Source organism: Pseudomonas sp. CBS (assembly GCF_024734645.1).
Lineage (GTDB): Bacteria > Pseudomonadota > Gammaproteobacteria > Pseudomonadales > Pseudomonadaceae > Aquipseudomonas.
On the sequence record NZ_CP102929.1, the window covers coordinates 3,610,714 to 3,665,026 of the forward strand.

Below are 54,313 nucleotides of genomic sequence, written 5' to 3' on the forward strand. Positions count from 1 at the left end.
GCGGAACTCGTTGAGGTCCTGGAAGCGTCGATACACCGAGGCGAAACGGATATAGGCGACTTCGTCGAGCTTTTGCAGCTCGCCCATCACCAATTCTCCAACCACCAGGGATTTGACTTCGCGCTCGCCAGTGGCGCGCAGCTTGTGCTTGATATGCACCAGCGCCGCTTCCAGCCGCTCGACACTCACCGGGCGTTTTTCCAGGGCACGCTGCATTCCGGCGCGCAGTTTTTCTTCGTCGAAAGGCTGGCGGCTGCCGTCGGTCTTGATCAGACGTGGCAATACCAGTTCGGCGGTTTCGAAGGTGGTGAAACGTTCACCGCAGCCAGAGGCCAGGCATTCACGCCGGCGACGCACCTGCTCGCCCTCGGCGACCAGACGCGAGTCAATGACCTTGGTGTCGTTGGCACCGCAGAAGGGACAGTGCATGGTGGCAGGCAACAAAAAATGGGAGGGCCATGGTAGCGCATCCCTGTGGCAAGACAAGCCACAGCCTTTACGGTATATAGGCTGACTATTATGTTTCATATTTTTTAAGCCACGGATTTTGTCCTTTCTGGAGCCGTACATGCAGTTACGACCACTTGTTTTGCTCACGTTGCTCGGTTTTCTGGTCGCCTGCAGCAGCCATGCCCCAAAACCTGCCGCGCCGGTTGCCGCCCCTCAACAAGAGAAAAAAATCCCGGGTGTGGAAGAAGACCTCGGCCCGCTGCCCGCCTACCAGCGTGAAGTCAGCGGCCAATTGAACGGCGTACCCGCTGGCGCGGAAGTCGAACTGGCGCTGCTGGTGATCGACGACCGCTCGCGCCCGCAACAACTGCTGGCCAGCAGCGTGCTGATTGGCAACAACAAGCCGTTGGCCTTCCGCCTGCGTTTCAACCCCGAAGCCTTCCCGGCAGGCGGGCGCGTTGAACTGCGCGGCCGTGCCAGCCAGTCCGGCCAGTTGATCCTGCACCTGCCGCCCGTGCGTATCACCCAAGCGATCACCCAGACCACAGGGGCGCTGCAACTCGTTACCGCACCATGACGCCACCGCTGGACCTGCAACGCGCACTGAGCGAACTGATCGGCGACGCCCAACTGGTGCCCTGCCCGCTGCCGGGCACCGAGTTGTCGTTGTGGCTGCTGGACGCCGACAACATGCACCGCGCCTTCAGCCCCGAAGAAACCCGACGCATCCTGCATGAACCGCCGTACTGGAGTTTTTGCTGGGCCAGCGGCCTGGCGCTGGCCCGGTATCTGGCGGCCAACCCTGAGTGGGTAGCAGGCAAGCGAGTGCTGGATTTCGGTGCAGGTTCGGGCGTTGCCGGGATTGCCGCAGTAAAGGCCGGAGCGCTGGAAGTGGTGGCGTGCGACCTGGATCCGCTGGCCCTGGCTGCCTGCCGGGCGAATGCGGAACTCAATGGCGTGACCCTGGGTTACTCCGCAGACTTCTTTGCCGAAGAAGACCGGTTTGACCTGATCCTGGTCGCCGATGTGCTGTACGACCGGGCGAACCTGCCGCTGCTGGATGAATTCCTGACTCGTGGCCGCGAAGCGCTGGTGGCCGATTCCCGCGTACGGGACTTCCAGCACCCGGAGTATCAGCGCCTGGGCATCCTCGACGCCCTGACACTGCCCGACCTGGCCGAGCCCTGGGAGTTTCGCAAGGTGAGCCTGTACCATTCGCAGCGCGCTTGAGAGCATCGCGGGCAAGCCCGCTCCCACATTTGAAATGCATTCCCCTGTGGGAGCTGGCTTGCCTGCGATTGCGATCCTGAGACCGTCCCGCTTTCAGCCAACCCCACCAACCCTTATAGTTGCCCCATCCCCTGCTTTCTTCGAGATACCCCATGAGTGAGCCCACGCCGTACATCTTCGACGCCACCACCGCCACGTTCGACCAGGCCGTGATCCAGAATTCCTTCGAAAAACCCGTGCTGGTGGATTTCTGGGCCGAGTGGTGCGCGCCGTGCAAGGCGTTGATGCCGATGCTCGCGCAGATTGCCGAGAGTTATCAGGGTGAGTTGCTGCTGGCCAAGGTCGACTGCGACGCCGAGCCGGATGTGGTCTCGCGCTTTGGCATTCGCAGCCTGCCCACCGTGGTGCTGTTCAAGGATGGCCAGCCGGTGGATGGGTTTGCCGGTGCGCAGCCCGAGTCCGCCGTGCGCGCGATGCTCGAGCCCCATGTGCAGATGCCGCCGCCAGCCGCTGCCGACCCACTGGAGCAGGCCCAGGCGTTGTTTGCCGAAGGCCGTATCACCGACGCCGAGGCCGTGCTGGTGACCTTGCTCGGGGAAGACAACACCAACGCCGCTGCGCTGATCCTGTACGCGCGCTGCCTGGCCGAACGCGGTGAGTTGGGCGAAGCGCAAACCGTGCTCGACGCGGTCAAGAGCGATGATCACAAGGCCGCCCTGGCCGGCGCCAAGGCGCAGATTACTTTCCTGCGCCAGGCCGCCGACCTGCCGGACGCCGCGGATCTCAAGGCCCGCCTGGCGCAAAACCCGCAGGATGATGAGGCGGTGTACCAACTGGCCGTACAACAACTGGCACGCCAGCAATACGACGCCGCGCTGGATGGCTTGCTCAAGCTGTTCATCCGCAACCGCAGCTACAGCGAGGGCTTGCCCCACAAGACGCTGTTGCAGGTATTCGAACTGCTCGGCAACGACCACCCGCTTGTCACGGTGTACCGCCGCAAGCTGTTCGCCGCGCTGTATTAAGCCTTACTCGATCCAACTGTACAGCGGCGTATCCCCGCCGCTGGCCACCTTGACCTTGGCGCTGTGGCGCAGGCGCACCAGCAGGCGCTTGCCCGCCGAGGCGCTGCCGGCCAAGCCTTCCAGTTGATCAAGCAATTCCAGGCCGTTGAGTTGCCCGGCCTTGCGCAGCAAATCCTGGGCGGCCTGCCACAGGCTCTCGTCCAGGTTACCCGCAGCCGGCGCCACCACGGGCTCGGCACTCGGCGGTTTGCTGGCCTGCAACTGCGCGCCCAGCCGGGCCCAGTCGCCGTCGTCCAGCTCCAAGGTCAAGTCCACCGGCAGGTCGCCAACGGTTCCACGAATTCTCAACATCGCACTTACTCCCGCACTTTTCTGACGAGCATGCTCCCACGCGTCTTGCGCTACGCCAAGCAGGCGGTCAAACTCCTCGCAAAATTGTTATAAGATCACATAACAAAACTTTCATCTTTGTTCGGGAGTTCCACCATGCGCCGTTTGCTGCTCGCTTTGCCGTTCGCCCTGTTGCCACTGGCCATCGCCCAGGCAGCCGACGAGCACGACCATGATCACGAGCACGGCAGCCTGGGAGCCCACGAACACGGTGTCGGCCGCCTCAACGCCGTGCTCGACGGCCAGGCCCTGGAGCTGGAACTGGACAGCCCGGCGATGAACCTGGTGGGTTTTGAACACCTCGCCACCACCCCTGCCGACAAAGCCAAGGTCGCCGCCGCCCGCAAGCAACTGGAGCAACCCTTGGTGCTGTTCAGCCTGCCCAAGGCCGCCGGTTGCGTGATCAGCACTCAGGAACTGAACAGCCCGCTGTTCGGCGACAAACCTGAAGCCGACCACGATGAGGACGATGACGACCACGCCACCGATGGCAAAGGCGCCGCCGCCCACGAACATCACCACGACCACAGCGAAATCCACGCTCACTACCAGTTCACCTGCGCCACGCCGACCGCCCTGAGCAACCTCGACCTGACTCAGGTGTTCAAGACCTTCCCCGCCACCCAGAAAATTCAGGTACAACTCATTGGCCCGAGCGGCCAGCAGGGTGTGGAAGCGACGGCCACAGCAGCCACCCTCAAATTCTGAAACGAACCCCTGTAGGAGCGAGCTTGCTCGCGAAAAACTCGAGAGCGCCGCGTTCAACCTGATGCCCGCGTCATCGTTGACGTCCATCGCGAGCAAGCCCGCTCCCACAGAAGAGCCTGTCACTATGACCCAAGCACTTATCGAGCTGTCTGACCTGGGCTTCAACTGGCCGGGTCACCCACAGTTGCTGGACATCCCGACGTTTCGCCTGGAGCCGGGGGAAACCCTGTTCCTCAAGGGCCCCAGCGGCAGTGGCAAGACCACCCTGCTGGGCCTGCTGGGCGGTGTGCAAAAGCCCAGTCGCGGCAGTATTCGCCTGCTGGGCCAGGAGCTGACCGAGCTCTCGGCCGGCGCCCGCGACCGCTTCCGCGTCGACCACACCGGCTATATCTTCCAGCAGTTCAACCTGCTGCCGTTTCTTTCGGTGCGCGAGAACGTCGAACTGCCCTGCCACTTTTCCAAGCTGCGGGCGCAACGGGCAATCCAGCGTCACGGCAGCGTCGACCAGGCCGCCGCGACCTTGCTCGCCCACTTGGGCCTCAAGGACAAAAACCTGCTGGAACGCCGCGCCGACTCGCTCTCCATTGGCCAGCAACAGCGGGTGGCCGCCGCTCGCGCGTTGATCGGCCAGCCGGAACTGGTGATCGCCGACGAACCGACTTCAGCCCTGGACTACGACGCCCGGGAAGCCTTCATTCAGTTGTTGTTTGCCGAATGCCGCGAAGCAGGCGCCAGCCTGTTGTTCGTCAGCCATGACCAGAGCCTGGCGCCGCTGTTCGACCGCAACCTGTCGCTGGCCGAACTCAATCGCGCCGCCACGCCCGCAGAGGTTTGAGATGTATTTGTTTCGACTAGCCATGGCCAGCCTGGCTAACCGCCGCTTTACCGCGATCCTCACCGCCTTCGCCATCGCCCTCTCGGTGTGCCTGTTGCTGGCGGTGGAACGGGTACGCACCGAAGCCCGCGCCAGCTTCGCCAGCACCATCAGCGGCACCGACCTGATCGTCGGCGCGCGCTCCGGATCGGTGAATTTGCTGCTGTATTCGGTGTTCCGCATCGGCAACGCCACCAACAATATTCGCTGGGACAGCTACGAGCACTTCGCCGCCAACCCGCAGGTGAAATGGGCGATTCCGATTTCCCTCGGCGACTCCCACCGCGGCTACCGCGTGATGGGCACCAACGAATCCTATTTCGAACACTACCAATACGGCCGCCGGCAGAACCTTGAACTGGCCAGCGGTCGCGCCTTCGCCACCGATCCATTCGAAGTGGTGCTCGGCGCCGAAGTGGCCGATGCGCTGCATTACAAGCTGGGCGACAAGCTGGTGCTGGCCCACGGCGTGGCGGTGGTCAGCCTGGTCAAACACGATGACAAGCCGTTCACCGTGGTCGGCATCCTCAAGCGCACCGGTACCCCGGTGGACCGCACGCTGCACATCAGCCTCGGTGGCATGGAAGCGATTCACATCGACTGGCACAACGGCGTGCCCGCCCAGGGCAAAGGCCGGATCAGCGCCGACCAGGCCCGCAACATGGACCTGACGCCCCAAGCCATCACCGCGTTCATGCTCGGCTTGAACAACAAGATCTCCACCTTCGCCCTGCAACGGGAGATCAACGAATTCCGTGGCGAGCCAATGCTGGCGATCCTGCCGGGCGTGGCCTTGCAAGAGTTGTGGAGCATGATGGGCACCGCTGAAAAAGCGCTGTTCGTGATCTCGCTGTTCGTGGTGCTGACCGGCTTGATCGGCATGCTCACCGCGATCCTCACCAGCCTCAATGAGCGCCGCCGGGAAATGGCGATCCTGCGTTCGGTGGGCGCGCGGCCCTGGCATATCGCGACGTTGCTGATCTTCGAAGCCTTTGCCCTGGCGCTGTCCGGCGTGATCGCCGGCGTTGGGCTGCTGTATGTGTGCATCGCCGCGTCGCGCGGGTATTTGCAGGCCAATTACGGCCTGGACCTGCCGCTGTCGCTGCCGAGCGAATATGAATGGACCCTGCTCGGCGGTATTCTCGTCGCAGCCCTGCTGATGGGCAGCGTGCCGGCCTGGCGCGCCTACCGGCAATCGTTGGCCGACGGCCTGTCGGTACGTTTATGAGGAAGCTGTTGATGCGTCGCGTCGTGCTTGCGCTGTTACTGCTGGTGGCCCTGCCCGCCTGGGCTGAAGACCAGCCCAGGGACCTGTCCTGGCAGGAGATGATCCCACCGGATGCGCCGCCGGAAATCCCCAATATGAAACCGTTGCACGACTTGTCGGGCATGGCTGATGCGTTGTCGGTGGAGTCTGCGCCGGCCGCCAAGCAGGACCTGCCCAACGCGCCAGTCGTACAGAGCCTGGACGGTAAGCACATCCGCCTGCCGGGTTATATCGTGCCGCTGGAAGTCAGCGAAGAAGGTCGCACCACGGAGTTCCTGCTGGTGCCGTATTTCGGCGCGTGCATCCATGTACCGCCACCGCCGTCGAACCAGATCGTGCATGTGAAAAGCGAAGTCGGCGTGAAGCTCGACGAGTTGTATCAGCCGTACTGGATCGAAGGCCAGATGCAGGTCAAACCGTCCAGCAGCGAACTGGCCGATGCCGGCTACCAGATGGATGCCGACAAGATCTACGTGTACGAATTGCAGGAGTAGCGCGTTATCACCGTTTCATTGAGCTGAGTCAAAAGCCCAGCCGGAACGATCTCTACCATTGGATGTATCTCTTTTAATACATCCTCTGGAGCTCCCATGAACAAGTCCCTGCTCGGCGCGTCGCTTGTCGCGCTCGCCCTCATCGCCCCCGTTGCCCACGCTCACGAAGCCGGCGACATCCTGATTCGCGCCGGTGCCATCACCGTCAACCCGAAAGCGGACAGCAGCAGTGTCAAGGTTGACCAGGGCCCACTGGCCGGGACCAACCTGGGCGGCAAGGCGACCATGAGCAGCGACACTCAACTGGGCTTGAACTTCGCCTACATGTTCACCAGCCACTGGGGTATCGAACTGCTGGCGGCCACGCCGTTCGAACATGATGTAAAGATTAAGAACACCGCCCTGGGCGCTGCCAACGGCAAGCTCGGTACGCTGAAGCACCTGCCGCCGACCCTGAGCGTCGTGTACTACCCGCTGGACAGCAAGTCGGTATTCCAACCGTACATCGGCGCCGGTATCAACTACACCTGGATCTACGACGAGCACGTCGGCAGCCGCGCCGAGCAGGCCGGCTTCAGCAACTTCAAGGCGGAAAACTCCTGGGGTTGGGCCGCGCAGATCGGTGCGGACTACATGATCAACGACAAGTGGATGATCAACGCCCAGGCGCGCTACATCGACATCAGCACCAAGGCCACCGTGGATAACAACGCGCTGGGCCAGGGCACTCGGGCAAAGGTCAATGTGGATGTTGACCCGATGGTGTACATGGTCGGTATTGGCTACAAGTTCTAGGTTCTACCCAAGGCCCTGTTGTACAGGGCCTTTTTTGTGAGGCTTCCCCATGGAGGCAAGCGCCAATCAGAGGCCAGGCACACGCCCGTGTGCTGCGAGTCAGGCTTCAGCCAGGAGTTGGCGAACTTCAGCGATGACCAAGTCAATGTTGAACGGCTTTTTCAACACTGCATTGAACAAGTCCGACCGCTCCATACCAATATGAGCCTGGGCTCCGCTGATCAGAATGATGGGCAAGTGATTGACTGCCGGTAGCGCGCGGACAGCTTCGGCAAACTCTTGGCCGTCCATGACCGGCATCATGAAGTCGGTGATGATCAACGCTGGCCGCTCGCGCTCCAGGACCTCGAGTCCTTTCTGGCCATTGCTTGCTTTTACGACCATGTACCCCTCATCCTCCAGCGCATAGCCGAGAATGTCAGCGATCAAATACTCGTCGTCGACGACCAGGATGGTGGTCATGTCAGTTCAACCCGAATCAGAGACTTTGGACGCTGAGCCCGGCAGCGAAGAATCATTAGAGACAGCCAATGCATTTCTTGATGCCTTCTTCAGGTCAACGCCGTTTTCATGGATTACCACTTCAAGAAGCGAAGGATCGTAGAAGCTATCTCGTACCTTAAGAATCGAAAGCATTCTTCTTAGTTCAGATTGAATCTCGAAGAAACGCATCAGCAGCAGGTTATCGACAATACTGGACAGGTCCGGGGTCGGAGAACTGACCTCCGAACCAAAAACGTCACGCATCTCCCACGAGGCAAACACCGTTACGCCACGGGCACGAAGCTCGCTCATCAGCGCGCTGTAGAAATCAGTGATACGTGCCGGGTTTGTCGACACTCGGGTCATGCCGCTCAAGCTGTCGATGAACAGGCGCTTGATGCCCTTTTCCTCAACCATTTTCAGCAGCCGTGCGCCGAGACCGTCGATCAGGCCTTCTGTCGTGGGTTGCCAGGCAATACTCAGCGCACCACTTTCTTCCATACCCTTGATATCAATCCCCAGCGATTGGCCTTTGAGACGTAACCGCTGCGGGCTTTCATAAAAACCGAAATGCAGGCCCGGCGCTTCCACTGTCGACTCAGCGAGGAACCTGAGCCCCAACGTGGTCTTCCCGACGCCGGAAGGCCCCATGACGAGGGTAACGGAAGAACTGTGCAGGCCACCGCCGATGATGGCGTCCAGCGAACCGATGCCGCTGGTGATACGCGTCAGATCGGCACTGTCAGGTAACGACGGATGGCTGTAGAGGCTTTCCAGACGCGGATAAACCACCAGGCCATCGTCGGTAATTTCACACTCGTGCAATCCGGTCAGTGCACCACTGCCCCGAGTCTTGCGCAGTTGAATACGGCGCACCGAACGGCTGCCGTGAAGCTCCTCACCCATTTCAATCACACCATCAACCATGGTGTGCTCAGGACTGCCGTCGTCCAACCGGGAACTGGTGAGAAACAGCACCGTACAACCGGCGAACGCAGCGTGCCCTTGCAGCTCGGAAATGAATTTCTTGGTGTCGATGGGCGAGTCAGCCTTGGAGCGTGCATTAAGCAAGCCGTCGACCACTAACACGGTGGCCTTCTGACGACTGATCTCACGCCGAAGCAGCTTGACCACTTCATCGAGACCATCGTTCTCAAGGGTGTCAAACGCACTGACGAACTGAATTTCGGCTCCCACCCGGGAAACATCAAAGAAGTTCAGGGTCGAGAGGAATTGAAATAAACGGTCGTGGGACTCGGCCAGCAACGTGGCCACCAGTACACGGCCCCCGTTGCGCGCATGATTGAATCCCAGTTGATTGGCGAGGATGGTTTTACCCGATCCTGGGCGCCCCTGGATAATGTAGGAGGCACCTGCGACTAGCCCGCCCTTGAGCAGAGCATCCAGCCCTTCTATTCCGCTTTGAAGGCGATTTAGCTTTTCCACAATGCAACCCTGATGTGAACAACAGGCTCTTAAGCCGAAGGTTTACGATGCTAACTCCATTTGCGCAATCGGGCTATCCGCTCATCCAGTTCAAGAGCGCGGCAAATAAAGCGTGAACGTACTTCCCTGCCCCAGACGGCTCTCGACCCTGACCTCTCCCCCCCGACTGTTTGGCAAAACCCAATACCTGACTGAGCCCCAGCCCACTTCTCTGGCCTTTGCCTTGGGTGGAGAAAAACGGTTCAAAGATTCTATCGAGGCTGAACGGAGCGATACCCGAGCCATTGTCTGTGATGGACACGGCAACAAAACGCCCCTTGATAAGGGGATAGCCATCGGACGCAGGGATAAGGTCCATCGACTCAACACGGATGACCAGCTCCCCCTTATCCATCATGGCGTCCCGGGCGTTCATGACCATATTGAGAATGGCGGCTTCAAACTGTCCTGGGTCGACGTGAACAACGCAGGGTAATTCTGTGGACTCGATGCGTACGTGGATGCCTGTGCCAACCCGCACAGCAATCGTATCGGCCATGGCGAACGTGCTTGAATTGACGTCCAGCGGTGCGGGATGCAGGGCTTGCCTGCCAGCGAAGGACAGCAATTGGCTGGTGAAATGAGAACCACGCTCCACCGCCTGGGAAATGGCTTCCACCAGGCGCAGCCGCCGCTCTTCCGATACGGAAGGACGCTTCAAAAGATCCGCCGAAGAACGTATCACCGTCAGCAGATTATTAAAGTCATGAGCCACTCGGCCTGTTACCCGCCCCAGCGCGTCCATCTTCTGCGACTGAAGTGACTGCTCTTGGCTCACATCCTGAACGGATCCCGTCATCGTGACGGGTAGACCATCATCGGCATAACGGGGTCTCGCGCACACGTGCAGCCAGCGAGTTTCACCGACTGGCGTGATGACGCGGTAGCGAACGTCGTAGTCGCCACGTTGAGCGATCGAGCGATCCCACGCTTCGGCCACTCGGCGCTTGTCTTCGGCGTGCACCAAGCGCTGCATGTGTTCATAGCTGAACGGTACGTGAGGTTCGAGTCCGAAGTTGAGGCGACAAGTGGCCGAGGTCTTCAGCTCGCCCGTCGTCAAGTCCAGGTGCCATATACCAAGCCCGGCGTTACTCAAAGCGAACTGCAGGTCGTGCGCCTCCTCATACACATCATCGTGAGGCGGCGGCAAACCATTCACCGGAGAATGTGTTGCCATGATGGGTCGGGCTCCTCTTTTTAGGCTGCCCATGGCGAGATGGGCGAAGTCTTCTTCTGAATGCAGACTTTTGCTTTTGCTGAACGAGCCGTAAGCACAATCAATCCCTATTGGCATGGATGACCGCGCGCACCAAAGGTTTCAAATTTTTCGTATGCCGTGGCGCACTCGACTGGCCAACACGTATCAACTGAATCCGTCCAGACAACCGCCACAAAAAAGGCGCCTGTTGCAGGCGCCTTTTTTACGTTTGACCGTGTCGGTAGAACCGGTCGAGCAACGCCGGCAACCCGGCCCGCCATGCCCGTGGCTTGATGCCGAAGGTGTGGAGGATTTTCTTGCACGCCAGCACCGCGTGTTGCGGTTCATCGGCGGCATCCGGACGGGCGGCGTGGGCCTGGGCAGTCGGGGACTCCACGGCCAGCGGGTGGAAGTTACGCGCCTCGGTCAGGATCGCCTGCCCCAGCGCCAGCGGGGTGGTCGCTTCCTGGCCGGCATAGTGATAAGTGCCCCACAACGGCGCGGCACAGTCGAGTTGCTTGAGCACCGAAATGATCACCCGCGCCGCGTCGTCCACCGGCGTCGGGTTGCCCCGGCGGTCGTCGGCCATCAGCAGTTCGTCAGGTTTTTCGGCACGGGCCAGGAAGCGCCCGAGGGTGCCGTCGACGCTGTCATCCAGCAGCCAGCCAAAACGCAGCAGCACGTGCTGCGGGCAGGTGGCGCGTACGCTCTGCTCGATGCGCCACAACGCCTGGCCCCGCAGGCCCAAGGGCACGGGTTCGTCTTTTTCGCTGTAGGCGGTGGCGCGGGAGCCATCGAACACCCGGTAGCTGGACGGTTGCAGCAAAGTGATGCTGTGGTGCTGGCACAGTTCCGCCAGGCGCTCGATCGCGTACTCCTGCGCGGCCAGACGCGTCTCGCTGACCGTCTCCGCCTGAAACCAGTCGAAGTAATAGGCGAGATTGATCAAGGCATCGGGACGGGTGTCGTCGAGCAGTTGCGTGAGGCTCGCGGCATCCCAGCCGTCTTGGGGCGGACGCGGGGCGAGGAAACCGATGTCTTCCTCCGCACCGAGGCGAATCAGCGCCTGCCCGAGGGCATTCCCGCCGCCCAGTAACATAAGGCGCATTCGCATAGATTGAGCAGGCCCGGTCTGTTTGGAACGATGGTTATTATCGACAGGCTTGTGAGCCATGCCGTTGGCATTTGCCAGAATCGTTGCATTTTGCGGGTTTGTAGCGCAACCGTCACTTATAAAGTGCGCCGCCCATTGCCGCCTGGGTGGTTTAGAGAGAGAGCCTTTTGTGGGGAGGAAGCTTGCTGTGGCTAGGGGGCTTGTTGTGGCGAGGGAGCTTGCTCCCGCTGGAGTGCGCAGCGCTCCCGCTTTTTTGGGGCCGCTACGCAGCCCAGCGGGAGCAAGCTCCCTCGCCACAGCCGGGGTTGCAAGTTGCCGGGGCTGGCCGCATAAATTGGGTATGAACCTTCCTGAATCAACGGACACGGCCTTGAACGGTTTCCACCCCGCCGTCAGCGCCTGGTTCCGCAGTACATTCCCGTCGGTGACCACCGCCCAGGCCCAGGCGTGGCCGCTGATCCGCCAGCGCCGCTCGACGCTGATTGCGGCGCCCACCGGCTCCGGCAAGACCCTCACCGCGTTTCTCGCTGTGCTGGACGACCTTGTGCACCAAGGCCTGGCCAATGGCGGCCAACTGCCAGACCAGACGCTGGTGGTTTACGTCTCGCCGCTGAAGGCATTGTCCAACGATATCCAGATCAACCTGCAAAATCCTCTGGCCGGCATCACCGACCACTTGCAGCGCCTGGGCCTGCCGCCGCTGGCGATCCGCACCGCCGTGCGTACCGGCGACACGCCGCAGAAAGACCGCGCCCTGATGCGCAAGCACCCACCGCATATCCTGGTGACCACCCCGGAATCGCTCTACGTGCTGCTGGGCTCGGACTCGGGCCGGCAGATGCTCGCCAGCATCCGCACGGTGATCGTCGACGAAATCCACGCCATCGCCGCCAGCAAGCGTGGCAGTCACCTGGCTCTGACGCTGGAGCGCCTGCAGGGTTTATGCAGCGAACCGTTGACCCGCATCGGCCTGTCCGCCACGCAAAAGCCCATCGAAGCGGTGTCGCGTTTTCTAGCGGGCACCGGCCGGCCCTGCGAGATCGTCGACATCGGCCACGCGCGCCCACGGGACCTGGATATCGAAGTACCGCCGGTGCCGCTGTCGGCCGTCATGGCCAACGACGTGTGGGAGCTGGTCTACGACCGCCTCGCCGAACTGGCCAAACAACACCGCACCACGCTGATTTTCGTCAACACCCGGCGCCTGGCTGAACGCCTGGCCCGGCACTTGAGCGAGCGCCTGGGCAAAACCGCCGTCGCCGCTCACCACGGCAGCCTCGCCAAGGAACTGCGCCTGGACGCCGAACAACGGCTCAAGGCCGGCGAGCTGCAAGTGCTGATCGCCACCGCGTCGCTGGAGCTGGGGATTGATATTGGCGATGTTGATTTGGTGTGCCAGATCGGCTCGCCCGGCTCGATCAACGGTTTTCTGCAACGGGTCGGACGCTCCGGGCATCAGGTTGGCGGCACGCCCAAGGGCCGATTGTTCGCCACCACCCGTGACGACCTGATCGAATGCGCCGCCCTCCTCGACTGCGTGCGCCGGGGCGAGCTGGACACCTTGCTGATTCCGGTCGCGCCGCTGGATGTGCTGGCCCAGCAGATCATCGCCGAAGTCAGCTGCCAGGAATGGCAGGAACAGGCCCTGCTCACGCTGATCCGCCGCGCCTCGCCCTACGCCGAACTGGATGAACGTCACTATCAAGCACTGCTGCAGATGCTCACCGAGGGCTACAACGGCCGCCAGGGCATCCGCAGCGCCTACCTGCACCGCGACGCCATCACTCGCACCCTGCGCGGCCGGCGTGGCGCCAAGCTCACCGCGGTGACCAGCGGCGGCACCATCCCCGACAACGCCGACTACAGCGTGCTGCTGGAGCCGCAAAGCCTGAACATCGGCAGCGTCAACGAAGACTTCGCGGTGGAGAGCATCGCCGGGGATATCTTCCAGCTGGGCAATACGTCCTACCGCATCCTGCGGGTGGAAGCCGGCAAAGTGCGGGTCGAGGACGCCCACGGCCAGCCGCCGACCATTCCGTTCTGGCTCGGTGAAGCACCGGGGCGCAGTGCCGAGTTGTCGTTTGCCGTGGCGCGCTTGCATGGGCAACTGGACGAGCTGCTGGCCGCCACGCCCGGCAAGCTGCAAGCGGCGCTCGACTGGCTCACCGGCACCCTCGGTTTGAATCTGGCCAGCGCCGAACAGTTGGTGGATTACCTGGCACGGGCACGGCTGGCATTGAGTGCGCTGCCGTCCCAGGACACGTTGATCATGGAGCGGTTTTTCGACGAGTCCGGCGGCACCCAATTGATCATCCACACGCCGTTCGGCAGTCGCATCAACCGCGCTTGGGGCCTGGCGCTGCGCAAGCGGTTTTGCCGCACCTTCAACTTCGAACTGCAAGCCGCCGCCAGCGAGGACGCGATCGTGTTGTCGCTGTCCACCAGCCATAGCTTTGAGCTGGATGAGGTATGGCGCTACCTGAACAGCAACACCGCCGAGCACATCTTGATTCAGGCGGTGCTGGATGCGCCGCTGTTCGGCGTGCGCTGGCGCTGGAATGCTGGCGTGGCCCTTGCGCTGCCGCGTTATACCGGCGGGCGCAAAGTGGCGCCGCAGATCCAGCGCATGAAGAGTGAAGACCTGATCGCCAGTGTGTTCCCGGACCAGATCGCCTGCCTGGAAAACCTCGCCGGCGAGCGGGAAGTGCCGGCGCATCCGCTGGTGGAGCAAACCCTCGATGATTGCCTGCACGAAGCCATGGACAGCGAAGGCTGGCTGGCCCTGCTGCGGCGCATGGAGCGCGGAGAGATCCGTCTGATCAGCCGCGACCTGCCGGCGCCGTCCCCCTTGGCAGCGGAGATTCTCAGCGCCCGCCCCTACACCTTTCTCGATGATGCACCGCTGGAAGAGCGTCGTACCCAGGCCGTGCTCAACCGCCGCTGGAGCGACCCGCAGAGCACCGACGACCTCGGCGCACTGGATGCCGAAGCGATTGCCGGTGTGTGCGAGGAAGCCTGGCCTGCGCCTAATGGCCTGGATGAAATGCATGAAGCGTTGATGAGTTTGGCGTGCATCGCCGAATCCGAGGTCACGCCGCAGTGGGCCGAATGGCTGCAAGCCTTGGCCGAAGGTGGCCGCGCCCACCGGCTACAGATTCATGCCGGGCAAGCCGTGTGGGTAGCGGTGGAGCGCTTGAGTTGCTTAAAGGCGATCTATCCAAATGACCTGCCACTACTGCCCGGCTTCGATGAGCCCTGGACCTTCGACGAAGCGCTGGTGGAAGTACTGCGGGCGCGCCTGAGCGGTTTTGGCCCATTGACGCTGATCGAGATCGCCGCGCCCCTGGCCTTGCCGGTAGCCGACGTGTCACAGGCCCTCGCACGTCTGGAAAGCGACGGCTACGTACTGCGCGGCCGTTTCAGCCCCGGCGCCAGCGACGAACAATGGTGCGAACGCCACCTGCTGGCGCGGATTCACCGCTACACGGTCAAGCGTCTGCGCCGGGAAATCGAGCCGGTGGCGTTGCAGGATTTCATGCGGTTTCTGTTCGACTGGCAGCACCTGTCGGACGGCACCCGGGGCCAGGGCAGCGCCGTGTTGCCGCAGATCGTCGCGCAGTTCGAAGGGTACGCCGCAGCCACATCAGCCTGGGACAGCGATTTGCTCAGCGCCCGAATCAAGGATTACGCGCCCTACTGGCTGGACGATTTGTGCCGCAGCGGCAAGGTGGTGTGGACACGCCTGAGCAACAAGGCTGGCGCGACGGCCTTGCGTAGCACGCCGGTGGTGCTGTTGCCCCGCAGCCAGGTGCCGTTGTGGAGCGGATTGACCGACGCGCCCGACAGCGCCGAGCTGTCGCCCAAGGCACAGAAAGTCCACCAGGCACTGCGGGAAAACGGCGCGCTGTTTTTCGATGAATTGGTCCACGAAGCCCATCTGCTGCGCACCGAACTGGAAACCGCCTTGCAGGAATTGGTGGGCGCCGGGCTGGCGAACGCCGACAGCTTCGCTGGCCTACGCGCCCTGACCACGCCCGCGAGCAAACGCCAGGCCCGCAGCAGTCGGCGCGGGCGTGGCGCGTTTGTCGGCGGGATGGACGATGCAGGGCGTTGGGCCCTGGTGCGGCGAGCGCCGGTGGCGGATGGCACACGTCCGGGGGCTCACTCGGCCGAGACGCTGGAGCATGTGGCGATGACCTTGCTGCGGCGATACGGCGTGGTGTTCTGGCGCCTGCTGGAGCGCGAGGCGGACTGGCTGCCCAGTTGGCGCGAACTGCTGCGCACATTCCATCGGCTGGAAGCCCGAGGCGAGATTCGTGGTGGGCGGTTTGTGAGTGGTTTGGCGGGGGAACAGTTTGCGTTGCCGGAAGCGATTCCGCTGCTGCGGGAAGTTCGGCGGCGGCCCCACGATGGAAGCTTGATTGCCGTGTGTGGAGCGGATCCGCTGAACCTGGTGGGTACGCTGCTGCCGGGTAGCAAGGTGCCGGCGTTGAGCGGTAATCGGCTGGTGTACCGGGATGGATTGCCGGCGGCGGTGGAGATTGCGGGCAAGCAGCAGGTGTTGCTGGAGCTGGATGCGCAGGCAGCGGGGTTGGTGCGGGAGAAGCTGATCAGGCGCTGACTCGTAGCGCCCGTAATGACGCCTTCGCGAGCAAGCCCGCTCCCACATTCGACCGCATTCCAAGGGTGGAACCGGATCGAATGTGGGAGCGGGCTTGCTCGCGAAGAGGCCGGTAGCCCCACCCCAAAACTATTGGGTTCTCGGCTGCTCAGTGAGCACCACCGACGAAGGCACTTCTTCTCCCGGCTCATCCACCTGTTGCCCAATCCGCTGCGGCACCATCACCTGCTGTGGATAAGTTTGCGCGAAGTGAACAAAGGCACAGTTATCCACAAGCTTTTTCAACCGCTGGTTAAACGCGCGGCTCACCGCATATTGCCCACCCGACACCGTACGGAATTGCGCCGTCAGCACCACACCGTTGAGGTCCATCTTGTCGACGCCAAATATCTCCAGCGGCCCTTGCAGGTTGTACTTGAGGAACACGTCGTCGCGGATCGACTGCCCCGCCTCGCGGATCAACTCCACAGCCTTGTCGACGTCGGTGTCGTAGGTGAACTGCACCGAGAAGAACGCGTAGGCAAATTGCCGCGACTGGTTGGTAACCGCCTTGATCTGCCCGAACGGCACCGAATGCACAAACCCCTTGCCGTCCCGCAGGCGCAGGGTGCGGATGGTCAGCCCCTCGACGGTACCGGCGTGGCCGGAGTCGAGCACCACCCAGTCGCCGATCGACAGCGTGTCTTCGATGATGATGAACAGCCCGGTGATCACATCCTGCACCAGTTGCTGGGAGCCAAAACCAATGGCCAAACCCACCACCCCGGCACCCGCCAGCAGCGGTGCAACGTTGATCCCCAGGTTCGCCATGGTGGTGATCGCGCAGATCACCACCAGGATGATTTTCACCGCGTTGCGCAGCAGCGGCAGGATGGTTTTCACCCGCGTGCTGGGCTGGCGGCTGGAGCGTTTGTTGACCGGTGGTTTCAGCGCTTCCTGGATCGCGGTGTCGAGCACCACCCAGAACAGCCAGGTCACCAGCAGGATCAAACCGATACTGCTCAGGGAATCACTGATGGCACGGCCGACGGAATTGCGCTGGGCAAATTCAAATAGCGAAACGCCCCAGATACGCCCGAGGATTTCGATAAAGGCGATGGCCATGACGATGCGCAACAGCGCGTGCAGCAGGCTGAGGAAACGCTCCTTGTAGGCGCTGCTGCGCTGGACCGCCACCGTGCTGCGGGACTGGAACAGGTGCTGCAACACCGTGCTGAGGAACACCGTGCCGATCAGCAGGATCGTGGTGAACAGTGCGCAGCGCAGGGCTTTCTGGCTGTCGTCGCCGGCGCCGATCAGGTTGATCGCCGACACCAGCACCATCAATAGAATCGGCCAATACCACAGGCCGGAAAACACCCGCAGGGATTGCTGCACCGCCGGGTGTTTCAAGCGCTGGGCCAGGGGCCGGTTGCGGATCAAATGCGCCACCGGACGACGCAGGCGAATCACCAGCATGCCGAAAATCACCGAGGCAAACAGCCCGGTGAAAATCGCCACGCTGGCGGTGATATTGCCCCCCAATTGGCGGGCGATCTGCGGGCTGGTCAGCGCATCGCTGAGGGCCGCAAGGAAGCCGATCAGGAACAGCGGCTTGGGGCAGTAGTCACGAATAATCTGCACGGCCGGGCGCTTGTGGCCGACGTTGAACATGACGATCACGCACAGCAGCATCGAGGTGGAAAAAATACCGCTGCTGGTGGCGTAGGCAAAACACAGGGCCAGCGCACGGCCCACTGACGTGGGCAGGAAATGGCTGACGTAAAGCGTCAGTGGCAAACAGATCAAGGCCGGAATCGTGTAGGGAATCAGGTAGCCGAGCAACGCCTGGAGGCGCTGGCGCGGTGCGATATACCGCTGCAGGCTCAGGCGCTTGACGATAAGGCGCCCAAGCAGGGTCAGTGCGGCGAAAGCGCCGATCCACACCCCGGACAACAACAGGAAATCCCCGGCCACACTCCACGAGGAACGTTCGGACGGCTGGTTCACCAGCTTGTCCACTTCATCCGCCGCCCGATCGGCCCGCAGGCGCCAGGCGTCCACCAGGCTCTGGTTGAGGTCGAGTTTGTCCTGCACATGATCGATGCTGGAGCTGATGGCGCCGAGCAGGCCGCCTTCTACCAACAGTTCCGGCGTGGCCGGGGCGGCAGGCGCTGGAGCCGCAGGGGCGGTGGCCGCTTGCAGCGCGCCACTGCCGCAAAACAGCAGCGTGCCGAGCAGTAGCACAGTCTTTAAATTCAACAAAACACCGGGCTCCTTCAGAAGGGTCTGTAAGGAACTGACGGGTTTGAGGCCGGATCGTTCCCCCAGTACGTCGATCCGTGCGTTCCAGACAAATATCAAATGCCAATACCTGTCTTTTTCCGCACAAGCCAACACCCGAGACTGCGCTCCTGATTGAAACCCACCGGAGTTGCAGCCATGCCCATTGCCTTGCTCGCGCTGACCCTCAGCGCTTTTGCCATCGGGACGACCGAGTTCGTCATCGTTGGCCTGTTACCCACCATCGGCGCCGACCTTGGCGTCAGCCTGCCGTCTGCCGGCCTGCTGGTCAGCCTCTACGCCCTGGGCGTGGCCATCGGCGCGCCGGTGCTCACCGCCCTGACCGGCAAAGTGCCACGCAAACTGCTGCTGTTGTCGTTGATGGTGCTGTTCACCCTCGGCAACCTGCTGGCCTGGCAAGCGCCGAGCTATGAATCCCTGGTACTGGCGCGGATCGTCACCGGTCTGGCCCACGGGGTGTTCTTCTCGATTGGCTCGACCATCGCCACCAGCCTGGTGCCCAAGGAAAAAGCCGCCAGTGCGATTGCCATCATGTTTACCGGCCTGACCGTCGCGTTGGTGACCGGTGTGCCGCTGGGGACATTTATCGGCCAGCACTTCGGCTGGCGTGAAACCTTCCTCGCCGTCTCGGCCCTGGGTCTGATCGCGTTTATCGGCAGCCTGCTCTACGTGCCGAACAACATCGCTCACAACAAACCCGCGTCGCTGTTGCAGCAACTGCAAGTATTGAAACAACCACGGCTGCTGCTGGTGTACGCCATGACAGCGGTGGGTTACGGCGGCTCGTTCATCGCCTTCACCTACCTGGCGCCGATCCTTCAGGACATCTCCGGGTTCAGCGCCGGCACCGTGAGCCTGGTGCTGCTGGTGTACGGCATCTCGGTGGCCGTCGGTAACATCTGGGGCGGCAAACTGGCGGACAAACGCGGCCCGATCAGTGCCCTGAAAATCATCTTCGCCCTGCTCGCTGTTGTGTTGTTTGTATTGACCATGACCGCAAGCAACCCATGGCTGGCCTTGGCCACGGTGCTGGTGTGGGGCGCGGTCGCCTTCGGCAACGTGCCGGGCTTGCAGGTGTACGTGGTGCGCCAGGCAGAACATCACACGCCGAACGCGGTGGACGTGGCCTCGGGCCTGAACATTGCGGCGTTCAACCTGGGGATCGCCGGCGGTGCGTGGGCCGGTGGTTTGATCGTCGCTCACATGGGCTTGATCCACACGGCGTGGATTGGCGGTTCGGTGGTGCTGGTGGCCTTGGCGCTGACGGCCTGGAGCGGGCGTCTTGACCGGTTGGGGCCGGTGTATGCCGAGAGTTCGACCCGGGTGGTTGGCGGGCACTGATCCCGCAGCGATAAAGGAACCCCATGTGGGAGCGGGCTTGCTCGCGAAAGCGGTGTGTCAGTCAACAGAGATATCGACTGACCCACCGTCTTCGCGAGCAAGCCCGCTCCCACATTTTGTGAAGTGCCGTCTGTAAGAACGTCGAAACTTTCTGCCGATCCTCACAGTCACCCTAAAACGGAGGTCATCACACAGTTAACCCACGGGAGTCATCATGGCCGCGATTCATATCGGCATTTCCGGCTGGCGCTACACGCCCTGGCGGGGGGATTTCTACCCCGGGGGCCTGACCCAGAAGCGCGAGCTGCAGTTTGCCTCACGGGCGGTCAACAGCATCGAGATCAATGGCTCGTTCTACGCGCTGCAAACACCCAAGCGCTACGCCGAGTGGTATGGCGACACGCCTGAAGGGTTTGTGTTCAGCGTCAAGGCGCCGCGCTATATCACGCATATCCTGCGGTTGCGGGAAGTACACAAGCCGATGGCGAATTTCTTCGCCTCCGGTGTACTGGAACTCAAGGAAAAACTCGGGCCGATTCTCTGGCAGTTCCCACCCAGTTTCAAATTCGACCCGCCGTTGTTTGAAGCCTTCCTCGCCGAATTACCCACCACGACCCAACAGGCCGCCGCCCTCGCCCGCGAGCATGAGCCGCGTTTGAACGGCAAGGCGAGCATGCAAGCCCACGGTAAAAAGCCGCTGCGACACGCGGTGGAGATTCGCCATAAGAGTTTTGCTGTGCCGGAGTTTGTCGAAATGCTCGACAAGCATGGCGTAGCTCTGGTGGTGGCAGACACGGCCGGCAAGTGGCCCTATCTGGAAGATGTCACGGCGAACTTTGTCTATCTGCGGTTGCATGGGGACAAAGCGTTGTATGCCAGCGGCTATACGTCCGAAGCGATCAAGCGCTGGGGAGATCGCATCGAACGCTGGAGCCACGGCAAACAACCCGCCGATGCACAGTTGATCGACCCGAAGCACAAACCCCGCGCTCGCAAGCAGCGCGAGGTGTTTTGCTACTTCGATAACGACATCAAGGTGCGCGCGCCCTTCGACGCGCGCCAACTGCTCCAGCGTTTTGGCCTGGACCAGGCATTGGCCACCGAACCCGGCAAGTTGCCGGACGCGGGGGTGCTGTCATGACCCATCCGGAGCTGATACCGATCACACCCACCGAAACCATCACCCGCTTCAGGGTGCTGACGGTCAATACCCACAAGGGCTTCACCGCGCTCAACCGGCGCTTCATCTTGCCCGAATTGCGGGAGGCGATTCGCAGTGTGGCCGCCGACGTGGTGTTTCTCCAGGAAATCCACGGCACCCACGAGCGCCATCCCAAGCGCTACAGCAACTGGCCGAGCATGCCGCAGTACGAGTTCCTCGCCGACAGCATCTGGCCGCAATATGCCTATGGTCGCAATGCGGTGTATCCCCATGGCGACCATGGCAACGCGTTGCTGTCGAAATTCCAGATCATCCGCTACGACAACCTCGACATTTCCCAGAGCGGCCACGAAAGCCGCGGGCTGCTGCATTGCGTGCTGCGTTTGCCGGGCAACGTGCAGGAGGTGCATGCCATCTGCGTGCACCTTGGGTTGCGGGAAGTGCATCGCCAGCAGCAGTTGCGCCTGATCACGCAACGGATCGCCGAGATTCCCGCCGACGCGCCGGTGATTGTCGCCGGTGACTTCAACGACTGGCGCCAGCGGGCCGATCTCGCCCACTGCGGGCTGCGGGAAGTGTTTATCGAAACCCACGGCAAACCGGCCCGCACGTTCCCCGCTCGCCTGCCGCTGCTGGCGCTGGACCGCATCTATGTGCGAAACCTCAAGGTGCATCACCCACAAGTCCTGACCAGCCGCCCGTGGTCGCATTTGTCGGACCACGCGCCGCTCTCGGTGGAGATTGAACTATGAACAGCGCGCCGCTGGAAAAGGTCGCGGTAGAACACATCGCGACCGACCAACCGCCGGACGATGCCGTCGCCCGGGACCTGGATTACGGCTGGCAGAGCGGCAACCAGATTGAATTGCTGGAGAACGGCGAGGCGTATTTCCCCAAGGTATTCGAGGCGATGCGCCAGGCTCAGCGGGAGATCCTGCTGGAGACCTTTATTCTGTTTGAGGACAAGGTCGGTCACGAGCTGAAAGGCATTTTGATCGAGGCCGCGCAGCGTGGCGTAAAGGTCGTCGCTAGCCTTGATGGCTTCGGTTGCGGCGAGCTGAGCCCGGAGTTCCTCGGTGAACTGAGCCAGGCCGGCGTAACGGTGCAGATGTTCGACCCGGCGAGCAAGACCCTGGGCTTTCGCACCAACTGGTTTCGCCGTCTGCACCGCAAGATTGTGGTGGTGGACGCCAGCGTGGCGTTTATCGGCGGGATCAATTTTTCTGCGGATCACCTGGGAGATTTCGGCCCCGAGGCCAAGCAGGATTATGCGGTGCAGGTCAATGGCCCGGCGGTCGCCGACCTGCACCATTTCGCCCTCGCCCAAAGTGGCCGACGCGTGCGCAAACGGCGTGGCTGGCGGCGCGAGCAACGGCCCTCGCCATGGGCCGCGGGTGACGGCGATGGGTTGGTGCGGTTGATTTACCGGGACAACCTGCAACACCGTACCGATATTGAAGAGGCCTACCTGCACGCGCTGCGCAAGGCCGAGCGGCGGGCGGTGATTGCCAACGCGTACTTCTTCCCAGGCTATCGTCTGCTGCGGGAAATCCGTAATGCCGCGCGGCGCGGTGTGCAGGTGCAATTGATCATGCAGGGCCAACCGGATGTGCTGTTGGCCAAGCTGGCGGCACGCATGCTGTATGACTATTTGCTCAAGGAAGGCGTGGTGATCCACGAGTACTGCCAGCGCCCGCTGCACGGCAAGGTGGCGTTGGTGGATGAGCAATGGAGCACGGTGGGTTCGAGCAATCTCGACCCGCTGAGCCTGGCGCTGAACCTTGAGGCCAATGTGCTGATTCGTGATCGTGGCTTCAATCAGCAACTGTTCGAGCGCCTGGAATATTTGAGTCAGAACCACTGCAAGACCATGCCGGAAAACCGCACGCCTCGTGGCTGGTTCTGGCGAGTGACCGTGGGCTTCGTCGTGTTCCATGTGCTGCGGCATTTTCCATCGTGGACCGGCTGGCTGCCGGCCCACAAGCCGAGGTTGAAACCCTTCGTCCATGAGGAGCGCCCGGATCATGACCCAAGCTCGCACCGCTGAAGAAAGCCCTCAACCCGGTTTTTTTAAACGCTGGAAAAAACCGCTGACGGTGGTGTTTTTCCTGGTGCTGATCGTGTTGTTCATCCTGCTCGCCCGGCGTATCGACTGGAGCGAGGTGTTCGACACCCTTGGGGATTTCAAGCTTCGCACCTTGCTTATCGCCGGCGCGCTGACCGCGTGCAGCTTCGTGGTGTATTCGTGCTTTGACCTGATCGGCCGCACCTACATCCGCCAGCCTTTGCGCTGGAAGCAGATCCTGCCGGTGGGCATCATCAGCTACGCCTTCAACCTCAACCTGAGCGCCTGGGTCGGTGGTATCGCCATGCGCTACCGCCTGTATTCCCGACTCGGGGTGAGCAGCGGGAATATCGCAAAAATTCTCGGCTTGAGCCTGGCCACCAATTGGTTTGGCTACATGGCGATTGCCGGCGCGGTATTCAGCAGCGGGCTGGTGACATTGCCGCCGGGGTGGAAGCTCAGCAGCGGCGCGCTGCAAGGCGTCGGTGTGTTGCTGGTACTGGCCAGCCTGGGTTATCTGCTGGCCTGTCGCTTGTCGAAAAAGCGCGCGTGGTCGGTGCGCGGGATTGAAATCAGCCTGCCGTCGCTGCGCATGGCAGTGTTGCAGCTGGCACTCGGTGCGCTGAACTGGTCGCTGATGGCGGCGGTGATCTTCACGCTGCTGCCCAAGCAGCTGGAATACCCGGTAGTGCTTGGGGTGTTGCTGATCAGCAGCATTGCCGGAGTGGTCACACACATCCCGGCGGGGCTTGGTGTGCTGGAGGCTGTCTTCATTGCCTTGCTGCAGCACGAAGCGTCCCGCGGCAGCCTGCTCGCGGGGTTGATCGCCTACCGCGCGATCTACTTCATCCTGCCGCTGCTGGTGGCCCTGGTGATGTACCTCGCGGTGGAAGCCAAGGCCAAGGCGTTGCGGGTGAAGAAGACGCCTACGACTGGATGATGCTCAAGCGTTCGCCCACCACCATCTCGGTGATCCAGTCCACCAGGATCGAGGTGTAGGCCTGCTGGGACACCGGGTCGCTCAGGGAGTGGTCCGCACCGTCGATAATCCGGTGGGTCAGCGAGTGCGTCTGCTGGCAGGCGGCGCGGTAGCTCATGATGGTGGCGTGGGGCACGTGGTCATCCGTTTCGGATTCAACGATCAGCACATCACCGGTGAACGCCGCGCAGGCATGCAGCGCGCGATTGGTTTCGGCGTGCACAAAGGTCCCGCGATAATCCATCAAGTCGGCCTTGTCCAGGTCGCGCTTGGGCTTGAGCCATTCCTGGTCGCGGTACAACGCCGGCACCCGCAGCGCCAGCCAGCGCACAGGGCGCAGCGAGGTGAGGATGGCAGCCAGGTAACCGCCGTAGCTGGTGCCGACCACCGCCACCGCCGAGGTGTCGATGGCCGGGTGTGCCAGCAGGCGGTCGTAGGCTGCGAGCAAATCGCGCAGGTTGTCTTCACGGGTGACGCGGGATAACGGAATGCCGTTGCCGGCGTGGCCGCGAAGGTCGAATGTGAGGCATACACAACCAAGCCCTGCGATGCCTTTGGCGCGCTCCAGGTCACGCTCCTGGCTGCCGCCCCAGCCGTGGACAAACAACACCCCCGGCACTTTCGATTTGGGACTGAGGAAAGTCCCGCTCATCTGTTCGTCGTCGATATCAATGGCAATGGTTTCGCTTCTAGCCGTCATAAGATTTGACCGTTACGTACTTGAGAAGAAAGTCGCTGTTTTCTGCCGGGCCCCGGTACACCTCGATCGCGTCAGCGGGCAGTGGCTGGTCGACGTAGGTTTCTACCGACGAGACGTGAATTGCCCGCAGCCCGGGGTTGTTGACGAAGCTTTGCAGCGCCGCGACTTCCGCGCTGCTGGCCCCGCCCATGCGCCAGGATTGCTCGAGCACGCCGCTGCGGCGCTGGCCGTCGCCGTCGAGGCCCTGGGCGATGTCGTAATTGCGCCGCGAGGCATAGAACCCGGGATAGGCCTCATCCGCCGCGTTATCGAAGGTCTGCGCCTGCTGGATAGCCAGGCGTACATCGTCGGGTAGCTCGAGCTGGAGCAGGTCCTCGTAGTAGCCCTGCACCACCAGCAGGTTAGAACCACCATAGACCTCTTCGCCCTGCCCGTCCCGGGTCAGGTATTGATCGCCGCAGTAGCTGATGACGTGATCGCCGATAAAGCTCTGGCCGACACTGTGGGTGACCACGTCACTCAGGTCCTGCTCCAGCACCACGCCTTCGCTGAACAATTGCGCTGCGTCGGGGCGCGCGAGGATGGCGTCGAATTCGTCGAGGCTGCGGATCACTTCTTGGCCGCGACCGGCGCAGGCATGCACGGGTTTGAGGCGGATCGGGCCGTTGTAGAGCAAATGGGTCGCCGCCGGTCGTGCATCTTCCAGGGAGTGCACGCTCAAGCCATCCAGCACCACATTACGAACGCGCTCGGAGAACAGTGGTGACCAGCCCTCAGGCGCAACCGCGTTTTTATTCAGCAAGCCGTGACTGATGGCCTTGGTGCAGATGAAATCGTGATCGACATAGCCGCCCCACAGATCCTCAGGTCCTTTGACACCCAATTGCCGCGCCTGGACCGCGCCGACCAGCGTCTGGGTGGGTAATAGATAGAGGTCGCGCCCACTGTGCAGCTCAGGGTTATAGCTGCCGCCATATTTGAGGCCGAGGACGTGTGCCAGCCAACGGGCCAGCGCGCGGTTGGTTTCGATTTCGTGCAATGGCGCTTGCGGACGGATTGAATGCGCCACCACGATTTTTTTGCGATTTGTCGGGGTCATGCGTCCCCCTTGGCTCTGCTGCCATGTGTGTAAGGAAACGGTAGCAGGGATCAAGCCAAGGCGGCGTTTGTTTAAACGCGCGGGTAATCAAACAGTTGCGGGAAAAGCGATAGCACTTGGCCTGTTTTATTCTGCACGAAGTGCTCAAGGTGTCGCGGCGTTCTGCACGATTTCAGGCTTGGGTCTTGGTAGGTGTCACGCCAAAACGGTTGCGGTAGTCGCTTGGCGCCAGCCCGGTGATTTTCTTGAAGGTGGCGCGGAAGGCGCCGGGGTCCTGGTAACCCACGGTCCAGGCGATGTGGTCAATGGTGCCATTGGTAAATTCGAGCATCTGCCGTGCCTTGCCGACCCGAAGGTGTTGGCAGTATTCCGTGGGTTTCAAGCCGGTGGCAGCACGGAACCGTCGCAAGAACGTGCGTTCCTCAAGGCCCGCCTGTTGCGCCATGGCAGCCAACGAAACATCCACCGCACCGCTGGCCTGCAGCCAATGCTGCACCTTGAGAATCGCAGCGTCGCCATGGGCGAGAATCGGCGCAAAGTTACTCCCGCATTCACTGGCGCTGTCGCTGTGTTCGATCACCAGGAAACGCGCAGTGCTGGCAGCGATGCTCGGGCCGAGCAGACGGTCCACCAGGCGCAGGCCCAGTTCGGACCAGGCCATGAGGCCGGCGGTGGTGATCAGGTCGCCGTCGTCGACGATGGGTTTGTCGGCTTCCAGGCGAATCGCCGGATAACGGGCGGCGAAGGATTTGGCCGATGTCCAGTGCGTGGTGGCGCTGCGACCGTCCAACAGCCCGCTTTCCGCCATCAGGATCGAGCCCACGCACACGCCGCCCAGAATGGTCCCGGTGCGGTGTTGCTGGCGCAGCCAATCCAGCAATTCAGCGGACGCCTGGCCTTCGGAAAAGCCGGCGATGGAGGGTGGAATCAGCAAGGCTGTCAGTGCCTGACCGGAGCCGGGCTGACTGTCGAATACACGGGTCGGCGCATGGCCTGTTTCAGCCTGCCAATGGCTGATGCGCAGGGACGGCAGTTGCTCGGACTGATGCTCGGCCGCAATCCGGTTGGCGACCGCGAACAGGTCGGTCAAGCCATGCACGGCGGCCATTTGCGCACCGCTGTAGATCAGCACGCCGAGCTCGACGATCGCCATTGTCAGTTTTCCCTCTGTTATTGTCGGTGCGGCCAATCCCCAGGCGCCGCGCCAGCCAGGATACTGGACGCATCAACCCTCACAAGGAAACCAACATGGCCAAGCAAGCACTCATCCTAATCGATATCCAGAACGACTACTTCCCCCAGGGCAAGTGGCCGCTTGACGGAGTGGACGCAGCGGCGGACAAGGCACAACAAGTGCTCCAGGCGTTTCGCCAGGCCGGCGATGCGGTGATTCATGTACGTCACGAATTCACCTCTGACGATGCGCCCTTCTTCACCCCGGGTTCGGAAGGTGCGCATCTGCACCCCAAGGTATTGAACCAGGCCGATGAGCCGGTGGTGCTCAAGCATTTCGTCAATGCGTTCCGCGAAACCAACCTGCGGGCGCTGCTGGAACAACGCAGCATCACCGAGTTGGTGGTGGTGGGCAGCATGAGCCATATGTGCATCGACGGCGTGGTGCGCGCCGCGTCGGACCTCGGCTACAGCGTGACCGTGATCCACGATGCCTGCGCGACGCGGGACCTGGAATTCAATGGCATCACCGTGCCGGCAGCCCAGGTGCATGCTGCGTTTATGTCGTCGTTGGGGTTTGCTTATGCGAGCGTGGTGTCGGCGGAACAGTTCTTGTCCGCCGATTGATCGCCCCCGCGCTTACCGGGTAGCAATGATGAACAAGCGCGGGAACGGCAGCAACACCGTGCCATCGGCCAGCGCTGGATAGGCCTTGGTGATCCGCGCCAGGTATTCGTCGAGGAAGGCGCTCTTTTCTGACTCGCTCAGAGGCGCCAGGAACGGGCGCAATGCCGAGCCTTTGAACCACTCCACCACCGCAGCAGAACCTGCCAGCGGATGGTGGTAGGTGGTGCGCCAAACATCCACGGTGGAGCAGTGTTTGCTCAGCAGTTCAAAGTAGTAGCTCGCGGTATGGCGTGCGTTATGTTTCACCGCGCCGATCTTTGTGGCCCATGGGCCGTCCGCGGCGACTTCCCGCGCCAGCTTGTGGGCCGGTTCATCGAGGTTGTCGGGTGTCTGCACCGCCAGGGTGCCACCGGGAGTCAGCTGATCGACCAAATGCGGATACAGCGTGGCGTGGTCGGGCAACCATTGCAGCGACGCATTGGCGAGGATGACGTCGAATGTCTGCGCCGGGTTCCAGGCGCCGATATCAGCCAATTCGAAATTCAACGCGGGCAGGCGCTTACGGGCGTCGACCAGCATGTCATCGGAGCTGTCCATGCCGGTGACCACTGCCTGCGCAAAGCGCTCAGCCAGAACTTCAGTCGAGTTACCCGGGCCGCATCCCAGGTCGACGGCGCTGCGCACATCGCCATCAGGGATGGCCGCCACCAGATCCCGGACGGGACGGGTGCGCTGTTGTTCGAACATCGAGTATTGCTTGGCTGACCAGGTCATTGCGGCGTTCCTTCTTCTGTGAGGAGTGACGACAGCCTAAATCTTGTTATCCATGAGAACAAATGCCAGGATTGACCCTCTCCCATACCTTAAAAGTATTCCTATGCTGGAGCTCAGGCAGCTCAAGGCCTTTGTTGCGATTGCCGAAGAAGGCTATATCACCCGTGCAGCAGAACGACTGGGCATGCAGCAACCGCCATTGACGCGATTGCTGCAAAGCCTGGAAGCCGAGTTGGGCGTGGTGCTGATGGAGCGCCTGCCACGGGGCGTGCGCCCGACCACTGCGGGCTTGGCCTTGCTGGAAGAGGCGCGACAGATCTTGGCCAGTGTCGATGGTGTGGCCGATATCGTGCGCCGCGCTGCCCGTGGTGAACGTGGACGCTTGGCCATTGGCTTCACCAGTTCTGCCGCCTTGCATCCATTTGTGCCCAGCGTATTGCGCCTGTTTCGGGAAACCTTTGTCGGTGTTTCTGTGGTTTTGGAAGAAGCCGGCACGGGTGAACTGCTGGACGCGCTGCTCCATGAAAAGCTCGACGCGGCATTTATCCGTTCGCCGCTGAGCGGGACGCAGGCGTTGCAGGATGAACCGATTCTGGTGGAGCCGATGTTGCTGGCGCTGCCCACTGATCACCCGCTGGCTATCGATCCGTCGACGCCGCTGCCGTTGGCGACATTGGCCACCGAGGCGTTTGTGCTGTATCGCCGCCGGGTGGGACTTGGGTTGTATGACGCGATTCTGGTGGCGTGTCGCGAAGCAGGTTTCAGCCCGCAGGTTGTGCAAGAAGCGCCGCGCATGACGGCGACGTTGAGCCTGGTGGCTGCGGGGCTTGGGGTTTCGATTGTGCCCGCGTCCATGCAGCGGTTGCGGGGGGACGGGATTGTTTATCGGGAGCTGTCGGAGTGTCGGAGCCTGGTAGCGCCGTTGCATTTGGCAACGCGGGCGGGTGATACGTCGTCAGTGCTGGAGCGGTTTCGGGAGCTGGTGGTAAGCGCCGCCTCTGCTGATGCTTAGCCGGTTGCCAGCCATGAAATGAAAAACCCCCGAGGCAAAAGCCATCGGGGGTTTTCTGGTGTTACGCGACAGTTCGGGTCTCAAGCGACCTTAGAACGGAATATCGTCATCAAAGCTGTCGAAGTCGGCTGCCGGCTGAGGAGCGGCCTGCTGTGGCGCTGGACGCGACTCACGCTGTGGCTGCTGGGTCGGCTGCGGACGGGACTGCTGCTGTGGACGCGGTGCCGAGTTGGACATGCCGCCCTGGCCTTGTTGGTCGCCCTGCGGACGGCCGCCCAGCAGTTGCATGGTGCCTTGCATGTCGACCACGATTTCAGTGGTGTAACGCTTGATGCCGTCTTTTTCCCACTCGCGGGTTTGCAGTTTGCCTTCGATGTAGACCTGCGAACCTTTGCGCAGGTATTCACCGGCGATCTCTGCAACCTTGCCGAACATCGACACACGGTGCCATTCGGTTTTCTCGACCTTCTGGCCGGTTTGCTTGTCGGTCCACTGCTCGCTGGTCGCCAGACTCAGGTTGGTCACGGCGTTACCGTTCGGCAAGTAGCGAACTTCGGGATCCTGGCCGCATGTACCGACCAATATGACTTTGTTAACCCCACGGGCCATAACGTTCTCCTAGGCTGGGCGCGCTGTCGGCACTGGGTTGACCAGTTGCTCGAGCGTCGCGCGATCCAATAATTCGGTGTCCAATTTGATGTAGATGGCGGCTTCTTCAGTAACAACCACAGCATCCGTAACCCCAACAACGGCCTTAAGGCGCTCGACCAGACCGGCTTCGCGGATCGCTTCGGGCGATAACGGCAAGCGCAGGCTCGTCACATAGGGAGGTTCGCGCATGGTAACAGCAAAGGCTAGCCAGAGGGCAGCCAGACCTGCGCATCCCAGGAACACAACCGACAAACCGCCATGCTGGAACATCCAGCCGCCCATGATCCCGCCCAGTGCAGAACCGAGGAACTGGCTGGTGGAATACACGCCCATCGCCGTGCCTTTGCCGCCGGCCGGTGAAACCTTACTGATCAGCGAAGGCAATGAAGCCTCCAGCAGGTTGAACGCGGTGAAGAACACCACCGTGCCGATCACCAGAGCCCGCAGGCTGTCGCCGAACTGCCAGAAGAATAGCTCAGTGAGCATCAATGTCGCGACGGCGCCCAGTAGAACTCGTTTCATTTTGCGTTTCTTCTCGCCGTAGATGATGAACGGGATCATGGCGAAGAAGGAAATCAGCAGCGCAGTCAGGTACACCCACCAGTGCTGCTCCTTGGGCAGCCCGGCTTTTTGCACCAGGGCCAGGGGCAAGGCGACGAAGCTGCACATCAGCATCGCGTGTAATACGAAGATACCCAAATCCAGGCGCAGCAGGTCCGGGTGCTTGAGGGTGGGCAATAGCGCTTGTTTCGCGACGCCCGACTCACGATGCTGCAGCGGCCCGGTGGAATGCGGCACCATAAAGGCAACGATCACGATGCCGAACAACGCCATGCCACCCGTCGCCAGGAACAGGCCGTGCAAGCCGAACGCGCGGGTCAGCAGCGGGCCAACCACCATTGCCACGGCGAACGAAAGACCAATGGTCATGCCGATCATGGCCATGGCCTTGGTGCGGTGTTGTTCGCGGGTCAGGTCGGAGAGCAGCGCCATGACGGCGGCGGAAATCGCGCCCGCGCCTTGCAGGACGCGTCCGGCGATCACGCCCCAGATCGAGTCAGCATTGGCGGCGAGCACACTGCCCAGGGCGAATACGATCAGGCCCAGGTAGATCACTGGCCGGCGGCCGATGCGGTCGGAAATGACCCCGAACGGAATCTGAAACAGCGCCTGGGTCAGGCCATAGGCGCCAATCGCCAGGCCGATCAGGGCCGGGGTCGCTCCTGCGAGATCCATTCCATAGGTCGCCAGCACCGGCAACACCATAAACATGCCAAGCATACGGAATGCGAACACCAGGGCCAGACCGCTTGCTGCGCGGGTCTCGCTGCCACTCATGCGTTCGCTGTGGGGATCGTGCATGGATAAACCTCGTGTGAACCGGCGGCGATTCTACCAGTCCCATCGATTGAGAGGGTATATGCGGCGCTTTGCCGCGCAGCTTTCATGTAAGGCTGCACCCGGCACTTTGACAGTGTATATTCATCCAGTCTTTAGCCGTATACTCCTGCATTATTTACGCCCGCCGTGCGAGGCCATCTTGGACAAGATCCTGATTCGTGGGGCTCGAACCCACAACCTGAAGAACATCGACCTGACCCTGCCACGGGACAAACTGATCGTCATCACCGGCTTGTCCGGGTCCGGCAAGTCGTCCCTGGCGTTTGACACGCTGTACGCCGAAGGCCAGCGCCGCTACGTGGAATCCCTGTCGGCCTATGCCCGCCAGTTCCTGTCGATGATGGAAAAGCCCGACGTCGACACCATTGAAGGCCTGTCGCCCGCGATTTCCATCGAACAGAAATCCACGTCCCATAACCCGCGCTCTACCGTGGGCACCATTACCGAGATCTACGACTACCTGCGCCTGCTGTATGCCCGCGTGGGTATCCCCCGTTGCCCGGACCACGACATTCCCCTGGAAGCCCAGACCGTCAGCCAGATGGTCGACCTGGTGCTGGCCCAGCCGGAAGGCGCCAAGCTGATGCTGCTGGCACCGGTGATCCGCGAGCGCAAGGGTGAGCACCTTTCAGTCTTTGAAGAGCTGCGTGCGCAAGGTTTCGTGCGTGCCCGGATCAACGGCAAGCTCTATGAGCTGGACGAAGCGCCAAAGCTGGATAAGCAGAAGAAGCACTCGATTGATGTAGTGGTCGACCGCTTCAAGGTGCGTGCCGATTTGCAGCAGCGCCTGGCGGAATCCTTCGAGACCGCGCTGAAGCTGGCGGACGGTATCGCCCTGGTAGCACCAATGGACGACGAGCCGGGGGAAGAAATCATCTTTTCCGCGCGCTTCGCCTGCCCGATCTGCGGCCATGCCATCAGCGAGCTGGAACCGAAGCTGTTTTCCTTCAACAACCCCGCCGGCGCCTGCCCGACCTGTGATGGCCTGGGGGTTAAGCAATTCTTCGACATCAAGCGCCTGGTCAATGGTGACCTCACGCTGGCGGAGGGCGCGATACGCGGCTGGGACAGGCGTAACGTCTATTACTTCCAGATGCTGGGTTCGCTGGCCTCGCACTATAAGTTCAGCCTCGAAGTGCCCTTCAACGAGCTGACGGCCGAACATCAGAAATTCATCCTGCATGGCAGCGGTTCGCAGAACGTCGACTTCAAATATTTGAATGACCGTGGCGATATCGTCAAACGCTCGCACCCGTTCGAAGGCATCGTGCCGAACCTGGAGCGGCGCTACCGCGAGACCGAATCCGCCAGCGTGCGCGAAGAACTGGCCAAGTTCCTCAGCACCCAGCCGTGCCCGGACTGCCGTGGCACGCGCCTGCGCCGTGAAGCGCGGCACGTGTGGGTCGGCGAGAAGACACTGCCGGCGGTGACCAACCTGCCGATTGGGGATGCCTGCGAATACTTCGGTACGCTGAAGCTGACTGGCCGCCGCGGGGAGATTGCGGACAAGATCCTCAAGGAAATTCGTGAGCGGTTGCAGTTCCTGGTTAACGTTGGGCTGGACTATCTGTCGCTGGACCGCAGTGCGGATACGCTCTCAGGTGGTGAAGCCCAGCGCATTCGCTTGGCCAGCCAGATTGGCGCCGGTCTGGTGGGTGTGTTGTACATCCTCGATGAGCCATCCATTGGCTTGCATCAACGGGACAACGATCGCTTGCTGGGTACGCTGAAGCACCTGCGGGACATCGGTAACACGGTGATCGTGGTTGAGCACGACGAAGATGCGATTCGCCTGGCCGACTATGTGGTCGACATTGGCCCGGGCGCGGGTGTGCACGGTGGGCATATTGTCGCCGAGGGCACGCCAGCAGAAGTGATGGCGCATCCTGACTCGCTGACCGGCAAATACTTGTCGGGCCGGGTGAAGATCGCCGTGCCGGCCAAGCGTACGCCGCGCAACAAGAAGATGGCACTGCACCTCAAAGGCGCGCGTGGCAACAACTTGCGCAATGTCGATCTGGAAATCCCGCTGGGACTGCTGACCTGCGTGACCGGTGTATCCGGTTCGGGCAAGTCGACGCTGATTAACAACACGTTGTTTCCGTTGAGCGCCACTGCACTGAACGGCGCGACGACTCTTGAAGCCGCCGCTCATGACAGCATCAAGGGTCTGGAACACCTGGATAAGGTGGTCGATATTGACCAAAGCCCGATTGGCCGCACACCGCGTTCCAACCCGGCGACCTACACCGGGTTGTTCACGCCGATTCGCGAGCTGTTCGCCGGTGTGCCGGAATCCCGCTCTCGCGGTTACGGACCTGGCCGGTTCTCGTTCAACGTCAAGGGTGGGCGCTGTGAGGCGTGCCAGGGCGATGGCTTGATCAAGGTTGAGATGCACTTCCTGCCGGACATCTACGTGCCGTGCGACGTGTGCAAGAGCAAGCGCTACAACCGCGAAACCCTGGAGATCAAATACAAGGGCAAGAGCATCCACGAAACCCTCGAGATGACGATCGAGGAAGCCCGGGTGTTCTTTGACGCGGTACCGGCCCTGGCGCGCAAGCTGCAGACGCTGATGGATGTTGGCCTGTCGTACATCAAGCTGGGTCAGTCGGCGACCACGCTGTCGGGTGGCGAGGCGCAGCGGGTCAAGCTGTCCCGTGAGCTGTCCAAGCGTGATACCGGCAAGACCTTGTATATCCTCGATGAGCCGACTACGGGTTTGCACTTCGCGGATATCCAGCAGTTGCTGGATGTACTGCATCGCTTGCGTGACCACGGCAACACGGTTGTGGTGATCGAGCACAACCTGGATGTGATCAAGACCGCCGACTGGCTGGTGGACCTGGGGCCGGAAGGCGGCTCCAAAGGTGGGCAGATCATTGCGGTCGGCACACCGGAGCAAGTGTCGGAGATGAAGCAGTCTCACACCGGCTTCTATCTGAAGCCGCTGCTGGCCCGCGACAAGGACTGATTGTTCAGGCCCACGAAAAAGCCCCTGTCACTTACACAGTGACAGGGGCTTTTTTGTAGCCGGAGGAATCAGAACTGCGATTGCAGGTAGTTCTCCAGGCCAATCAACTTGATCAGGCCCAACTGCTTTTCCAGCCAGTAGGTGTGATCTTCTTCGGTGTCATTCAACTGCACCCGCAGGATTTCCCGCGTGACGTAGTCGTTGTGCTGCTCGCAGAGCTCGATGCCCTTGCAGAGCGCGGCACGGACCTTGTACTCAAGGCGCAGGTCGCTGGCGAGCATCTCTGGCACCGTGGTGCCGGTGTCCAGGTCGTCGGGACGCATACGCGGCGTGCCTTCGAGCATCAGGATACGGCGCATCAGCGCGTCGGCGTGCTGTGCCTCTTCTTCCATTTCATGGTTGATACGCTCGTAGAGCTCGGTAAAGCCCCAGTCTTCGTACATCCGCGAGTGAATGAAATATTGGTCACGAGCTGCCAGTTCGCCCGTCAGCAACGTGTTGAGGTAATCGATTACGTCGGGGTGACCTTGCATCGCCCTACATCTCCCTACTTGAAAGTCTGTAGTTTGAACCATGATGACCCGGAGGTCACGGGACCAACGGCAGAAAAGTGAAGATTTCCGGTGAAAAGTAGCTGAAATAACGCAAAAACCGCCCAAATGAGGGCGGTTCTGCTTATCGTTTAGAGTTAGTTAAGCGATACACCCAGTGCAGATGCGATCCCTTCTCCATAAGCCGGATCGGCTTTGAAGAAGTACTGCAACTGGCGCTGCACCACATCACTGGAAACACCCGCCATGGCGCCGGCGATATTGTTGATCAGCAGGGCTTTCTGCTCATCATTCATCAGGCGGAACAGCGCACCGGCGTGGCTGTAGTAGTCGGTGTCCTCGCGGTGATCGTAACGATCAGCCGCACCGCTCAGGGCCAAGGCTGGCTCGGCGTACTGAGGAGCCTGCTTCGGTGCATCGGCATAGCTGTTTGGCTCGTAGTTGGGAGCCGCACCGCCATTGGCGCCGAATGCCATCGAACCGTCACGCTGGTAGCTGTTGACCGGGCTGCGTGGCGCGTTCACCGGAAGTTGCTGGTGATTGGTGCCAACACGGTAGCGGTGGGCATCAGCGTAAGCGAACACGCGACCTTGCAACATGCGGTCTGGCGACAAGCCAACACCTGGGACCATGTTGCTTGGACCGAAAGCCGCCTGCTCAACTTCAGCGAAGTAGTTCAGCGGGTTGCGGTTCAGCTCCAGCTCGCCCACTTCAATCAACGGGAACTCTTTCTGCGACCAGGTCTTGGTCACGTCGAACGGGTTCTCGTAGTGAGCGTTCGCTTGGGCTTCCGTCATGATCTGGATGCACACGCGCCATTTCGGGAAATCCCCACGCTCGATAGCGCCGAACAGATCGCGCTGGGCGTAATCAGGGTCGGTACCCGCCAAGCGTGCAGCCTCAGCCGGTGCCAGGTTCTTGATGCCTTGCTTGGTCTTGTAGTGCCACTTCACCCAGTGACGCTCGCCCTTGGCGTTGATCAGGCTGTAGGTGTGGCTACCAAAGCCGTGCATGTGACGGTAGCCGTCCGGGATGCCGCGGTCCGAAAACAGGATGGTGACCTGGTGCAGCGCTTCAGGAGAGTGAGACCAGAAGTCCCACATCATCTGTGCACTTTTCAGGTTGCTTTGCGGCAGGCGCTTTTGTGTATGGATGAAGTCCGGGAATTTCAGCGGGTCACGGATGAAGAACACCGGGGTGTTGTTGCCAACGATGTCCCAGTTGCCTTCCTCGGTGTAGAACTTCAACGCGAAACCGCGTGGGTCGCGCTCAGTGTCAGCCGAACCGCGTTCGCCACCTACCGTGGAGAAGCGCAAGAAGGTCGGAGTTTGCTTGCCCACGGACTCGAACAACTTGGCGCTGGTGTACTGAGTGATGTCTTGGGTGACGGTGAAGGTACCGTAGGCGCCCGAGCCTTTGGCGTGTACGCGACGCTCAGGGATGTTTTCACGGTTGAAGTGCGCGAGCTTCTCGATCAGGTGAAAATCGTCGAGCAGCAATGGGCCGCGTGGGCCGGCCGAACGGGAATTCTGGTTATCGGCAACGGGGGCGCCGCTGGCGGTAGTAAGGGTTTTATTCTGGCTCATGCTCAATCTTCCTCAGGTCAGTCTTGGAACTGCCGGCTAATCGGCTTGGGGGCAGTATTGACCAGGAAGATGACACCATCAAATTCATTAAATCATGAGCATCGATAGAAATTAACTAACGAGTCATCCGTACGGATAGCAAAAGGCAGTTTCATCAGCCAAATACCTATTCGCTCGAGTTAGTTCCAGTTTTCTACCGCACACAAAAAACCGGGCACTAGGCCCGGTTCTTCGTTACAGACTGACGTCTTACTCAGCGGATACAGCTTCACCGCCAACTGGACGATCGATCAGCTCAACGTACGCCATAGGCGCGTTGTCACCAGCGCGGAAACCGCACTTGAGGATGCGCAGGTAGCCACCCTCACGGGTAGCGTAACGCTTGCCCAGGTCGTTGAAGAGCTTACCAACGATAGCTTTCGAACGAGTACGGTCGAAAGCCAAACGGCGGTTAGCCAGGCTGTCTGTCTTGGCCAAAGTAATCAGCGGCTCAGCAACGCGACGCAGTTCTTTAGCTTTCGGCAGTGTAGTTTTGATCAGCTCGTGCTCGAACAGCGACACCGCCATGTTCTGGAACATAGCCTTACGGTGCGAGCTGGTACGGCTCAGGTGACGACCACTTTTACGATGACGCATGGTTCATTCCTTACCAAACTCACGTTCGGTGATTACGACGATCAGGCAGTCGCCTTGTCGTCCTTCTTAAGACTTGCAGGCGGCCAGTTGTCGAGGCGCATGCCGAGGGACAGACCGCGGGAGGCCAGAACGTCCTTGATTTCAGTCAAGGATTTCTTGCCCAGGTTCGGAGTCTTCAACAGTTCTACTTCGGTGCGCTGAATCAGATCGCCGATGTAGTAAATGTTTTCCGCCTTAAGGCAGTTAGCCGAACGTACAGTCAGTTCCAGATCGTCAACCGGGCGAAGCAGGATCGGATCGATCTCGTCTTCCTGCTCGATTACCACTGGTTCGCTGTCACCTTTGAGGTCGACGAACGCAGCCAACTGCTGTTGCAGAATGGTTGCAGCGCGGCGGATAGCCTCTTCAGGATCCAGAGTACCGTTGGTTTCCAGATCAATAACCAGCTTGTCCAGGTTAGTACGCTGTTCGACACGGGCGTTTTCCACCACGTATGCGATACGGCGAACCGGGCTGAACGAAGAGTCGAGCTGCAAGCGACCAATGCTGCGGCTTTCGTCTTCATCGCTCTGACGCGAGTCGGCCGGTTCATAACCACGACCACGAGCTACAGTGAGCTTCATGTTCAGGGCGCCGTTAGACGCCAGGTTAGCGATTACGTGATCGGGATTAACGATCTCGACATCATGATCCAGCTGAATATCGGCAGCGGTAACCACCCCCGAACCCTTCTTCGACAAGGTCAGCGTAACTTCGTCACGGCCGTGCAGCTTGATAGCCAGACCTTTAAGGTTCAACAGGATTTCAATTACGTCTTCCTGTACACCTTCGATGGCGCTGTACTCGTGGAGCACACCGTCAATCTCGGCCTCGACTACTGCACAGCCGGGCATTGAGGACAACAGGATGCGGCGCAGCGCGTTGCCCAGGGTGTGGCCAAAACCACGCTCGAGAGGCTCGAGAGTGATCTTGGCGCGGGTTGGACTGACAACCTGCACATCAATGTGACGGGGTGTCAGGAACTCATTTACCGAAATCTGCATGGATGCACCTATTTTCTAGCCCTTACTTGGAGTAGAGCTCGACAATCAGGCTTTCGTTGATGTCGGCGGACAGATCACTGCGAGCAGGAACGTTCTTGAAAACGCCCGACTTCTTCTCAGTGTCTACTTCTACCCATTCTACGCGGCCACGTTGGGCACACAGATCGAGAGCTTGGACAATGCGAAGTTGATTTTTTGCTTTCTCGCGAATCGCGACCACGTCACCAGCACGAACCTGGTACGACGGGACGTTAACGGTTTGGCCGTTTACGCTGACGGATTTGTGCGATACCAGCTGACGGGATTCGGCACGAGTCGAACCAAAGCCCATACGGTATACAACGTTGTCCAGACGGCATTCGAGCAGTTGCAGCAGGTTTTCACCGGTTGCACCTTTCTTGCCAGCAGCTTCTTTGTAGTAGCCGCTGAACTGACGCTCGAGAACGCCGTAGATACGACGGACCTTCTGCTTTTCACGCAGTTGGGTGCCGTAATCGGACTGGCGACCGCGGCGTTGGCCGTGGATACCAGGTGCTGCTTCAATGTTGCACTTCGATTCGATCGCGCGCACGCCGCTCTTCAGAAAGAGATCGGTGCCTTCACGACGAGCGAGTTTGCATTTTGGACCAATGTAACGAGCCATTCTTTACAATCTCCTGGATTACACGCGGCGCTTCTTCGGCGGACGGCACCCGTTGTGCGGGATTGGCGTCACGTCGGTGATGCTGGCGATCTTATAGCCACAGCCGTTCAATGCACGGACAGCAGACTCACGACCTGGACCTGGACCTTTGACGTTAACGTCGAGGTTTTTCAGGCCATATTCCAGCGCAGCTTGACCAGCACGTTCAGCAGCTACTTGAGCAGCAAACGGGGTGGACTTGCGGGAACCGCGGAAACCCGAACCACCGGAGGTAGCCCAAGAAAGCGCGTTACCTTGACGGTCGGTGATGGTCACGATTGTGTTGTTAAAAGATGCATGGATGTGGGCGATGCCATCAACCACTGTCTTTTTAACTTTTTTACGAGGACGAGCAGCAGGTTTTGCCATGATTAATTTCCTGTCGATTCGCGTGGGCGATTACTTGCGGATCGGCTTACGCGGACCTTTACGGGTACGCGCGTTAGTCTTGGTACGCTGACCGCGTACTGGAAGACCACGACGATGACGCAGACCACGGTAGCAACCGAGGTCCATCAAACGCTTGATTTTCATGTTGATTTCGCGGCGCAGGTCACCTTCAGTGGTGAACTTCGCCACTTCGCCACGCAACAGCTCAATCTGCTCGTCGCTCAGATCTTTGATCTTTGCGGCTGGGTTTACCCCAGTGTCTGCGCAAATTTTCTGCGCAGTAGTGCGACCAACACCATAGATGTAGGTCAGCGAGATAACAGTGTGCTTGTTATCTGGAATGTTAACGCCTGCAATACGGGCCATTCAGTGGGACTCCAATTGACAGCTACCTACGCCCCGGAAGCCAAGAAATAGGGCGCGAGATAATATCGCTGTAATAACAAATAATCAACCCGGCAGCGCACTAGCTGCCGGGCTTCAAGCGGATCACACTCAGCCTTGGCGCTGTTTGTGACGCGGTTCCGCGCTGCAAATTACTCGAACAACACCTTCGCGGCGAATAATCTTGCAGTTACGGCACAGCTTTTTCACCGATGCACGAACTTTCATCACCAACTCCTCGAACCTTATGGGTACTCAGCGCAACATGCCGCTGCCGTAACCCTTCAGGTTGGCTTTCTTCATCAGGGATTCGTACTGGTGCGAAACGAGGTGCGATTGTACTTGGGACATGAAGTCCATCACAACCACGACGACGATCAGCAACGAGGTCCCGCCAAGGTAGAACGGAACGTTTGCTGCAACCACCAGGAACTGGGGCAACAAGCACACGGCCGTCATATATAGAGCACCGAACATGGTCAAGCGAGTCAGAACGCCATCAATGTAGCGCGCAGACTGCTCACCTGGACGAATACCCGGAATAAAGGCACCGGACTTCTTCAGGTTTTCCGCTACGTCTTTCGGATTGAACATCAACGCCGTATAGAAGAAGCAGAAGAAAATAATCCCTGCACTAAACAGCAGAATATTCAACGGCTGACCAGGAGCGATCGACTGCGAGATGTCCTGCAACCAGCCCATACCTTCAGACTGACCGAACCAGGCACCCAACGAAGCCGGAAACAGCAAAATGCTGCTCGCGAAAATGGCGGGAATAACCCCGGCCATGTTCACTTTCAGCGGCAAGTGGCTGGTCTGCGCGGCAAAGACCTTGCGGCCCTGCTGACGCTTGGCGTAGTGAACAGCAATACGACGCTGACCACGCTCAATGAACACCACAAAACCGATAATCGCTACTGCCAACAAACCGATGGCAACCAAGGCGAAGATATTGATATCACCCTGACGTGCAGACTCGAAAGACTGCCCAATCGCTCTCGGAAGACCGGCAACGATACCTGCGAAAATCAACATCGAGATACCGTTACCAACACCACGCTCAGTAATCTGCTCACCCAGCCACATCATGAACATCGCACCAGCCACAAAAGTGGATACCGCGACGAAATGGAAGCCAAAGTCACCAGTGAACGCAACACCCTGCCCGGCCAGGCCAACGGACATGCCGATAGCCTGGACCAGGGCGAGGATGACAGTGCCGTAGCGGGTGTACTGGCTTATCTTGCGACGGCCAGCTTCACCTTCCTTCTTCAACTGCTCCAGCTGCGGGCTAACGGCGGTCATCAGCTGCATGATGATCGATGCCGAGATGTACGGCATGATCCCCAGTGCAAAAATGCTCATCCGTTCCAGCGCACCGCCGGAAAACATGTTGAACAAGCTAAGAATGGTCCCCTCATTCTGTCGAAACAGGTCTGCGAGTCGGTCCGGGTTGATACCTGGAACCGGGATGTGTGCGCCTATTCGGTAGACGATAATCGCCAGGAACAGAAAACGCAGACGAGCCCAAAGTTCAGACATACCGCCTTTGCCGAGCGCTGAGAGAGCACCTTGCTTAGCCATTTATTCCTCGAACTTGCCGCCAGCTGCTTCGATAGCCGAACGCGCACCTTTGGTGGCGCCGATTCCCTTGCCGATAGTGACAGCGCGAGTCACTTCACCGGACAGCATGATTTTCACACGCTGTACGTTGACGTTGATCACGTTGGCATCTTTCAGGGTCTGCACGGTAACGATGTCGCCTTCCACTTTGGCCAGCTCGGACAGACGCACTTCTGCGCGGTCCATGGCTTTCAGGGAAACGAAACCGAACTTCGGCAGGCGACGATGCAGCGGCTGTTGACCGCCTTCAAAGCCTGGAGCGATGGTGCCACCGGAGCGGGAGGACTGACCTTTGTGGCCACGGCCACCGGTCTTGCCCAAACCACTACCGATACCACGGCCCGGACGATGCTTTTCGCGACGGGAACCCGGCGCTGGACTCAGATCATTGAGTTTCATCGAATTAACCCTCGACACGCAGCATGTAGTAAGCCTTGTTGATCATCCCGCGATTCTCGGGAGTATCAAGTACTTCTACAGTGTGACCGATGCGACGCAGACCCAAACCCTTAACGCACAATTTGTGGTTAGGGATGCGGCCGGTCATGCTTTTGATCAGCGTTACTTTAACGGTAGCCATGATCAGAAGATCTCCTTGACGCTTTTGCCACGCTTGGCGGCAATGGATTCAGGAGACTGCATAGCCTTCAAACCTTTAAAAGTGGCGTGAACCACGTTTACCGGGTTAGTCGAGCCGTAGCACTTGGCCAGAACGTTCTGAACGCCAGCAACTTCGAGGACAGCACGCATAGCGCCGCCAGCGATGATACCGGTACCTTCAGAAGCAGGCTGCATGTACACCTTCGAAGCGCCGTGAGCGGACTTCATTGCGTACTGCAGAGTGGTGCCGTTCAGATCAACTTGGATCATGTTGCGACGAGCAGCTTCCATTGCCTTCTGGATCGCAGCAGGCACTTCACGTGACTTGCCACGGCCGAAGCCAACACGCCCTTTACCATCACCAACCACGGTCAACGCGGTGAAAGTGAAGATACGGCCGCCTTTAACGGTTTTGGCTACGCGGTTAACTTGAACCAGCTTCTCAATGTAGCCTTCGTCGCGCTTTTGGTCGTTATTTGACATAACTTAGAACTCCAGCCCAGCTTCACGAGCAGCATCAGCCAGCGCTTTCACGCGGCCGTGGTACTTGAAGCCAGAGCGGTCGAAAGCCACTTGCGAGACGCCAGCGGCCTTAGCACGCGTAGCGACCAGCTGGCCAACCTTAGTGGCCGCGTCGATGTTGCCAGTGGCACCATCACGCAGTTCTTTATCCAAAGTCGAGGCGCTTGCCAGGACTTTGTTGCCGTCGGCCGAGATGACCTGGGCGTAGATGTGCTGCGACGAGCGGAACACGCAGAGACGCACGACTTCGAGTTCGTGCATTTTCAGGCGTGCTTTGCGAGCGCGACGCAGTCGAGTAACTTTTTTGTCGGTCATTTGCTATGCCCTACTTCTTCTTGGCTTCTTTACGACGGACGACTTCGTCCGCGTAGCGCACACCTTTGCCTTTGTACGGCTCTGGTGGACGGAAGTCGCGGATCTCAGCGGCCACCTGACCTACCAGCTGCTTATCAATACCCTTGATCAGGATATCGGTTTGGCTTGGGGTCTCAGCGGTGATGCCTTCCGGCAGTTCGTAATCCACTGGGTGCGAGAAGCCAAGGGCCAGGTTCAGAACCGTGCCTTTTGCTTGCGCTTTGTAACCAACACCGACCAGCTGGAGCTTACGCTCGAAGCCTTGGCTTACGCCTTGGACCATGTTGTTTACCAACGCACGAGTGGTACCGGCCATTGCGCGAGTTTGTTGATCGCCATTGCGAGCAGCGAAACGCAGCTCACCAGCTTCTTCAACGATCTCAACGGACGAATGGATGTTCAGTTCCAGAGTGCCCTTGGCACCCTTCACCGAAAGCTGTTGGCCTGCGAATTTTACTTCGACACCGGCTGGCAGCTTAACGGGGTTCTTAGCGACGCGTGACATGCTTATCCCCCCTTAGAACACAGTGCAAAGAACTTCGCCGCCGACACCGGCAGCGCGCGCAGCACGATCCGTCATCACACCTTTGTTGGTGGAGACGATAGACACACCGAGACCGCCACGAACTTTTGGCAGATCATCAACGGACTTGTACTGACGCAGGCCTGGACGGCTAACGCGCTTCACTTCTTCGATGACCGGACGGCCTTCGAAGTACTTCAGCTCGATGGACAGCAGTGGTTTGATTTCGCTGCTGATCTGATAACCCGCAATGTAGCCTTCGTCTTTCAGGACTTTGGCAACAGCAACCTTCAACGTGGAAGATGGCATGCTTACGACGGACTTTTCAGCCATCTGGGCATTACGGATACGAGTTAGCATGTCCGCTAACGGGTCCTGCATACTCATGGCTAGACGCTCCTAATACAAAAAAATTAGCCTTGCGGCCATTACGTGTCGCCGAGAATCTCCGAGCACAAAACACACGGGCTCAGGCGAGCCGCGTATTTTAGACACACTCCGGAAATGAAACAAGCCCCAAAAGGGGCTTGTTCCAGATTCTAGGTCACCGGCGGTCAGTATCTTGCGATCCTGACCACCTGGACTTCGAAAGTACTTACCAGCTGGCTTTAACCAGACCTGGTACGTCACCACGCATTGCCGCTTCACGCAGTTTGTTACGGCCGAGGCCGAACTTGCGGTAAACGCCGTGTGGACGACCGGTCAGGCGGCAGCGGTTACGCATGCGCGAAGCGCTTGCGTCACGTGGCTGCTTCTGCAGAGCAACTGTAGCTTCCCAACGTGCTTCTGGACTTGCGTTCAGATCAACGATGATTGCTTTCAGTGCTGCACGCTTCTTGGCGTACTTGGCAACCGTGAGCTGACGTTTCAGCTCGCGGTTTTTCATGCTCATCTTGGCCATGGTCCTACTCCAATCAGTTGCGGAACGGGAATTTGAACGCACGCAGCAGAGCGCGGCCTTCATCATCGTTCTTGGCAGTGGTGGTCAGGGTGATGTCCAGACCGCGGAGAGCATCGATCTTGTCGTAGTCGATTTCCGGGAAGATGATCTGCTCTTTAACGCCCATGCTGTAGTTACCACGACCATCGAAGGACTTGGCATTCAGGCCGCGGAAGTCGCGGACCCGAGGCAGGGAGATCGACAGCAGACGATCCAGGAATTCGTACATACGCTCACGGCGCAGAGTCACTTTGACGCCGATCGGCCATCCTTCACGGACTTTAAAGCCAGCGATGGATTTACGAGCGTAGGTCACAACGACTTTTTGGCCGGTGATCTTTTCCAGGTCAGCAACAGCGTGCTCGATGACTTTTTTGTCGCCGATCGCTTCGCCCAGACCCATGTTCAGGGTGATTTTGGTAACGCGCGGAACTTCCATCACGTTCGAAAGCTTAAGTTCTTCCTTAAGTTTCGGTGCGATTTCCTTCCGGTAAATCTCTTTTAGTCGTGCCATGGTCTTCTACCTAGCAGTGTTCAAGCATCAACCGCTTTTTGGGTCGACTTGAAGACACGAATTTTCTTACCTTCTTCTACTTTGAAACCAACGCGGTCAGCCTTGTTGGTTTCGCCGTTGAAGATGGCGACGTTAGAAGCGTGCAGTGGCGCTTCTTTCTCGACGATACCGCCTTGTACGCCCGACATCGGGTTAGGCTTGGTATGACGCTTGACCAGGTTCAGACCACTAACGACCAGACGGTCATCAGCAAGAACCTTCAGCACCTTACCGCGCTTACCTTTGTCTTTGCCGGCGATCACGATGATCTCGTCGTCACGACGAATCTTTTGCATGTCGGATCTCCTTACAGCACTTCTGGGGCGAGCGAGACGATCTTCATGAACTTCTCAGTACGAAGTTCACGGGTCACTGGCCCAAAGATACGGGTGCCGATCGGCTCTTGCTTGTTGTTCAGAAGAACAGCAGCGTTGCCATCAAAGCGGATAATGGAGCCATCTGCACGGCGTACGCCGTGGCGAGTGCGGACTACAACAGCAGTCATCACTTGGCCTTTTTTCACTTTACCGCGAGGAATTGCTTCCTTCACGGTAACCTTGATGATGTCACCGATACCAGCGTAACGACGATGGGAGCCACCCAGCACCTTGATGCACATAACGCGGCGTGCGCCGCTGTTATCGGCCACATCGAGCATGGATTGAGTCTGAATCATATAATTTCTCCGACCCCTAGTCCTTAGACTTCCACAGCGCGTTCGAGAACATCAACCAGTGCCCAAGACTTGGTCTTGGCCAGCGGACGAGTTTCACGAATAGTGACTTTGTCGCCGATGTGGCACTGATTGGTTTCGTCGTGCGCGTGCAGCTTAGTCGAACGCTTAACGTATTTACCGTAGATCGGGTGCTTAACGCGACGCTCGATCAAAACGGTGATGGTTTTGTCCATCTTGTCGCTGACAACACGGCCAGTCAGCGTACGGACAGTCTTTTTCGGCTTCAGCCATGATCACTTACCTGCCTGCTGGTTGAGCACAGTTTTCACGCGAGCAATGTCACGTTTAACTTGCGAGAGCAGATGAGACTGCCCCAACTGGCCAGTTGCTTTCTGCATACGCAGATTGAACTGGTCGCGCAGCAGGCCGAGCAGTTGCTCGTTCAGCTGCTGTGCGGATTTTTCACGAAGTTCATTCGCTTTCATCACATCACCGTCCGTTTAACAAAGGCGGTGGCGAGCGGCAGCTTTGCAGCAGCCAGGGCAAAAGCCTCACGCGCCAGCTCTTCAGTTACACCCTCGATTTCATACAGGACTTTACCTGGCTGAATCTGGGCTACCCAGTATTCCACGTTACCCTTACCTTTACCCATCCGAACCTCGAGAGGTTTTTTGGAGATCGGCTTGTCCGGGAATACACGGATCCAGATCTTGCCGCCACGTTTTACGTGACGGGTCAGTGCACGACGCGCTGACTCGATCTGACGAGCGGTGAGACGACCACGAGCTACAGACTTCAGCGCGAACTCGCCGAAGCTGACTTTGCTACCGCGCTGAGCCAGACCACGGTTGTGGCCTGTCATCTGCTTGCGGAACTTCGTACGCTTAGGTTGCAACATTTGGCGTACCCCTTACTTAGCAGCTTTTTTACGAGGCGCTGGTGCTTGTGGTTTCAGTTCTTCTTGGCGACCACCAATTACTTCGCCCTTGAAGATCCAAACCTTTACACCGATCACACCGTAAGTGGTGTGAGCTTCGTAGTTGGCATAGTCGATGTCGGCACGCAGGGTGTGCAATGGCACACGACCTTCGCGATACCATTCAGTACGTGCGATTTCAGCACCGCCGAGACGACCGCTCACTTGGATTTTGATGCCCTTGGCACCAATGCGCATGGCGTTCTGTACTGCGCGCTTCATAGCGCGACGGAACATTACGCGACGCTCCAGCTGCTGAGCTACGCTCTGCGCAACCAGCATACCGTCGAGCTCCGGCTTACGGATCTCTTCGATATTGATGTGCACAGGCACACCCATTTGCTTGGTCAGGTCCTGACGCAGTTTCTCAACATCTTCACCCTTCTTCCCGATAACGATACCTGGACGAGCGGTGTGGATGGTGATACGTGCAGTTTGAGCAGGACGATGGATATCGATACGGCTCACGGACGCGCTTTTTAGTTTGTCTTGGAGATACTCACGCACCTTCAGATCAGCGAACAAGTAGTCCGCATAAGTCCGACCGTCTGCGTACCAGACGGAGGTGTGCTCCTTGACGATTCCCAGGCGAATGCCAATGGGATGTACTTTCTGACCCATCTCTTCGACTCCGTTACTTGTCAGCAACCTTGACAGTGATATGGCAAGACCGCTTGACGATGCGATCAGCTCGGCCTTTGGCACGAGGCATGATGCGCTTCAGCGAACGCCCTTCGTTGACGAAAACGGTGCTGACCTTAAGGTCATCAACGTCTGCGCCTTCGTTGTGCTCGGCGTTGGCTACGGCCGACTCCAGCACTTTCTTGATGATCTCGGCGGCTTTCTTACTGCTGAAAGCCAACAGGTTGAGCGCTTCGCCCACCTTCTTCCCGCGGATCTGGTCGGCGACCAAGCGGGCTTTCTGGGCGGAGATTCGAGCGCCCGACAACTTAGCGGCTACTTCCATCGTTCCTTACCCCTTAACGCTTGGCTTTCTTGTCTGCCACGTGCCCACGATATGTGCGGGTACCGGCAAACTCGCCTAGTTTGTGGCCGACCATGTCTTCGTTCACGAGAACTGGAACATGTTGACGACCGTTATGCACTGCAATGGTCAGACCGACCATTTGTGGCAGGATCATCGAACGACGCGACCAGGTTTTCACCGGTTTGCGATCGTTCTTTTCCGCCGCCACTTCGATCTTCTTCAGTAGGTGAAGATCAATAAAAGGACCTTTTTTCAGAGAACGTGGCACTGTCGTATCCCTCTATTTACTTGCGACGACGGACGATCATTTTGTCGGTACGCTTATTACCACGAGTCTTCGCGCCCTTAGTCGGGAAGCCCCATGGCGATACCGGATGACGACCACCAGAGGTACGACCTTCACCACCACCGTGTGGGTGGTCAACCGGGTTCATGGCAACACCACGAACGGTTGGGCGAACGCCACGCCAGCGTTTGGCACCAGCTTTACCCAGCGAACGCAGGCTGTGCTCGGAGTTCGAGACTTCGCCCAGGGTCGCACGGCATTCAGCCAGTACTTTACGCATTTCACCAGAGCGCAGACGCAGGGTCACGTAGACACCTTCACGAGCGATCAGCTGAGCCGAAGCACCAGCGGAACGAGCGATTTGCGCGCCTTTACCCGGCTTCAATTCGATGCCGTGTACGGTGCTACCAACTGGAATGTTGCGCAGTTGCAGAGCGTTGCCCGGCTTGATCGGTGCCAAAGCACCTGCGATCAGCTGGTCACCAGCACTCACGCCTTTAGGGGCGATGATGTAGCGACGCTCGCCATCTGCGTACAGCAGCAGAGCGATGTGAGCAGTACGGTTTGGATCGTATTCGATACGCTCGACAGTGGCAGCGATGCCATCTTTGTCGTTGCGACGGAAGTCGACCAGACGATAATGCTGTTTATGGCCACCACCGATGTGACGAGTGGTAATACGACCATTGTTGTTACGACCACCAGTCTTCGATTTCTTCTCGAGCAGCGGTGCGTGAGGAGCGCCTTTATGCAGCTCCTGGTTGACCACCTTGACCACAAAACGGCGGCCAGGGGAAGTCGGTTTGCATTTAACGATTGCCATGATGCACCCCTTCCTTACTCAGCACTGCTGCTGAAATCGAGATCTTGGCCTGGCTGAAGGGAGATAACTGCCTTCTTCCAGTCATTACGCTTGCCCAGACCGCGAGCAGTGCGCTTGCTCTTACCCAGAACATTCAGGGTAGTAACACGCTCTACTTTCACGCTGAACAGGCTTTCGACGGCCTTCTTGATTTCCAGCTTGGTTGCGTCAGTTGCAACCTTGAAAACGAACTGGCCTTTCTTGTCAGCCAGAACCGTAGCCTTTTCGGAAACGTGCGGGCCAAGCAGAACTTTAAATACGCGTTCCTGGTTCATCCCAGCAGCTCCTCGAATTTCTTCACGGCCGACACGGTGATCAACACCTTGTCGTATGCGATCAGACTAACTGGATCGGAACCTTGCACGTCACGTACATCAACGTGTGGCAGGTTGCGAGCAGCCAGGTACAGGTTCTGATCAACAGCTTCAGACACGATCAGGACGTCAGTCAGGCCCATGCCGTTCAGCTTGTTCAGCAGATCTTTGGTTTTCGGCGCTTCAACAGCGAAGTCCTGAACCACGACCAGACGATCAGTACGCACGAGTTCAGCAAGGATGGAGCGCAGTGCTGCGCGATACATCTTCTTGTTGAGCTTCTGGGTGTGATCCTGTGGACGTGCTGCGAAAGTGGTACCGCCGCCACGCCAGATTGGGCTACGGATAGTACCGGCACGAGCACGGCCAGTACCTTTCTGACGCCAAGGGCGCTTACCGCCACCACGAACGTCGGAACGGGTCTTTTGCTGCTTGCTACCTTGACGGCCGCCGGCCATGTAGGCCACGACTGCTTGGTGAACCAGCGTCTCGTTGAATTCGCCGCCAAATGTCAGTTCGGAAACTTCGATCGCTTGAGCGTCATTTACATTTAATTGCATGTCAGCTTCCCCTTAACCGCGAGCCTTGGCCGCTGGACGTACAACCAGGTTGCCGCCAGTAGCGCCAGGAACAGCACCCTTGACCAACAACAGATTGCGTTCAGCGTCGACGCGCACTACTTCGAGGGACTGCACGGTCACGCGCTCAGCGCCCATATGACCGGACATTTTTTTGCCCTTGAATACACGACCAGGAGTCTGGCACTGGCCAATAGAGCCCGGGACGCGGTGGGAAACGGAGTTACCGTGAGTGTTGTCTTGGCCACGGAAATTCCAACGCTTGATCGTACCCTGGAAGCCTTTACCTTTGGACTGACCGGTTACATCAACCAGTTGACCAGCGGCGAAGATTTCAGCGTTGATCAGATCGCCAGCCTGGTAGTCGCCGTCTTCAAGACGGAACTCCATAACAGTACGACCAGCTGCAACGTTTGCTTTAGCGAAGTGACCTGCTTGAGCAGCAGTCACACGCGAAGCACGACGCTCGCCGACAGTGACTTGCACTGCACGATAGCCATCGGTTTCTTCAGTTTTAAACTGGGTGACGCGATTCGGTTCGATCTCAATGACCGTGACCGGAATGGAGACACCTTCTTCGGTGAAAATACGGGTCATACCGCATTTACGACCGACTACACCAATAGTCATGTTGTAAACCTCATGAGTGTACGGGGCTTTCACCCGCTATGGCCGCCCATTTCAGAGCGTTACACGACTAAGACCCAAGTCTTAGCCGAGGCTGATCTGTACTTCCACACCGGCCGCCAGATCAAGCTTCATAAGTGCATCAACGGTTTTATCCGTTGGCAGGACGATGTCCAGCACGCGCTTATGAGTACGGATCTCGTACTGGTCACGCGCGTCTTTGTTGACGTGCGGGGAGACCAGAACGGTGAACCGCTCTTTACGGGTAGGCAGTGGAATTGGACCACGCACTTGAGCACCAGTACGTTTCGCGGTTTCCACGATTTCCTGGGTGGATTGGTCGATCAGTTTGTGGTCAAAAGCCTTCAACCTGATACGAATTTGCTGATTTGCCATTGGATTTCAGACTCCGGCTGCTATTCCCAGCGAGCGCAACACGCCCGTTAAAAGGAGGCGCAATTCTATAGACGCCCCATATGGGTGTCAACTCAATAAAAAAGCCCCCGCTGAGCGGGGGCTTTTTCAAGTCATCACTTATTAAGCGATGATTTTGGCTACGACGCCAGCGCCGACGGTACGACCGCCTTCACGGATAGCGAAACGCAGACCATCTTCCATTGCGATGGTTTTGATCAGGGTGACAACCATTTTGATGTTGTCGCCTGGCATTACCATTTCAACGCCTTCCGGCAGTTCGCAGTTACCGGTCACGTCAGTGGTCCGGAAGTAGAACTGTGGACGGTAGCCTTTGAAGAACGGAGTGTGACGACCGCCTTCTTCTTTGCTCAACACGTACACTTCAGCTTCGAAGGTAGTGTGCGGCTTAACCGAACCTGGCTTAACCAGAACCTGGCCACGCTCAACGTCATCACGCTTGGTACCACGCAGCAGAACGCCGCAGTTCTCGCCTGCACGACCTTCGTCGAGCAGTTTACGGAACATTTCAACACCGGTGCAGGTGGTGACGGTAGTGTCACGCAGACCAACGATTTCCAGTGGATCTTGAACCTTAACGATACCGCGCTCGATACGGCCAGTTACAACAGTACCACGACCGGAGATCGAGAATACGTCTTCGATTGGCATCAGGAACGGCTTGTCGATAACACGAACTGGATCTGGGATGTAGCTGTCCAGAGTCTCAACCAGTTTACGAACGGCAGTGGTGCCCATTTCGTTGTCGTCAAGACCGTCCAGAGCCATACGAGCAGAACCGATGATGATCGGAGTGTCGTCGCCTGGGAAGTCGTAAGTGCTCAGCAGATCGCGCACTTCCATCTCAACCAGTTCCAGCAGCTCAGCGTCGTCTACCAGGTCAGCCTTGTTCAGGAAGACCACGATGTACGGAACGCCTACCTGACGGGACAGCAGGATGTGCTCACGGGTTTGTGGCATCGGACCATCAGCGGCCGAGCAAACCAGGATCGCGCCGTCCATCTGGGCAGCACCGGTGATCATGTTCTTCACATAGTCAGCGTGACCTGGGCAGTCAACGTGAGCGTAGTGACGGATCAGCGAGTTGTATTCAACGTGCGCGGTGTTGATGGTGATACCACGAGCTTTTTCTTCTGGTGCGCTGTCGATCTTGTCGAAGTCAACACGAGCCGAACCGAAAACTTCGGAGCAGACGCGAGTCAGAGCAGCGGTCAGAGTGGTTTTACCGTGGTCAACGTGGCCGATAGTGCCAACGTTTACGTGCGGTAGGGAACGATCAAATTTTTCTTTAGCCACGACAATTAACTCCTTGCCTAAAGGACTGAATCAGCCTTGTTTTTTGGATACAGTTTCAGCGATGTGCGCCGGAGCTGTGTTGTATTTTTTGAATTCCATAGAGTAGCTTGCGCGACCCTGAGACATGGAACGAACGTCGGTCGCATAACCGAACATCTCGCCCAACGGAACCTCGGCACGAATCACTTTGCCGGAAACCGTATCTTCCATACCCAAGATCATGCCGCGACGACGGTTAAGGTCGCCCATCACGTCACCCATGTAGTCTTCAGGCGTAACGACTTCTACTGCCATGATTGGCTCAAGCAACTCACCACCGCCCTTCTGGGCCAGTTGCTTGGTAGCCATGGAAGCAGCCACCTTAAACGCCATCTCGTTGGAGTCGACGTCGTGGTAAGAACCGTCAAAAACGGTCGCCTTCAGGCCGATGAGCGGATAGCCGGCAACAACACCGTTCTTCATCTGCTCTTCGATACCCTTCTGGATAGCCGGGATGTATTCCTTAGGAACAACACCGCCCACTACTTCGTTCACGAATTGCAGACCTTCCTGACCTTCATCAGCAGGAGCAAAACGGATCCAGCAATGACCAAACTGGCCACGACCGCCGGATTGACGAACGAATTTGCCTTCGATTTCGCAGTTCTTCGTGATGCGCTCACGATAGGAAACCTGAGGCTTACCGATGTTGGCTTCGACGTTGAACTCACGGCGCATCCGGTCAACCAGGATGTCCAGGTGAAGCTCGCCCATGCCGGAGATGATCGTTTGACCAGTCTCTTCATCAGTCTTGACGCGGAAAGATGGATCTTCCTGAGCAAGTTTGCCCAGAGCGATACCCATTTTTTCCTGGTCATCCTTGGTCTTAGGCTCAACGGCAACCGAAATTACCGGCTCCGGGAAGTCCATGCGAACCAGGATGATTGGCTTGTCAGCGTTGCACAAGGTTTCACCAGTGGTGACGTCCTTCATGCCGATCAAGGCCGCGATGTCACCAGCGCGTACTTCCTTGATCTCTTCGCGGGCGTTTGCGTGCATTTGCACCATACGACCCACGCGCTCTTTCTTGCCTTTAACCGAGTTGATCACGCCGTCGCCGGAGTTCAACACGCCCGAGTAAACACGGACAAAGGTCAAGGTACCCACGAATGGGTCAGTGGCAATTTTAAATGCCAGAGCGGAGAACGGTTCTGCGTCGTCTGCATGACGCTCCAGCTCGATAGTCTCGTCATCCGGGTCAGTACCCTTGATGGCAGGAATATCCACCGGTGCCGGCAGGTAGTCGATCACAGCATCGAGAACCAGGGGAACGCCCTTGTTCTTGAACGAGGAACCGCAAACAGCCAAGACGATCTCACCAGCAATAGTACGCTGACGCAGAGCGGCCTTGATTTCCGCGTTGGTGAGCTCTTCACCTTCGAGGTACTTGTTCATCAGCTCTTCGTTGGCTTCGGCCGCAGCTTCAACCATGTTGTTGCGCCACTCGTCAGCCAATTCCTGCAGTTCAGCAGGGATAGCTTCGCGACGAGGAACCATACCCTTGTCAGCATCGTTCCAGTACACAGCTTCCATGGTCAGCAGATCGATCTGCCCCTGGAAGTTGTCTTCGGAACCGATAGCCAACTGGATTGGCACTGGGGTGTGACCCAGACGCTGCTTGATCTGACCGATCACGCGCAGGAAGTTCGCACCAGCACGGTCCATCTTGTTTACGTAAACAAGACGTGGAACGCCGTACTTGTTGGCTTGACGCCATACGGTTTCCGACTGAGGCTCAACACCCGAGGTGCCGCAGAACACAACGACAGCGCCGTCGAGTACGCGCAGGGAACGCTCAACTTCAATGGTGAAGTCTACGTGGCCCGGGGTATCGATTACGTTGAAGCGGTGCTCATCTTTGTACTGCTTCTCGGAACCTTTCCAGAAGGCGGTAATAGCAGCAGAAGTAATGGTAATACCACGCTCCTGCTCCTGAACCATCCAGTCTGTGGTCGCGGCGCCGTCATGCACCTCGCCCATCTTGTGACTTTTGCCGGTGTAAAAAAGGACGCGCTCGGTGGTGGTGGTTTTACCAGCATCCACGTGAGCGACGATACCGATGTTACGGTAGCGACTAATCGGAGTAGTACGAGCCATAAAGCCCTCGCAAAATTAGTGAAGCTAGAATTAGAAGCGGTAGTGCGAGAAAGCTTTGTTGGCTTCAGCCATACGGTGCACGTCTTCACGCTTCTTAACAGCAGCACCTTTACCTTCAGCAGCGTCCAACAGTTCGCCAGCCAAACGCAGGGCCATAGACTTCTCGCCGCGCTTACGGGCGAAGTCTACCAACCAGCGCATTGCCAAAGCGTTACGACGGGACGGGCGAACTTCAACCGGAACCTGGTAAGTAGCACCGCCTACACGGCGCGACTTCACTTCGACCAGCGGAGCGATGGCGTCGAGAGCTTTCTCGAAGATTTCCAGGGGGTCGCTGTTCTTGCGTTCTTTAACCTTTTCCAGCGCGCCATAAACGA

General features: G+C 59.1%; 63 protein-coding genes (2 of these 63 running past the window's edge). 17 read left to right on the top strand and 46 right to left on the bottom strand.

The window, feature by feature from the left end:
• Positions 1–429, bottom strand: the 5' portion of a protein-coding gene (gene nrdR, locus NVB75_RS16480) for a transcriptional regulator NrdR (protein WP_003209990.1). It extends 42 nt beyond the left edge of the window; 429 of the gene's 471 nt are visible here — the first part of the coding sequence; the start codon lies at positions 427–429; its stop codon lies beyond the left edge, outside the window.
• Between the two features lie 139 nt (positions 430–568).
• Here nrdR and NVB75_RS16485 point away from each other — a divergent pair, with 139 nt between their 5' ends.
• From NVB75_RS16485 to trxA, 3 genes are all read left to right on the top strand, one after another.
• Entirely contained in the window at positions 569–1,027 is a 459-nt protein-coding gene (locus tag NVB75_RS16485) for a YbaY family lipoprotein (RefSeq protein WP_258348453.1), read from the top strand.
• Positions 1,024–1,680 carry a methyltransferase gene (locus tag NVB75_RS16490; RefSeq protein WP_258348455.1) on the top strand — a complete coding sequence of 219 codons (657 nt, stop codon included), beginning with the start codon at positions 1,024–1,026 and terminating at the stop codon, positions 1,678–1,680. Before NVB75_RS16485 ends, NVB75_RS16490 begins: the two co-directional genes overlap by 4 nt.
• 152 nt (positions 1,681–1,832) lie before the next feature.
• Positions 1,833–2,705 carry a thioredoxin gene (trxA, locus tag NVB75_RS16495; protein WP_003209995.1) on the top strand — a complete coding sequence of 291 codons (873 nt, stop codon included), beginning with the start codon at positions 1,833–1,835 and terminating at the stop codon, positions 2,703–2,705.
• Between the two features lie 3 nt (positions 2,706–2,708).
• Here the strand turns inward: trxA and NVB75_RS16500 are convergent, their stop codons facing one another.
• On the bottom strand, positions 2,709–3,056 hold the full coding sequence (locus NVB75_RS16500; protein WP_102369989.1) for a hypothetical protein: 348 nt from the start codon (positions 3,054–3,056) through the stop codon (positions 2,709–2,711).
• Between the two features lie 135 nt (positions 3,057–3,191).
• Between NVB75_RS16500 and NVB75_RS16505 the strand changes: the two genes are divergently transcribed.
• From NVB75_RS16505 to NVB75_RS16525, 5 genes are all read left to right on the top strand, one after another.
• Positions 3,192–3,803, top strand: coding sequence for a DUF2796 domain-containing protein (locus NVB75_RS16505; protein ID WP_102369990.1), 612 nt, complete (start codon positions 3,192–3,194; stop codon positions 3,801–3,803).
• A gap of 124 nt (positions 3,804–3,927) precedes the next feature.
• On the top strand, positions 3,928–4,638 hold the full coding sequence (locus tag NVB75_RS16510) for an ABC transporter ATP-binding protein (protein WP_017476296.1): 711 nt from the start codon (positions 3,928–3,930) through the stop codon (positions 4,636–4,638).
• Between the two features lies 1 nt (position 4,639).
• Positions 4,640–5,905 (top strand): ABC transporter permease, encoded by a 1,266-nt coding sequence (locus NVB75_RS16515; RefSeq protein WP_258348457.1) that lies wholly within the window; start codon positions 4,640–4,642, stop codon positions 5,903–5,905.
• A gap of 11 nt (positions 5,906–5,916) precedes the next feature.
• On the top strand, positions 5,917–6,438 hold the full coding sequence (locus NVB75_RS16520) for a DUF3299 domain-containing protein (RefSeq protein WP_258348463.1): 522 nt from the start codon (positions 5,917–5,919) through the stop codon (positions 6,436–6,438).
• A gap of 96 nt (positions 6,439–6,534) precedes the next feature.
• Positions 6,535–7,233, top strand: a complete 699-nt coding sequence (locus tag NVB75_RS16525; RefSeq protein WP_258348464.1) for an OmpW family protein — start codon at positions 6,535–6,537, stop codon at positions 7,231–7,233.
• Positions 7,234–7,332: 99 nt separating this feature from the next.
• Here NVB75_RS16525 and NVB75_RS16530 read toward each other — a convergent pair whose 3' ends face one another.
• From NVB75_RS16530 to NVB75_RS16545, 4 genes are all read right to left on the bottom strand, one after another.
• On the bottom strand, positions 7,333–7,695 hold the full coding sequence (locus tag NVB75_RS16530; protein WP_063026844.1) for a response regulator: 363 nt from the start codon (positions 7,693–7,695) through the stop codon (positions 7,333–7,335).
• Between the two features lie 6 nt (positions 7,696–7,701).
• Entirely contained in the window at positions 7,702–9,162 is a 1,461-nt protein-coding gene (locus NVB75_RS16535; protein WP_258348470.1) for an ATPase domain-containing protein, read from the bottom strand.
• Between the two features lie 73 nt (positions 9,163–9,235).
• Complete coding sequence (locus NVB75_RS16540; RefSeq protein WP_258342398.1) at positions 9,236–10,378, bottom strand: PAS domain-containing protein; 1,143 nt, start codon at positions 10,376–10,378, stop codon at positions 9,236–9,238.
• Positions 10,379–10,622: 244 nt separating this feature from the next.
• A complete protein-coding gene (locus tag NVB75_RS16545) occupies positions 10,623–11,513 on the bottom strand; it encodes an NAD(P)-dependent oxidoreductase (RefSeq protein ID WP_258342399.1) in 891 nt (296 codons plus the stop codon).
• 340 nt (positions 11,514–11,853) lie between these two features.
• Here NVB75_RS16545 and NVB75_RS16550 point away from each other — a divergent pair, with 340 nt between their 5' ends.
• Positions 11,854–16,134 carry a DEAD/DEAH box helicase gene (locus tag NVB75_RS16550; RefSeq protein WP_258342400.1) on the top strand — a complete coding sequence of 1,427 codons (4,281 nt, stop codon included), beginning with the start codon at positions 11,854–11,856 and terminating at the stop codon, positions 16,132–16,134.
• A gap of 129 nt (positions 16,135–16,263) precedes the next feature.
• Here NVB75_RS16550 and NVB75_RS16555 read toward each other — a convergent pair whose 3' ends face one another.
• The gene (locus NVB75_RS16555) at positions 16,264–18,378 is read right to left on the bottom strand and encodes a mechanosensitive ion channel family protein (protein WP_258342401.1); all 2,115 of its coding nucleotides are present in this window, start codon (positions 18,376–18,378) and stop codon (positions 16,264–16,266) included.
• A 177-nt stretch (positions 18,379–18,555) separates the two neighbouring features.
• Here NVB75_RS16555 and NVB75_RS16560 point away from each other — a divergent pair, with 177 nt between their 5' ends.
• The 5 genes from NVB75_RS16560 (at position 18,556) to NVB75_RS16580 (ending at position 23,925) form a co-directional block, all read left to right on the top strand.
• A complete protein-coding gene (locus NVB75_RS16560; RefSeq protein ID WP_258342402.1) occupies positions 18,556–19,758 on the top strand; it encodes an MFS transporter in 1,203 nt (400 codons plus the stop codon).
• Positions 19,759–19,972: 214 nt separating this feature from the next.
• Positions 19,973–20,899, top strand: a complete 927-nt coding sequence (locus NVB75_RS16565) for a DUF72 domain-containing protein (protein ID WP_258342403.1) — start codon at positions 19,973–19,975, stop codon at positions 20,897–20,899.
• On the top strand, positions 20,896–21,672 hold the full coding sequence (locus tag NVB75_RS16570; RefSeq protein ID WP_258342404.1) for an endonuclease/exonuclease/phosphatase family protein: 777 nt from the start codon (positions 20,896–20,898) through the stop codon (positions 21,670–21,672). Before NVB75_RS16565 ends, NVB75_RS16570 begins: the two co-directional genes overlap by 4 nt.
• Positions 21,669–22,967: a cardiolipin synthase ClsB gene (gene clsB / locus NVB75_RS16575; RefSeq protein WP_258342405.1), complete on the top strand. Its 1,299-nt coding sequence runs from the start codon at positions 21,669–21,671 to the stop codon at positions 22,965–22,967. Before NVB75_RS16570 ends, clsB begins: the two co-directional genes overlap by 4 nt.
• Positions 22,945–23,925 (top strand): lysylphosphatidylglycerol synthase domain-containing protein, encoded by a 981-nt coding sequence (locus NVB75_RS16580; protein WP_258342406.1) that lies wholly within the window; start codon positions 22,945–22,947, stop codon positions 23,923–23,925. The genes clsB and NVB75_RS16580 overlap by 23 nt, the downstream gene beginning before the upstream one ends.
• Here the strand turns inward: NVB75_RS16580 and NVB75_RS16585 are convergent.
• The 3 genes from NVB75_RS16585 to NVB75_RS16595 form a co-directional block, all read right to left on the bottom strand.
• Entirely contained in the window at positions 23,912–24,664 is a 753-nt protein-coding gene (locus NVB75_RS16585) for a S9 family peptidase (protein WP_258342408.1), read from the bottom strand. The two genes, NVB75_RS16580 and NVB75_RS16585, sit on opposite strands and share 14 nt — an antisense overlap.
• The gene (locus tag NVB75_RS16590) at positions 24,654–25,763 is read right to left on the bottom strand and encodes a DUF3182 family protein (RefSeq protein WP_258342410.1); all 1,110 of its coding nucleotides are present in this window, start codon (positions 25,761–25,763) and stop codon (positions 24,654–24,656) included. Before NVB75_RS16590 ends, NVB75_RS16585 begins: the two co-directional genes overlap by 11 nt.
• Positions 25,764–25,935: 172 nt before the next feature.
• Positions 25,936–26,916: a GlxA family transcriptional regulator gene (locus tag NVB75_RS16595; RefSeq protein WP_258342412.1), complete on the bottom strand. Its 981-nt coding sequence runs from the start codon at positions 26,914–26,916 to the stop codon at positions 25,936–25,938.
• A 95-nt stretch (positions 26,917–27,011) separates the two neighbouring features.
• Between NVB75_RS16595 and NVB75_RS16600 the strand changes: the two genes are divergently transcribed.
• Positions 27,012–27,563 (top strand): cysteine hydrolase family protein, encoded by a 552-nt coding sequence (locus NVB75_RS16600; RefSeq protein WP_258342414.1) that lies wholly within the window; start codon positions 27,012–27,014, stop codon positions 27,561–27,563.
• A gap of 12 nt (positions 27,564–27,575) precedes the next feature.
• Here the strand turns inward: NVB75_RS16600 and tam are convergent, their stop codons facing one another.
• On the bottom strand, positions 27,576–28,337 hold the full coding sequence (tam, locus tag NVB75_RS16605; RefSeq protein ID WP_258342415.1) for a trans-aconitate 2-methyltransferase: 762 nt from the start codon (positions 28,335–28,337) through the stop codon (positions 27,576–27,578).
• Between the two features lie 103 nt (positions 28,338–28,440).
• On the opposite strand from tam, the gene NVB75_RS16610 reads away from it, so the two are divergent.
• Positions 28,441–29,349, top strand: coding sequence for a LysR family transcriptional regulator (locus tag NVB75_RS16610; protein ID WP_258342416.1), 909 nt, complete (start codon positions 28,441–28,443; stop codon positions 29,347–29,349).
• 90 nt (positions 29,350–29,439) lie between these two features.
• Here the strand turns inward: NVB75_RS16610 and NVB75_RS16615 are convergent, their stop codons facing one another.
• Together NVB75_RS16615 and NVB75_RS16620 are read right to left on the bottom strand one after the other, a co-directional pair.
• Entirely contained in the window at positions 29,440–29,958 is a 519-nt protein-coding gene (locus NVB75_RS16615; RefSeq protein ID WP_003210042.1) for a single-stranded DNA-binding protein, read from the bottom strand.
• A gap of 9 nt (positions 29,959–29,967) precedes the next feature.
• Positions 29,968–31,362: an MFS transporter gene (locus tag NVB75_RS16620; RefSeq protein WP_003210044.1), complete on the bottom strand. Its 1,395-nt coding sequence runs from the start codon at positions 31,360–31,362 to the stop codon at positions 29,968–29,970.
• A gap of 178 nt (positions 31,363–31,540) precedes the next feature.
• Between NVB75_RS16620 and uvrA the strand changes: the two genes are divergently transcribed.
• Positions 31,541–34,375, top strand: a complete 2,835-nt coding sequence (uvrA, locus tag NVB75_RS16625) for an excinuclease ABC subunit UvrA (RefSeq protein ID WP_010174605.1) — start codon at positions 31,541–31,543, stop codon at positions 34,373–34,375.
• 68 nt (positions 34,376–34,443) lie between these two features.
• Here the strand turns inward: uvrA and bfr are convergent, their stop codons facing one another.
• The 33 genes from bfr to rpsG form a co-directional block, all read right to left on the bottom strand.
• Positions 34,444–34,908: a bacterioferritin gene (bfr, locus tag NVB75_RS16630; RefSeq protein ID WP_003210048.1), complete on the bottom strand. Its 465-nt coding sequence runs from the start codon at positions 34,906–34,908 to the stop codon at positions 34,444–34,446.
• 155 nt (positions 34,909–35,063) lie between these two features.
• Positions 35,064–36,512 carry a catalase gene (locus NVB75_RS16635; RefSeq protein ID WP_258342417.1) on the bottom strand — a complete coding sequence of 483 codons (1,449 nt, stop codon included), beginning with the start codon at positions 36,510–36,512 and terminating at the stop codon, positions 35,064–35,066.
• Positions 36,513–36,761: 249 nt separating this feature from the next.
• Positions 36,762–37,148: a 50S ribosomal protein L17 gene (gene rplQ, locus NVB75_RS16640; protein WP_003210053.1), complete on the bottom strand. Its 387-nt coding sequence runs from the start codon at positions 37,146–37,148 to the stop codon at positions 36,762–36,764.
• 41 nt (positions 37,149–37,189) lie between these two features.
• Complete coding sequence (locus tag NVB75_RS16645) at positions 37,190–38,191, bottom strand: DNA-directed RNA polymerase subunit alpha (protein ID WP_003176403.1); 1,002 nt, start codon at positions 38,189–38,191, stop codon at positions 37,190–37,192.
• A gap of 22 nt (positions 38,192–38,213) precedes the next feature.
• A complete protein-coding gene (gene rpsD, locus NVB75_RS16650) occupies positions 38,214–38,834 on the bottom strand; it encodes a 30S ribosomal protein S4 (protein WP_003210056.1) in 621 nt (206 codons plus the stop codon).
• Positions 38,835–38,852: 18 nt separating this feature from the next.
• Positions 38,853–39,242, bottom strand: a complete 390-nt coding sequence (gene rpsK, locus NVB75_RS16655; RefSeq protein ID WP_002555466.1) for a 30S ribosomal protein S11 — start codon at positions 39,240–39,242, stop codon at positions 38,853–38,855.
• Between the two features lie 30 nt (positions 39,243–39,272).
• Positions 39,273–39,629: a 30S ribosomal protein S13 gene (gene rpsM, locus NVB75_RS16660; protein WP_003210063.1), complete on the bottom strand. Its 357-nt coding sequence runs from the start codon at positions 39,627–39,629 to the stop codon at positions 39,273–39,275.
• A 129-nt stretch (positions 39,630–39,758) separates the two neighbouring features.
• A complete protein-coding gene (gene rpmJ, locus NVB75_RS16665; protein WP_002555468.1) occupies positions 39,759–39,875 on the bottom strand; it encodes a 50S ribosomal protein L36 in 117 nt (38 codons plus the stop codon).
• A gap of 27 nt (positions 39,876–39,902) precedes the next feature.
• The gene (gene secY / locus NVB75_RS16670) at positions 39,903–41,231 is read right to left on the bottom strand and encodes a preprotein translocase subunit SecY (protein WP_003210064.1); all 1,329 of its coding nucleotides are present in this window, start codon (positions 41,229–41,231) and stop codon (positions 39,903–39,905) included.
• A complete protein-coding gene (rplO, locus tag NVB75_RS16675) occupies positions 41,232–41,669 on the bottom strand; it encodes a 50S ribosomal protein L15 (RefSeq protein WP_003210066.1) in 438 nt (145 codons plus the stop codon). It lies immediately after the preceding gene.
• A 4-nt stretch (positions 41,670–41,673) separates the two neighbouring features.
• The gene (gene rpmD, locus NVB75_RS16680; RefSeq protein ID WP_003186033.1) at positions 41,674–41,850 is read right to left on the bottom strand and encodes a 50S ribosomal protein L30; all 177 of its coding nucleotides are present in this window, start codon (positions 41,848–41,850) and stop codon (positions 41,674–41,676) included.
• Positions 41,851–41,852: 2 nt separating this feature from the next.
• Positions 41,853–42,353, bottom strand: coding sequence for a 30S ribosomal protein S5 (gene rpsE, locus NVB75_RS16685; protein ID WP_003186035.1), 501 nt, complete (start codon positions 42,351–42,353; stop codon positions 41,853–41,855).
• A 3-nt stretch (positions 42,354–42,356) separates the two neighbouring features.
• A complete protein-coding gene (gene rplR, locus NVB75_RS16690; RefSeq protein ID WP_003186037.1) occupies positions 42,357–42,707 on the bottom strand; it encodes a 50S ribosomal protein L18 in 351 nt (116 codons plus the stop codon).
• 10 nt (positions 42,708–42,717) lie between these two features.
• Positions 42,718–43,251 (bottom strand): 50S ribosomal protein L6, encoded by a 534-nt coding sequence (rplF, locus tag NVB75_RS16695; protein WP_003176412.1) that lies wholly within the window; start codon positions 43,249–43,251, stop codon positions 42,718–42,720.
• A 12-nt stretch (positions 43,252–43,263) separates the two neighbouring features.
• The gene (gene rpsH / locus NVB75_RS16700; protein ID WP_003186040.1) at positions 43,264–43,656 is read right to left on the bottom strand and encodes a 30S ribosomal protein S8; all 393 of its coding nucleotides are present in this window, start codon (positions 43,654–43,656) and stop codon (positions 43,264–43,266) included.
• Between the two features lie 208 nt (positions 43,657–43,864).
• A complete protein-coding gene (gene rpsN / locus NVB75_RS16705; RefSeq protein ID WP_003176414.1) occupies positions 43,865–44,170 on the bottom strand; it encodes a 30S ribosomal protein S14 in 306 nt (101 codons plus the stop codon).
• 13 nt (positions 44,171–44,183) lie between these two features.
• Entirely contained in the window at positions 44,184–44,723 is a 540-nt protein-coding gene (rplE, locus tag NVB75_RS16710; protein WP_003210069.1) for a 50S ribosomal protein L5, read from the bottom strand.
• Positions 44,724–44,743: 20 nt separating this feature from the next.
• Positions 44,744–45,058, bottom strand: coding sequence for a 50S ribosomal protein L24 (gene rplX / locus NVB75_RS16715; RefSeq protein ID WP_003210072.1), 315 nt, complete (start codon positions 45,056–45,058; stop codon positions 44,744–44,746).
• Between the two features lie 11 nt (positions 45,059–45,069).
• Positions 45,070–45,438, bottom strand: a complete 369-nt coding sequence (gene rplN, locus NVB75_RS16720) for a 50S ribosomal protein L14 (RefSeq protein WP_002555479.1) — start codon at positions 45,436–45,438, stop codon at positions 45,070–45,072.
• Positions 45,439–45,461: 23 nt separating this feature from the next.
• On the bottom strand, positions 45,462–45,671 hold the full coding sequence (gene rpsQ / locus NVB75_RS16725; protein WP_258342419.1) for a 30S ribosomal protein S17: 210 nt from the start codon (positions 45,669–45,671) through the stop codon (positions 45,462–45,464).
• A gap of 60 nt (positions 45,672–45,731) precedes the next feature.
• Positions 45,732–45,923, bottom strand: coding sequence for a 50S ribosomal protein L29 (gene rpmC, locus NVB75_RS16730; protein WP_002555481.1), 192 nt, complete (start codon positions 45,921–45,923; stop codon positions 45,732–45,734).
• Positions 45,923–46,336, bottom strand: a complete 414-nt coding sequence (gene rplP, locus NVB75_RS16735) for a 50S ribosomal protein L16 (protein WP_003232424.1) — start codon at positions 46,334–46,336, stop codon at positions 45,923–45,925. The genes rpmC and rplP overlap by 1 nt, the downstream gene beginning before the upstream one ends.
• A gap of 12 nt (positions 46,337–46,348) precedes the next feature.
• A complete protein-coding gene (rpsC, locus tag NVB75_RS16740; protein WP_003176422.1) occupies positions 46,349–47,035 on the bottom strand; it encodes a 30S ribosomal protein S3 in 687 nt (228 codons plus the stop codon).
• Between the two features lie 13 nt (positions 47,036–47,048).
• Positions 47,049–47,381 carry a 50S ribosomal protein L22 gene (gene rplV, locus NVB75_RS16745; RefSeq protein ID WP_003210077.1) on the bottom strand — a complete coding sequence of 111 codons (333 nt, stop codon included), beginning with the start codon at positions 47,379–47,381 and terminating at the stop codon, positions 47,049–47,051.
• A gap of 13 nt (positions 47,382–47,394) precedes the next feature.
• Positions 47,395–47,670, bottom strand: a complete 276-nt coding sequence (gene rpsS, locus NVB75_RS16750) for a 30S ribosomal protein S19 (RefSeq protein ID WP_002555486.1) — start codon at positions 47,668–47,670, stop codon at positions 47,395–47,397.
• A gap of 16 nt (positions 47,671–47,686) precedes the next feature.
• The gene (rplB, locus tag NVB75_RS16755; RefSeq protein ID WP_003210080.1) at positions 47,687–48,511 is read right to left on the bottom strand and encodes a 50S ribosomal protein L2; all 825 of its coding nucleotides are present in this window, start codon (positions 48,509–48,511) and stop codon (positions 47,687–47,689) included.
• A 14-nt stretch (positions 48,512–48,525) separates the two neighbouring features.
• Positions 48,526–48,825 carry a 50S ribosomal protein L23 gene (gene rplW / locus NVB75_RS16760; protein WP_002555488.1) on the bottom strand — a complete coding sequence of 100 codons (300 nt, stop codon included), beginning with the start codon at positions 48,823–48,825 and terminating at the stop codon, positions 48,526–48,528.
• Positions 48,822–49,424 (bottom strand): 50S ribosomal protein L4, encoded by a 603-nt coding sequence (rplD, locus tag NVB75_RS16765; RefSeq protein WP_003210082.1) that lies wholly within the window; start codon positions 49,422–49,424, stop codon positions 48,822–48,824. Before rplD ends, rplW begins: the two co-directional genes overlap by 4 nt.
• 12 nt (positions 49,425–49,436) lie before the next feature.
• Complete coding sequence (gene rplC / locus NVB75_RS16770; protein WP_003194649.1) at positions 49,437–50,072, bottom strand: 50S ribosomal protein L3; 636 nt, start codon at positions 50,070–50,072, stop codon at positions 49,437–49,439.
• An 81-nt stretch (positions 50,073–50,153) separates the two neighbouring features.
• Positions 50,154–50,465 carry a 30S ribosomal protein S10 gene (gene rpsJ / locus NVB75_RS16775; RefSeq protein WP_003210084.1) on the bottom strand — a complete coding sequence of 104 codons (312 nt, stop codon included), beginning with the start codon at positions 50,463–50,465 and terminating at the stop codon, positions 50,154–50,156.
• A gap of 141 nt (positions 50,466–50,606) precedes the next feature.
• Positions 50,607–51,800, bottom strand: coding sequence for an elongation factor Tu (gene tuf / locus NVB75_RS16780; RefSeq protein WP_003210085.1), 1,194 nt, complete (start codon positions 51,798–51,800; stop codon positions 50,607–50,609).
• 30 nt (positions 51,801–51,830) lie between these two features.
• The gene (fusA, locus tag NVB75_RS16785) at positions 51,831–53,936 is read right to left on the bottom strand and encodes an elongation factor G (protein ID WP_258342422.1); all 2,106 of its coding nucleotides are present in this window, start codon (positions 53,934–53,936) and stop codon (positions 51,831–51,833) included.
• A gap of 30 nt (positions 53,937–53,966) precedes the next feature.
• On the bottom strand, positions 53,967–54,313 hold the 3' portion of the coding sequence (gene rpsG, locus NVB75_RS16790) for a 30S ribosomal protein S7 (RefSeq protein WP_002555493.1). 124 nt of this gene lie beyond the right edge of the window; 347 of the gene's 471 nt are visible here — the last part of the coding sequence; its start codon lies beyond the right edge, outside the window; the stop codon is at positions 53,967–53,969.

What these genes read in the sequence shown, in the direction of transcription:
- NVB75_RS16485 (WP_258348453.1), top strand. Translation starts at nt 569, where the DNA reads ATGCAGTTACGACCACTTGTTTTGCTCACGTTGCTCGGTTTTCTGGTC.
- NVB75_RS16490 (WP_258348455.1), top strand. Translation starts at nt 1,024, where the DNA reads ATGACGCCACCGCTGGACCTGCAACGCGCACTGAGCGAACTGATCGGC.
- trxA (WP_003209995.1), top strand. Translation starts at nt 1,833, where the DNA reads ATGAGTGAGCCCACGCCGTACATCTTCGACGCCACCACCGCCACGTTC.
- NVB75_RS16500 (WP_102369989.1), bottom strand. Translation starts at nt 3,056, where the DNA reads ATGTTGAGAATTCGTGGAACCGTTGGCGACCTGCCGGTGGACTTGACC.
- NVB75_RS16505 (WP_102369990.1), top strand. Translation starts at nt 3,192, where the DNA reads ATGCGCCGTTTGCTGCTCGCTTTGCCGTTCGCCCTGTTGCCACTGGCC.
- NVB75_RS16510 (WP_017476296.1), top strand. Translation starts at nt 3,928, where the DNA reads ATGACCCAAGCACTTATCGAGCTGTCTGACCTGGGCTTCAACTGGCCG.
- NVB75_RS16515 (WP_258348457.1), top strand. Translation starts at nt 4,640, where the DNA reads ATGTATTTGTTTCGACTAGCCATGGCCAGCCTGGCTAACCGCCGCTTT.
- NVB75_RS16520 (WP_258348463.1), top strand. Translation starts at nt 5,917, where the DNA reads ATGCGTCGCGTCGTGCTTGCGCTGTTACTGCTGGTGGCCCTGCCCGCC.
- NVB75_RS16525 (WP_258348464.1), top strand. Translation starts at nt 6,535, where the DNA reads ATGAACAAGTCCCTGCTCGGCGCGTCGCTTGTCGCGCTCGCCCTCATC.
- NVB75_RS16530 (WP_063026844.1), bottom strand. Translation starts at nt 7,695, where the DNA reads ATGACCACCATCCTGGTCGTCGACGACGAGTATTTGATCGCTGACATT.
- NVB75_RS16540 (WP_258342398.1), bottom strand. Translation starts at nt 10,378, where the DNA reads ATGGCAACACATTCTCCGGTGAATGGTTTGCCGCCGCCTCACGATGAT.
- NVB75_RS16545 (WP_258342399.1), bottom strand. Translation starts at nt 11,513, where the DNA reads ATGCGAATGCGCCTTATGTTACTGGGCGGCGGGAATGCCCTCGGGCAG.
- NVB75_RS16550 (WP_258342400.1), top strand. Translation starts at nt 11,854, where the DNA reads ATGAACCTTCCTGAATCAACGGACACGGCCTTGAACGGTTTCCACCCC.
- NVB75_RS16560 (WP_258342402.1), top strand. Translation starts at nt 18,556, where the DNA reads ATGCCCATTGCCTTGCTCGCGCTGACCCTCAGCGCTTTTGCCATCGGG.
- NVB75_RS16565 (WP_258342403.1), top strand. Translation starts at nt 19,973, where the DNA reads ATGGCCGCGATTCATATCGGCATTTCCGGCTGGCGCTACACGCCCTGG.
- NVB75_RS16570 (WP_258342404.1), top strand. Translation starts at nt 20,896, where the DNA reads ATGACCCATCCGGAGCTGATACCGATCACACCCACCGAAACCATCACC.
- clsB (WP_258342405.1), top strand. Translation starts at nt 21,669, where the DNA reads ATGAACAGCGCGCCGCTGGAAAAGGTCGCGGTAGAACACATCGCGACC.
- NVB75_RS16580 (WP_258342406.1), top strand. Translation starts at nt 22,945, where the DNA reads ATGACCCAAGCTCGCACCGCTGAAGAAAGCCCTCAACCCGGTTTTTTT.
- NVB75_RS16585 (WP_258342408.1), bottom strand. Translation starts at nt 24,664, where the DNA reads ATGACGGCTAGAAGCGAAACCATTGCCATTGATATCGACGACGAACAG.
- NVB75_RS16590 (WP_258342410.1), bottom strand. Translation starts at nt 25,763, where the DNA reads ATGACCCCGACAAATCGCAAAAAAATCGTGGTGGCGCATTCAATCCGT.
- NVB75_RS16595 (WP_258342412.1), bottom strand. Translation starts at nt 26,916, where the DNA reads ATGGCGATCGTCGAGCTCGGCGTGCTGATCTACAGCGGTGCGCAAATG.
- NVB75_RS16600 (WP_258342414.1), top strand. Translation starts at nt 27,012, where the DNA reads ATGGCCAAGCAAGCACTCATCCTAATCGATATCCAGAACGACTACTTC.
- tam (WP_258342415.1), bottom strand. Translation starts at nt 28,337, where the DNA reads ATGACCTGGTCAGCCAAGCAATACTCGATGTTCGAACAACAGCGCACC.
- NVB75_RS16610 (WP_258342416.1), top strand. Translation starts at nt 28,441, where the DNA reads ATGCTGGAGCTCAGGCAGCTCAAGGCCTTTGTTGCGATTGCCGAAGAA.
- NVB75_RS16615 (WP_003210042.1), bottom strand. Translation starts at nt 29,958, where the DNA reads ATGGCCCGTGGGGTTAACAAAGTCATATTGGTCGGTACATGCGGCCAG.
- NVB75_RS16620 (WP_003210044.1), bottom strand. Translation starts at nt 31,362, where the DNA reads ATGCACGATCCCCACAGCGAACGCATGAGTGGCAGCGAGACCCGCGCA.
- bfr (WP_003210048.1), bottom strand. Translation starts at nt 34,908, where the DNA reads ATGCAAGGTCACCCCGACGTAATCGATTACCTCAACACGTTGCTGACG.
- NVB75_RS16635 (WP_258342417.1), bottom strand. Translation starts at nt 36,512, where the DNA reads ATGAGCCAGAATAAAACCCTTACTACCGCCAGCGGCGCCCCCGTTGCC.
- rplQ (WP_003210053.1), bottom strand. Translation starts at nt 37,148, where the DNA reads ATGCGTCATCGTAAAAGTGGTCGTCACCTGAGCCGTACCAGCTCGCAC.
- NVB75_RS16645 (WP_003176403.1), bottom strand. Translation starts at nt 38,191, where the DNA reads ATGCAGATTTCGGTAAATGAGTTCCTGACACCCCGTCACATTGATGTG.
- rpsD (WP_003210056.1), bottom strand. Translation starts at nt 38,834, where the DNA reads ATGGCTCGTTACATTGGTCCAAAATGCAAACTCGCTCGTCGTGAAGGC.
- rpsK (WP_002555466.1), bottom strand. Translation starts at nt 39,242, where the DNA reads ATGGCAAAACCTGCTGCTCGTCCTCGTAAAAAAGTTAAAAAGACAGTG.
- rpsM (WP_003210063.1), bottom strand. Translation starts at nt 39,629, where the DNA reads ATGGCCCGTATTGCAGGCGTTAACATTCCAGATAACAAGCACACTGTT.
- rpmJ (WP_002555468.1), bottom strand. Translation starts at nt 39,875, where the DNA reads ATGAAAGTTCGTGCATCGGTGAAAAAGCTGTGCCGTAACTGCAAGATT.
- secY (WP_003210064.1), bottom strand. Translation starts at nt 41,231, where the DNA reads ATGGCTAAGCAAGGTGCTCTCTCAGCGCTCGGCAAAGGCGGTATGTCT.
- rplO (WP_003210066.1), bottom strand. Translation starts at nt 41,669, where the DNA reads ATGAAACTCAATGATCTGAGTCCAGCGCCGGGTTCCCGTCGCGAAAAG.
- rpmD (WP_003186033.1), bottom strand. Translation starts at nt 41,850, where the DNA reads ATGGCTACCGTTAAAGTAACGCTGATCAAAAGCATGACCGGCCGCATC.
- rpsE (WP_003186035.1), bottom strand. Translation starts at nt 42,353, where the DNA reads ATGTCAAATAACGACCAAAAGCGCGACGAAGGCTACATTGAGAAGCTG.
- rplR (WP_003186037.1), bottom strand. Translation starts at nt 42,707, where the DNA reads ATGACCGACAAAAAAGTTACTCGACTGCGTCGCGCTCGCAAAGCACGC.
- rplF (WP_003176412.1), bottom strand. Translation starts at nt 43,251, where the DNA reads ATGTCACGCGTCGCTAAGAACCCCGTTAAGCTGCCAGCCGGTGTCGAA.
- rpsH (WP_003186040.1), bottom strand. Translation starts at nt 43,656, where the DNA reads ATGAGTATGCAGGACCCGTTAGCGGACATGCTAACTCGTATCCGTAAT.
- rpsN (WP_003176414.1), bottom strand. Translation starts at nt 44,170, where the DNA reads ATGGCCAAGATGAGCATGAAAAACCGCGAGCTGAAACGTCAGCTCACG.
- rplE (WP_003210069.1), bottom strand. Translation starts at nt 44,723, where the DNA reads ATGGCACGACTAAAAGAGATTTACCGGAAGGAAATCGCACCGAAACTT.
- rplX (WP_003210072.1), bottom strand. Translation starts at nt 45,058, where the DNA reads ATGCAAAAGATTCGTCGTGACGACGAGATCATCGTGATCGCCGGCAAA.
- rplN (WP_002555479.1), bottom strand. Translation starts at nt 45,438, where the DNA reads ATGATTCAGACTCAATCCATGCTCGATGTGGCCGATAACAGCGGCGCA.
- rpsQ (WP_258342419.1), bottom strand. Translation starts at nt 45,671, where the DNA reads ATGGACAAAACCATCACCGTTTTGATCGAGCGTCGCGTTAAGCACCCG.
- rpmC (WP_002555481.1), bottom strand. Translation starts at nt 45,923, where the DNA reads ATGAAAGCGAATGAACTTCGTGAAAAATCCGCACAGCAGCTGAACGAG.
- rplP (WP_003232424.1), bottom strand. Translation starts at nt 46,336, where the DNA reads ATGTTGCAACCTAAGCGTACGAAGTTCCGCAAGCAGATGACAGGCCAC.
- rpsC (WP_003176422.1), bottom strand. Translation starts at nt 47,035, where the DNA reads ATGGGTCAGAAAGTACATCCCATTGGCATTCGCCTGGGAATCGTCAAG.
- rplV (WP_003210077.1), bottom strand. Translation starts at nt 47,381, where the DNA reads ATGGAAGTAGCCGCTAAGTTGTCGGGCGCTCGAATCTCCGCCCAGAAA.
- rplB (WP_003210080.1), bottom strand. Translation starts at nt 48,511, where the DNA reads ATGGCAATCGTTAAATGCAAACCGACTTCCCCTGGCCGCCGTTTTGTG.
- rplW (WP_002555488.1), bottom strand. Translation starts at nt 48,825, where the DNA reads ATGAACCAGGAACGCGTATTTAAAGTTCTGCTTGGCCCGCACGTTTCC.
- rplD (WP_003210082.1), bottom strand. Translation starts at nt 49,424, where the DNA reads ATGCAATTAAATGTAAATGACGCTCAAGCGATCGAAGTTTCCGAACTG.
- rplC (WP_003194649.1), bottom strand. Translation starts at nt 50,072, where the DNA reads ATGACTATTGGTGTAGTCGGTCGTAAATGCGGTATGACCCGTATTTTC.
- rpsJ (WP_003210084.1), bottom strand. Translation starts at nt 50,465, where the DNA reads ATGGCAAATCAGCAAATTCGTATCAGGTTGAAGGCTTTTGACCACAAA.
- fusA (WP_258342422.1), bottom strand. Translation starts at nt 53,936, where the DNA reads ATGGCTCGTACTACTCCGATTAGTCGCTACCGTAACATCGGTATCGTC.